This window comes from Sphingomonas liriopis, assembly GCF_024211255.1.
Lineage (GTDB): Bacteria > Pseudomonadota > Alphaproteobacteria > Sphingomonadales > Sphingomonadaceae > Sphingomonas > Sphingomonas liriopis.
This window is the reverse complement of sequence record NZ_JAMLDY010000013.1, coordinates 1-55,548: the sequence shown is the minus strand read 5'-3', so window position 1 is coordinate 55,548 and position 55,548 is coordinate 1. Positions and strand designations below refer to the sequence as shown.

Annotated in this window: 56 protein-coding genes, 1 pseudogene and 1 riboswitch; of the genes and pseudogenes, 28 read left to right on the top strand and 29 right to left on the bottom strand. The window is 69.6% G+C overall.

The features are described 5' to 3' along the window. Positions 1–11 precede the first annotated feature (11 nt). Complete coding sequence (locus M9979_RS11830; RefSeq protein WP_254289559.1) at positions 12–1,202, top strand: DUF885 family protein; 1,191 nt, start codon at positions 12–14, stop codon at positions 1,200–1,202. A gap of 89 nt (positions 1,203–1,291) precedes the next feature. Beyond that, entirely contained in the window at positions 1,292–2,602 is a 1,311-nt protein-coding gene (locus M9979_RS11825; RefSeq protein ID WP_254289558.1) for a glycoside hydrolase family 130 protein, read from the top strand. Between the two features lie 258 nt (positions 2,603–2,860). On the opposite strand, the gene nudC is transcribed toward M9979_RS11825, so the two are convergent. Genes nudC through M9979_RS11810 form a run of 3 tightly spaced genes read right to left on the bottom strand, consistent with a single transcriptional unit; the run spans position 2,861 to position 6,158 of the window. Then, positions 2,861–3,742, bottom strand: coding sequence for an NAD(+) diphosphatase (gene nudC, locus M9979_RS11820; RefSeq protein ID WP_254289557.1), 882 nt, complete (start codon positions 3,740–3,742; stop codon positions 2,861–2,863). Then, positions 3,739–5,103, bottom strand: coding sequence for a serine hydrolase domain-containing protein (locus tag M9979_RS11815; protein ID WP_254289556.1), 1,365 nt, complete (start codon positions 5,101–5,103; stop codon positions 3,739–3,741). The genes nudC and M9979_RS11815 overlap by 4 nt, the downstream gene beginning before the upstream one ends. Continuing rightward, positions 5,100–6,158, bottom strand: coding sequence for an A/G-specific adenine glycosylase (locus M9979_RS11810; protein WP_254289555.1), 1,059 nt, complete (start codon positions 6,156–6,158; stop codon positions 5,100–5,102). The genes M9979_RS11815 and M9979_RS11810 overlap by 4 nt, the downstream gene beginning before the upstream one ends. Before the next feature lie 26 nt (positions 6,159–6,184). On the opposite strand from M9979_RS11810, the gene M9979_RS11805 reads away from it, so the two are divergent. From M9979_RS11805 to M9979_RS11790, 4 genes are all read left to right on the top strand, one after another. Beyond that, entirely contained in the window at positions 6,185–6,697 is a 513-nt protein-coding gene (locus M9979_RS11805) for a DUF721 domain-containing protein (RefSeq protein ID WP_254289554.1), read from the top strand. Next, positions 6,697–7,362: a DsbA family protein gene (locus M9979_RS11800; RefSeq protein ID WP_254289553.1), complete on the top strand. Its 666-nt coding sequence runs from the start codon at positions 6,697–6,699 to the stop codon at positions 7,360–7,362. Before M9979_RS11805 ends, M9979_RS11800 begins: the two co-directional genes overlap by 1 nt. A 16-nt stretch (positions 7,363–7,378) precedes the next feature. Beyond that, on the top strand, positions 7,379–8,110 hold the full coding sequence (locus M9979_RS11795) for a DsbA family protein (protein WP_254289552.1): 732 nt from the start codon (positions 7,379–7,381) through the stop codon (positions 8,108–8,110). A 278-nt stretch (positions 8,111–8,388) separates the two neighbouring features. Beyond that, positions 8,389–11,775 (top strand): chromosome segregation SMC family protein, encoded by a 3,387-nt coding sequence (locus M9979_RS11790; RefSeq protein WP_254289551.1) that lies wholly within the window; start codon positions 8,389–8,391, stop codon positions 11,773–11,775. Between the two features lie 31 nt (positions 11,776–11,806). On the opposite strand, the gene M9979_RS11785 is transcribed toward M9979_RS11790, so the two are convergent. Further along, positions 11,807–11,968 (bottom strand): hypothetical protein, encoded by a 162-nt coding sequence (locus M9979_RS11785; RefSeq protein ID WP_254289550.1) that lies wholly within the window; start codon positions 11,966–11,968, stop codon positions 11,807–11,809. A 130-nt stretch (positions 11,969–12,098) separates the two neighbouring features. Here M9979_RS11785 and M9979_RS11780 point away from each other — a divergent pair, with 130 nt between their 5' ends. From M9979_RS11780 to M9979_RS11770, 3 genes are all read left to right on the top strand, one after another. Continuing rightward, positions 12,099–13,346 carry a putative DNA modification/repair radical SAM protein gene (locus M9979_RS11780; RefSeq protein ID WP_254289549.1) on the top strand — a complete coding sequence of 416 codons (1,248 nt, stop codon included), beginning with the start codon at positions 12,099–12,101 and terminating at the stop codon, positions 13,344–13,346. 62 nt (positions 13,347–13,408) lie between these two features. Further along, positions 13,409–13,894, top strand: coding sequence for a hemerythrin domain-containing protein (locus M9979_RS11775; protein ID WP_254289548.1), 486 nt, complete (start codon positions 13,409–13,411; stop codon positions 13,892–13,894). Positions 13,895–13,914: 20 nt separating this feature from the next. Further along, positions 13,915–15,309 (top strand): UdgX family uracil-DNA binding protein, encoded by a 1,395-nt coding sequence (locus M9979_RS11770; protein WP_254289547.1) that lies wholly within the window; start codon positions 13,915–13,917, stop codon positions 15,307–15,309. A gap of 138 nt (positions 15,310–15,447) precedes the next feature. Here the strand turns inward: M9979_RS11770 and M9979_RS11765 are convergent, their stop codons facing one another. Beyond that, positions 15,448–16,242, bottom strand: coding sequence for an aldo/keto reductase (locus tag M9979_RS11765; RefSeq protein ID WP_254289546.1), 795 nt, complete (start codon positions 16,240–16,242; stop codon positions 15,448–15,450). A gap of 75 nt (positions 16,243–16,317) precedes the next feature. On the opposite strand from M9979_RS11765, the gene M9979_RS11760 reads away from it, so the two are divergent. Beyond that, positions 16,318–16,953, top strand: a complete 636-nt coding sequence (locus M9979_RS11760; protein ID WP_254289545.1) for a DedA family protein — start codon at positions 16,318–16,320, stop codon at positions 16,951–16,953. Here M9979_RS11760 and M9979_RS11755 read toward each other — a convergent pair. From M9979_RS11755 to M9979_RS11690, 14 genes are all read right to left on the bottom strand, one after another. After that, a complete protein-coding gene (locus M9979_RS11755; protein WP_254289544.1) occupies positions 16,944–17,081 on the bottom strand; it encodes a hypothetical protein in 138 nt (45 codons plus the stop codon). The two genes, M9979_RS11760 and M9979_RS11755, sit on opposite strands and share 10 nt — an antisense overlap. Before the next feature lie 17 nt (positions 17,082–17,098). Continuing rightward, a riboswitch (ZMP/ZTP riboswitch) is annotated at positions 17,099–17,177 on the bottom strand. Positions 17,178–17,182: 5 nt separating this feature from the next. Next, on the bottom strand, positions 17,183–18,574 hold the full coding sequence (locus tag M9979_RS11750) for a hypothetical protein (protein ID WP_254289543.1): 1,392 nt from the start codon (positions 18,572–18,574) through the stop codon (positions 17,183–17,185). Beyond that, positions 18,571–19,080, bottom strand: coding sequence for a DUF2306 domain-containing protein (locus M9979_RS11745; protein WP_254289542.1), 510 nt, complete (start codon positions 19,078–19,080; stop codon positions 18,571–18,573). Before M9979_RS11745 ends, M9979_RS11750 begins: the two co-directional genes overlap by 4 nt. Before the next feature lie 242 nt (positions 19,081–19,322). Further along, on the bottom strand, positions 19,323–19,790 hold the full coding sequence (locus tag M9979_RS11740) for a hypothetical protein (protein ID WP_254289541.1): 468 nt from the start codon (positions 19,788–19,790) through the stop codon (positions 19,323–19,325). Between the two features lie 11 nt (positions 19,791–19,801). Beyond that, positions 19,802–20,338, bottom strand: a complete 537-nt coding sequence (locus tag M9979_RS11735) for a demethoxyubiquinone hydroxylase family protein (protein WP_254289540.1) — start codon at positions 20,336–20,338, stop codon at positions 19,802–19,804. Next, entirely contained in the window at positions 20,335–20,817 is a 483-nt protein-coding gene (locus tag M9979_RS11730) for a disulfide bond formation protein B (protein WP_254289539.1), read from the bottom strand. The genes M9979_RS11735 and M9979_RS11730 overlap by 4 nt, the downstream gene beginning before the upstream one ends. Next, on the bottom strand, positions 20,814–22,178 hold the full coding sequence (locus M9979_RS11725) for a S41 family peptidase (protein WP_254289538.1): 1,365 nt from the start codon (positions 22,176–22,178) through the stop codon (positions 20,814–20,816). Before M9979_RS11725 ends, M9979_RS11730 begins: the two co-directional genes overlap by 4 nt. 100 nt (positions 22,179–22,278) lie before the next feature. Next, positions 22,279–23,538 carry a murein hydrolase activator EnvC family protein gene (locus M9979_RS11720; protein WP_254289537.1) on the bottom strand — a complete coding sequence of 420 codons (1,260 nt, stop codon included), beginning with the start codon at positions 23,536–23,538 and terminating at the stop codon, positions 22,279–22,281. Continuing rightward, positions 23,538–23,960 carry a 23S rRNA (pseudouridine(1915)-N(3))-methyltransferase RlmH gene (locus M9979_RS11715; RefSeq protein ID WP_254289603.1) on the bottom strand — a complete coding sequence of 141 codons (423 nt, stop codon included), beginning with the start codon at positions 23,958–23,960 and terminating at the stop codon, positions 23,538–23,540. The genes M9979_RS11720 and M9979_RS11715 overlap by 1 nt, the downstream gene beginning before the upstream one ends. Next, positions 23,961–24,368 carry a ribosome silencing factor gene (gene rsfS / locus M9979_RS11710; RefSeq protein ID WP_254289536.1) on the bottom strand — a complete coding sequence of 136 codons (408 nt, stop codon included), beginning with the start codon at positions 24,366–24,368 and terminating at the stop codon, positions 23,961–23,963. Positions 24,369–24,370: 2 nt separating this feature from the next. Next, positions 24,371–24,979, bottom strand: coding sequence for a nicotinate-nucleotide adenylyltransferase (locus M9979_RS11705; RefSeq protein WP_254289535.1), 609 nt, complete (start codon positions 24,977–24,979; stop codon positions 24,371–24,373). Next, a complete protein-coding gene (locus M9979_RS11700; protein WP_254289534.1) occupies positions 24,976–25,263 on the bottom strand; it encodes a type II toxin-antitoxin system RelE/ParE family toxin in 288 nt (95 codons plus the stop codon). The genes M9979_RS11705 and M9979_RS11700 overlap by 4 nt, the downstream gene beginning before the upstream one ends. Beyond that, a complete protein-coding gene (locus tag M9979_RS11695; protein WP_254289533.1) occupies positions 25,260–25,514 on the bottom strand; it encodes a CopG family ribbon-helix-helix protein in 255 nt (84 codons plus the stop codon). The genes M9979_RS11700 and M9979_RS11695 overlap by 4 nt, the downstream gene beginning before the upstream one ends. A gap of 31 nt (positions 25,515–25,545) precedes the next feature. Continuing rightward, positions 25,546–26,808 (bottom strand): glutamate-5-semialdehyde dehydrogenase, encoded by a 1,263-nt coding sequence (locus M9979_RS11690; RefSeq protein ID WP_254289532.1) that lies wholly within the window; start codon positions 26,806–26,808, stop codon positions 25,546–25,548. A gap of 63 nt (positions 26,809–26,871) precedes the next feature. Here M9979_RS11690 and M9979_RS11685 point away from each other — a divergent pair, with 63 nt between their 5' ends. The 6 genes from M9979_RS11685 to ribH are packed head-to-tail and all read left to right on the top strand — an operon-like array spanning position 26,872 to position 31,548. Continuing rightward, positions 26,872–27,948: a DUF3667 domain-containing protein gene (locus M9979_RS11685; protein ID WP_254289531.1), complete on the top strand. Its 1,077-nt coding sequence runs from the start codon at positions 26,872–26,874 to the stop codon at positions 27,946–27,948. Between the two features lie 45 nt (positions 27,949–27,993). Continuing rightward, the gene (locus M9979_RS11680) at positions 27,994–28,341 is read left to right on the top strand and encodes a hypothetical protein (protein ID WP_254289530.1); all 348 of its coding nucleotides are present in this window, start codon (positions 27,994–27,996) and stop codon (positions 28,339–28,341) included. Between the two features lie 23 nt (positions 28,342–28,364). After that, positions 28,365–29,396: a bifunctional diaminohydroxyphosphoribosylaminopyrimidine deaminase/5-amino-6-(5-phosphoribosylamino)uracil reductase RibD gene (gene ribD / locus M9979_RS11675; protein WP_254289529.1), complete on the top strand. Its 1,032-nt coding sequence runs from the start codon at positions 28,365–28,367 to the stop codon at positions 29,394–29,396. Beyond that, positions 29,381–29,998 carry a riboflavin synthase gene (locus tag M9979_RS11670; RefSeq protein ID WP_254289528.1) on the top strand — a complete coding sequence of 206 codons (618 nt, stop codon included), beginning with the start codon at positions 29,381–29,383 and terminating at the stop codon, positions 29,996–29,998. Before ribD ends, M9979_RS11670 begins: the two co-directional genes overlap by 16 nt. Beyond that, on the top strand, positions 29,988–31,127 hold the full coding sequence (ribB, locus tag M9979_RS11665; protein ID WP_254289527.1) for a 3,4-dihydroxy-2-butanone-4-phosphate synthase: 1,140 nt from the start codon (positions 29,988–29,990) through the stop codon (positions 31,125–31,127). The genes M9979_RS11670 and ribB overlap by 11 nt, the downstream gene beginning before the upstream one ends. 1 nt (position 31,128) lies before the next feature. Then, complete coding sequence (ribH, locus tag M9979_RS11660; protein ID WP_254289526.1) at positions 31,129–31,548, top strand: 6,7-dimethyl-8-ribityllumazine synthase; 420 nt, start codon at positions 31,129–31,131, stop codon at positions 31,546–31,548. Positions 31,549–31,932: 384 nt separating this feature from the next. Here the strand turns inward: ribH and M9979_RS11655 are convergent, their stop codons facing one another. The 3 genes from M9979_RS11655 to M9979_RS11645 form a co-directional block, all read right to left on the bottom strand. Beyond that, positions 31,933–33,297 (bottom strand): ammonium transporter, encoded by a 1,365-nt coding sequence (locus M9979_RS11655; RefSeq protein ID WP_254289525.1) that lies wholly within the window; start codon positions 33,295–33,297, stop codon positions 31,933–31,935. 14 nt (positions 33,298–33,311) lie between these two features. Continuing rightward, complete coding sequence (locus M9979_RS11650) at positions 33,312–33,650, bottom strand: P-II family nitrogen regulator (protein WP_017980283.1); 339 nt, start codon at positions 33,648–33,650, stop codon at positions 33,312–33,314. 134 nt (positions 33,651–33,784) lie between these two features. Next, a complete protein-coding gene (locus M9979_RS11645; protein WP_254289524.1) occupies positions 33,785–33,991 on the bottom strand; it encodes a putative signal transducing protein in 207 nt (68 codons plus the stop codon). 46 nt (positions 33,992–34,037) lie between these two features. Between M9979_RS11645 and M9979_RS11640 the strand changes: the two genes are divergently transcribed. Beyond that, positions 34,038–34,283: a type II toxin-antitoxin system CcdA family antitoxin gene (locus tag M9979_RS11640; protein WP_254289523.1), complete on the top strand. Its 246-nt coding sequence runs from the start codon at positions 34,038–34,040 to the stop codon at positions 34,281–34,283. Beyond that, positions 34,283–34,579 carry a CcdB family protein gene (locus M9979_RS11635; RefSeq protein WP_254289522.1) on the top strand — a complete coding sequence of 99 codons (297 nt, stop codon included), beginning with the start codon at positions 34,283–34,285 and terminating at the stop codon, positions 34,577–34,579. The genes M9979_RS11640 and M9979_RS11635 overlap by 1 nt, the downstream gene beginning before the upstream one ends. Before the next feature lie 13 nt (positions 34,580–34,592). On the opposite strand, the gene tldD is transcribed toward M9979_RS11635, so the two are convergent. Together tldD and M9979_RS11625 are read right to left on the bottom strand one after the other, a co-directional pair. Beyond that, complete coding sequence (gene tldD / locus M9979_RS11630; protein ID WP_254289521.1) at positions 34,593–36,020, bottom strand: metalloprotease TldD; 1,428 nt, start codon at positions 36,018–36,020, stop codon at positions 34,593–34,595. A gap of 18 nt (positions 36,021–36,038) precedes the next feature. Then, complete coding sequence (locus M9979_RS11625; RefSeq protein ID WP_254289520.1) at positions 36,039–36,272, bottom strand: zinc-finger domain-containing protein; 234 nt, start codon at positions 36,270–36,272, stop codon at positions 36,039–36,041. 205 nt (positions 36,273–36,477) lie between these two features. Here M9979_RS11625 and M9979_RS11620 point away from each other — a divergent pair, with 205 nt between their 5' ends. The 6 genes from M9979_RS11620 to M9979_RS11595 all read left to right on the top strand — a co-directional run bounded on the left by M9979_RS11620 (position 36,478) and on the right by M9979_RS11595 (position 45,273). Continuing rightward, positions 36,478–37,401, top strand: coding sequence for an ABC transporter ATP-binding protein (locus tag M9979_RS11620; RefSeq protein WP_254289519.1), 924 nt, complete (start codon positions 36,478–36,480; stop codon positions 37,399–37,401). A 79-nt stretch (positions 37,402–37,480) separates the two neighbouring features. Continuing rightward, positions 37,481–37,843, top strand: coding sequence for an endonuclease domain-containing protein (locus M9979_RS11615; protein ID WP_254289518.1), 363 nt, complete (start codon positions 37,481–37,483; stop codon positions 37,841–37,843). Next, positions 37,843–39,420, top strand: coding sequence for an L-aspartate oxidase (gene nadB / locus M9979_RS11610; protein ID WP_254289517.1), 1,578 nt, complete (start codon positions 37,843–37,845; stop codon positions 39,418–39,420). Before M9979_RS11615 ends, nadB begins: the two co-directional genes overlap by 1 nt. Before the next feature lie 119 nt (positions 39,421–39,539). Beyond that, a complete protein-coding gene (locus M9979_RS11605; RefSeq protein WP_254289516.1) occupies positions 39,540–40,649 on the top strand; it encodes a serine hydrolase in 1,110 nt (369 codons plus the stop codon). 219 nt (positions 40,650–40,868) lie between these two features. Further along, positions 40,869–43,637 (top strand): DNA polymerase I, encoded by a 2,769-nt coding sequence (gene polA, locus M9979_RS11600; protein ID WP_254289515.1) that lies wholly within the window; start codon positions 40,869–40,871, stop codon positions 43,635–43,637. A 121-nt stretch (positions 43,638–43,758) separates the two neighbouring features. After that, positions 43,759–45,273 (top strand): lipopolysaccharide biosynthesis protein, encoded by a 1,515-nt coding sequence (locus M9979_RS11595; RefSeq protein ID WP_254289514.1) that lies wholly within the window; start codon positions 43,759–43,761, stop codon positions 45,271–45,273. Between the two features lie 140 nt (positions 45,274–45,413). On the opposite strand, the gene purH is transcribed toward M9979_RS11595, so the two are convergent. From purH to M9979_RS11575, 4 genes are all read right to left on the bottom strand, one after another. Further along, complete coding sequence (gene purH / locus M9979_RS11590; RefSeq protein WP_254289513.1) at positions 45,414–46,976, bottom strand: bifunctional phosphoribosylaminoimidazolecarboxamide formyltransferase/IMP cyclohydrolase; 1,563 nt, start codon at positions 46,974–46,976, stop codon at positions 45,414–45,416. Positions 46,977–47,245: 269 nt separating this feature from the next. After that, positions 47,246–48,976: a heparinase II/III family protein gene (locus tag M9979_RS11585; protein WP_254289512.1), complete on the bottom strand. Its 1,731-nt coding sequence runs from the start codon at positions 48,974–48,976 to the stop codon at positions 47,246–47,248. Continuing rightward, positions 48,973–49,629 (bottom strand): ribulose-phosphate 3-epimerase, encoded by a 657-nt coding sequence (rpe, locus tag M9979_RS11580; protein ID WP_254289511.1) that lies wholly within the window; start codon positions 49,627–49,629, stop codon positions 48,973–48,975. The genes M9979_RS11585 and rpe overlap by 4 nt, the downstream gene beginning before the upstream one ends. Positions 49,630–49,839: 210 nt before the next feature. Further along, entirely contained in the window at positions 49,840–51,138 is a 1,299-nt protein-coding gene (locus M9979_RS11575) for an RsmB/NOP family class I SAM-dependent RNA methyltransferase (protein WP_254289510.1), read from the bottom strand. 60 nt (positions 51,139–51,198) lie between these two features. Here M9979_RS11575 and M9979_RS11570 point away from each other — a divergent pair, with 60 nt between their 5' ends. The 4 genes from M9979_RS11570 (at position 51,199) to M9979_RS11555 (ending at position 55,428) form a co-directional block, all read left to right on the top strand. Continuing rightward, entirely contained in the window at positions 51,199–51,360 is a 162-nt protein-coding gene (locus M9979_RS11570) for a DUF1674 domain-containing protein (RefSeq protein WP_254289509.1), read from the top strand. A gap of 132 nt (positions 51,361–51,492) precedes the next feature. Then, positions 51,493–53,328 (top strand): AsmA family protein, encoded by a 1,836-nt coding sequence (locus M9979_RS11565; RefSeq protein ID WP_340689068.1) that lies wholly within the window; start codon positions 51,493–51,495, stop codon positions 53,326–53,328. A 368-nt stretch (positions 53,329–53,696) separates the two neighbouring features. Continuing rightward, positions 53,697–54,392, top strand: a complete 696-nt coding sequence (locus M9979_RS11560) for a hypothetical protein (RefSeq protein WP_254289507.1) — start codon at positions 53,697–53,699, stop codon at positions 54,390–54,392. A 145-nt stretch (positions 54,393–54,537) separates the two neighbouring features. Further along, a complete protein-coding gene (locus M9979_RS11555; RefSeq protein WP_254289506.1) occupies positions 54,538–55,428 on the top strand; it encodes a CE1 family esterase in 891 nt (296 codons plus the stop codon). A 9-nt stretch (positions 55,429–55,437) separates the two neighbouring features. Here M9979_RS11555 and M9979_RS11550 read toward each other — a convergent pair. Further along, positions 55,438–55,548: pseudogene (locus tag M9979_RS11550) on the bottom strand (IS5/IS1182 family transposase); the annotation flags it as partial.

The following is a 55,548-nucleotide window of genomic DNA, read 5'->3' as shown; positions in this document are numbered from 1 at the left end:
TAGGGGCGAGCATGATCGCCGCCAGCACGCGCTCGCTGGCGCAAGGCGTGCCGGCGGACGCGCTCCGCATCGCGCTGGACGAAGCACAGCAACTGCCGCCCGGCGAGGCACTGGCCAGCCTCGCCGGCTTCGACCCCGCGACGCTGGCGCCACCACGACGCCTAGACCTCGTCACCGCGCGTGCCGGCCTCGCAATCGATGCGCAGCTCGCGACGCTCCCGAACACCCGCGGGCGCAGCGGCGGCTATCGCCCGATCGACCCCGCCGCGCGGATCGCACCCGGCCATTATGCGCTGCTGCTGCGCCGTCCGCTCGGCGACGTCACCCCGCAGGCCGCACAAGCGCGGCTGACGCGCGAGCTCGCCCGTCTCCACGCGCGTGCCGCGCAGGCCTTTGCCGCGATCGGCATGACCGAAGGCAGCATCGGCGAACGCTATACGCGGCTGTGGCGCGACGAACGCTTCCTCTACCCCGACGCCGACGCCGCGGTCGCCGACATGGCCGCGCTGCTCGCCGCCGCGCGATCCCGCGTCGCCGCGACGATCGGCCCGGTGCCCGGCTGGTGCACCAACGTCACCGTGCGCGGCCTGTCGCCCGCAGAGCTCGCCGCGGGCAGGAACGGCTATCGCGTTGTCCCCACTCCCACGCAGCGTGGCGGCTATATCGTCGATCTGCGCCGGCTGCGCGATCGCCCGCGCTGGACGATGCCGAGCGTCGTCGCGCACGAGCTGCTGCCCGGGCATATGATCCAGCTCGGGCTGGAGGGGATCGCCGCGCCGCATCCGCTGCGGATCGATTATGCGGCGAGCTTCGTCGAGGGCTGGGGCATATATGCCGAGACGCTGGCGGCGGCGGACGGCGCCTTCGCCGACCCGCACGCGCTGCTCGGCCACCTCCACTGGCTGATCTTCCGCGTCGCGCGTGCGCTTGCCGATCTCGGCATGCACCGCGACGGCTGGTCACGCGACGAAGCGCGTGCGCGGCTGGTCGCGTGGCAGGGCGAGCCCGCCTATTTCGCCCCTTTCGATACCGAAGTGACGCGCATCGCGCAGGAACCCGCCAGCCGCGTCGGCGAGGCGATGGCGTGGCTCGCCATCGCCGATGCGGTCGGCACGCGGCGTGGCACCAAGCGCATCGCGGTCCATCAGCGGCTGCTCGCCGCCGGGCGGATGCGCAGCGAGGCGGTCGGCAACATTTCCTGACGCGTCGCGGCGGACCCACAGCCGCCCTTCGCGCGTCTGGTGCGGCATGATCCGGGCCGTCTCGCCCGTGCGTTCTGCTGGAGGCTCATTTGGCCGCGTCTTTCGTCCATCACCTCGAACCGACCCTGTTGCCCGATCCCAAGCGGACGGTGATCCGCCCGTTCCTGCCCGGCGATCCAGACCCGTTCCGCGTCGAGGGGCAACCGCGCGGCGACCGCATCGTCGCGCGGCTGCTCGCGCTGCCCGACAACCAGATCGTGGCGATGGTCGATACGATCGTCGAAGGGCTCGGCGCACGCCATCGCGAGATCCCCGCGCTGCTGCTGCGTCGCTTCGCGGAGGTCGCCGAGCCGCTGAAACTCGATCCCGACCTGCCCGAGAACCGCAAGATGCTGATCGGCGGCTATTTCAGCGCCGAATATTCGTTCGAGGCGGCGGCGCTGTTCAACCCCAGCATCGTGCCGCACCCCGACCAGGGCGATTGTGCCGACGGCGCGATCCGCTTCGTCCTGTCGCTGCGCGGGATCGGCGAGGGGCACCTGTCCTCGGTCACCTTCCGCACCGGCACCTGGGGGCCGGACGACGACGACCTCGTCATCGATCCGCCGGGACCACAAGGCGTACCACCGGTGATCGAGGAACCCGACCCCGAACTGGTCCGCCAGATCGGCGCCAAGGCGCTGGTCCAGCTCAACTGCCGCGATGCCCGCGATCCGTCGGAGACGGTCCTGTTTCCGGTGGTCGAAAGCCAGAGCCGGGGAATCGAGGACGTGCGGCTGGTGCAGTTCCGTGACGACGACGGGCAGCAGACCTATCTCGGCAGCTATACCGCGGTCAGCGCCGAGGGCGCGCGGCAGGAAGTCATGCAGACCGACGATTTCCGTCTGTTCCACATGCATCCCGTCGATGGCCCCGTAGCGCCCGGCAAAGGCATGGCGCTGTTCCCCCGCAAGGTCGGCGGGAAGTTCGCGGCGCTGTTCCGCCACGACAACGAAAACCTGTGGTATGCGACGAGCGACACGCCGCTCGCCTGGGCCGATCCGGTGCGGATCATGACGCCGCAATATCCGTGGGAATTCATCCAGATCGGCAATTGCGGATCCCCGATCGAGATCGACGAGGGCTGGCTGGTGCTGACCCACGGCGTCGGCATGGTGCGCAGCTATTGCATCGGCGCGGCGCTGCTCGATCGCGACGATCCGACCAAGGTATTGGGCCGCATGGCGGAACCGCTGATCGCGCCGGACGGCGAGACATGGGACGGCTATGTGCCGAACGTCGTCTATTCGTGCGGTGGGCTGGTGCGCGGGCGCACGCTGCTGCTGCCCTATGCGCTGGCCGACGACATGACGAGCTTCGCCACCGCGCCGCTGGATAAGTTGCTGGCGGCGATGCGGTGAGCTGGATTCACGCGAAGACGCTAAGACGCGAAGAAGGTTGATTCACGCGGAGACGCGGAGGCGCATAGAACGCAAAGAGAGAAGCCCGCGAAGTACCACCAACCGTTCGCCCTGAGCTTGTCGAAGGGCATTGAGACTCACTGTGCTTCGACAGGCTCAGCACGAACGGTTGGAGAGGGAGAGGCGCATTGCGCCAGCGACCATCCCCTCCGCGCGAAGCCCCTTCTTCTGCGCGTCTTTGCGTCTTCGCGTGAAACCTTATTTTCCCTCAGCCCACACCGTCAGCAGCGTGTGCGCGATCGCATAGGGTGGCGGCGGCAGGAACGGGCCGGGTTCGCCCGCCAGTACCGCGCGGACCATCTCGCGCGGGACCCACATCGCATCCTCCAGCTCGTTGGTGTCGAGAGTCAGCGCGTCGTCCTCGGCCACGCCGATGCAGGCGATCATCAGCGACGAGGGGAACGGCCAGGGCTGGCTGGCGACATAGCGCACGGCACCGACCCTCACTCCCGCCTCCTCGTGGATCTCGCGCGCGACCGCTTCTTCGACCGATTCGGCGGGTTCGAGGAACCCGGCGAGTGCCGAATAGCGGCCCTCGGGCCAGCCCTTGCCGCGACCGAGCAGCGCGCGGCCGTCATGTTCGGCGATCATGATGACGACCGGATCGACGCGCGGGAAATGTTCGGTGTAGCAGGCGTCGCACTGCCGCCCCCAGCCGGCGCGGAACAGATGCGTCGTCGATCCGCAGCGCGCGCAGAAGCGGTGCCGCGCATGCCAGTCGAGCAGGCTGCGCGCCGCGGCATAGGTCGCCGCCTCGCCCGGCTGCAACGCCGTCAGCATCGTCATCAGCGCGGGGCTTCGCATCGCCGGCGTCGTCCCCTCGCCGCTCGCCGGCAGCAGCGCGGCGACGTGCGCGCGGTCCTGCGCGTCGAGGCCGAGCAGGATCACCTCCGCCTCTTGCGGAAGATCGGCGAGACTGGTCCAGGCGAGGTGGCCATCATCGGTCACCTGCGGCGTCAGCCCGTCGAGCACCAGCAGCCGCGCGCGCCAGTCGAGCTTCGCCGACAGCGCGGCGGGATCGTGGCGCAGCGCGTCGGCGCGGTCGAGCGTGCCGCCGGTAAAGCCCGGAACGAAGCTCATCGCCGGAACCGCGACAGATCGGTGGCGAGCGCCCGTACCGTCTCCTGCCGCACCGGCCAGCGATCGGCGGGGAAGTAATTGACCATGATCGTGCCGCGGATCTTCTTGACCGGATCGACGAAGGCGACCGTGCCCGCCGCGCCGCCCCAGCCATAGGTGCCCTTCGACGGCGTGCCGCCCGGCCCGTCGGCGAGATAGACCGACCCGCCCGCGCCGAACCCCATCGGCGTCGCATTCGCCGCCGCACCGCCGGTCGCGCCGCCGACCCCGCCGAAGCTGACGCCCGCGGGCAGCAGGTTCGACATGGCGAGCCGCACCGTCTCGGGCTTCATGATCCGCACGCCGTCGAGCGTGCCTCCATCGGCGAGCATGTGGAGGAAGCGGTCGTAGTCGCGCGCCGACGCCACCAGCCCCGCGCCGCCATAGGGAAAGCTCGGCGGCTGGAGATAGACCGAGGTCGCCGCCGGATCGAGCGGGCTCAACGCATCGCCGACGAAGGTATAATTGGTGGCGAACCGCGCCACCTCCGCCTGCGGCACCGTCCAGTAGCTCGACGTCATTTTCAGCGGCGCGAAGATGCGCGTGTTGACGAAGCGGTCGAACGGCATGCCGCTCGCCACCTCGATCACGCGGCCCATCACGTCGAGGCCGACCGAATAATTCCACTGGGTTCCCGGCTGCGCGATCAGCGGCGCCTGCGCGACGCGGTCGGCGAACGCCGCCAGCGTCGCCGGGCGGCTGCGGCGCGCCAGCGGCTCGACCTGCGCGTTGATCGCGGCGGGCAGGATGCCCAATCGCTCGTATTCCTTGAGCAGCGCGCCCTTGGCGATGATGTTGTAGGTAAGGCCCGAGGTATGCGTCAGCAGCATGCGCACCGTGATCGGCCGCACCGCGGGCACGCTGGCGAGGCTCGCCTGCGGGTTGGTCGCGACCTTCATCGTCGCGAAGGCGGGAATGTATTTCGAGACGGGATCGTCGAGGCCGATCTTGCCTTCCTCGATCAGGATCATCGCCGCCATCGCGGTGACCGGCTTGGTCATCGAATAGACGCGCCACAGGCTGTCGGGCGTCGCCTGCGCGGCGCCGGCGTCGGTCGCGATCCGGCCGGCCTCGACGAACAGCGTCGGGCGATCGCCGACGCCGAACGCGGCGACGATGCCAGGCATCTTGCCCTCGCGGACATAGCCGTCGAGCAAGGCTTGCGTGGTCGGCAGCACCGCACGGCCGAGCGTATCGATAGTGCCCGTCGCCTGTGCCGGCGCTGGCATCGGCGTATTCTGGCGCAGCGCCTGTCCGCCGATCGCCGCGGTGGCGAGTAAGCCCGCAAGGCCCAGTCCGACGATTCCGTGAATTCGCTTCATCCGTCTCTCCTCATCACCGCGGCGGCCGCCTTGGCGAACAGCGTCGGCAGTCCGGCGCGGTCGAGGTCCGCGATCGGCCACCATTCTCCCATCCCATCGTGATGCGCGTCCGTCGTGGCGACGGCAAGCGCCAGTTCGATGTCGAAATGGGTGAAACCGTGCGCGACGGTCGCGTTGCGCAACCGCCAGTCGGCGACGACCGGCGGTTCGGCAAGTCCCGGCACCGCATCGACCCACGGCCCGGTCGGCAGCGCGCGCATGCCCCCAAGAAGCCCCTTGCCCGGCCGCCGCACCAGCAGCACCTCGCCACCGCGTTGCAGCCAGAAGATCGTGCCGTAGCGCTGTGGCCGCGCCTTCTTCGCCGCCTTGACCGGCAATCGCTCGGGCGCGCCTTCGCGGAATGCCAGGCATTCGTCCTGCAGGGGGCACAGCAGGCACGACGGCGTCTTCACCGTGCAGATGCCCGAGCCGAGGTCCATCATCGCCTGCGCGAAGTCGCCGGCGCGTGCGTCGGGGGTGATCCGGTCGGCGGCGGCGCGGATCGCGACACGCGCGCCGGGCAGGGCTTCGCCAATCGCGAACAGCCGCGCGACGACGCGCTCGACATTGGCATCGACCACCACCGCACGGCTCCCGAAGGCGATCGCCGCCACCGCCGCCGCGGTATAAGCGCCCAGCCCCGGCAGCGTGCGCAGCGTCGCCTCGTCCGCCGGAAAGGCGCCGCCATGATCGGCGACCACCGCCTTCGCCGCCGCGACCAGATTGCGCGCGCGGGCATAATAGCCGAGCCCCGCCCAGGCGGCCATCACCTCCGCCTCGTCCGCCGCGGCGAGGCTCGCGAAGTCGGGCCAGCGCGCCACCCAGCCTTCGAATCGCGGCCGCACCGCGGCGACCGTCGTCTGCTGGAGCATCACCTCCGACAGCCAGACGCGATAGGGATCCGCCACCTCCCCCGGCAGCGCGCGCCACGGCAGCGCGCGGCGGTGACGGTCGTACCAGGCGAGCAGCGCGGGGGCGACATGCGCGGGATCGGGGCAAGAGCGTGTAGCGTCCACGGCTTCGCTATGGCATGGAGCCGCCGATGAGCAAGCGCGTCCGCGCCCCCGATTCCGATCCCGTCCGCCAGAACCGCGCCCGTGCGGTCAGCGAACTGCTGCCCGCGATCCACGGCGCCGCGTTCAAGCGATTCGGCTTCGTCCAGAGCGCGCTGGTGACGCGCTGGCCCGAGATCGTCGGGACCCGCTGGGCCGCCGCCTCCGCGCCCGAATCGCTGCGCTTCCCGCCGGGCAAGAAGGCCGACGGCGTGCTGACCCTCGTCGTGCGCGGCGCGCATGCGCCGATGATGCAGCATATCGCGCCCGAGATCGTCGAGCGGGTCAACCGCTTCTTCGGCTATGCCGCGGTGGCGAAGCTGACGATCCGCCAGGGCGAGGTCGCCAGACCGGTGCCGCGCGCCGCGCCGCCGTCGCTGAAGGCCGCGCCGGTCGAGATCGGCGAGGGGCTGAAGACGATCGCCGACCCCGAATTGCGCGCCGTGCTCGAATCGCTCGCCGCCGGGGTCCATGCCCCCCGCACCCTTCCCAGGATCAGCTGATGCCCCGTTTCGCGCCCCTCGCCGCTCTGTCCTTCGCGCTGATCGCCGCCGCACCCGCGACCGACTGGAGCCAGATCGCGCGGCCCACAGCCAAGGGCGCCTATGTCTTCGGCAACCCCGCGGCGCGCGTGAAGCTGATCGAATATGGCAGCTACACCTGTTCGCATTGCGCCGATTTCGCCAACGAAAGCGCGCCGGTGCTGAAGGGGCAGATGATCCGGTCGGGCAAGGTCAGCCTGGAATACCGCCACCTGATCCGCGATCCCGCCGACCTCGGCGCGGCGATCCTCGCGCGCTGCGCCGGCCCGCGCGGTTTCGGGGCTGCACATGCGATGGTATTCGCGACGCAGAAGACGTGGCTGCCCAAGGTCGCCGCCTATGCGGAGGCGCATCCCGACGTCGCCACCAAGCCGCTGGTGGTACAGGCGCGCGCCTTTGCCGATGCCGGCGGGCTGACCGCGGCGATGCGTGCGCGCGGGCTGTCGCTGCCGCAGGTCAACGCCTGTTTCGCCGACAAGGCGGGCGTCGATCGGATCACCGCGATGACCGGCGACGCGCCGATCGAGGTGAACAGCACGCCGACCTTCTACCTCGACGGCGTGTTGCAGCCCGCAGGTGGCTGGTCCACGCTGGAACCCGTCCTTCGCGCCAAGGGCGCCCGTTAAGATGGAGCGTTATTCGATGAAGTCCCTCGCATCGCTGGCCATGCTGCCGCTCGCGCTCGCCGCCTGTTCGAAGCAGGATGCGGGCACCCCCGCCGCGCCCGCCAGCCCCGTCGCCGCGGTCGCCGCGCCTGCCGGGCAGAGCTGGACCGACACCGTCTCGCGCACCGCGGAGGGGACGATCGTCGGCAACCCCAATGCACCGATCAAGCTGGTCGAATATGGCTCGCGGCTGTGCCCCGCCTGCGGCGCGCTCGCCCGCGAAGGCTACGAGCCGCTGATGAACACCTACGTCAAGAGCGGCAAGGTGAGCTTCGAATACCGCGAATTCCTGATCCACGGCGCGCCCGACGTGCCGCCGGCCTTGCTGGGCAATTGCACCGATCCCGCGGCGTTCTTCCCGATCCTCGAACAGATGTATCAGGCGCAGCAGGGCTTCAACGACAAGCTGCAGGCGATGCCGCCCGCGATGCAGCAGCAACTGCAGACGGCGAAGCCCGTCGATGCGATCCGCATGATGGCCGAACAGATGGGTCTGATCGACTTCGCCAAGCAGCGCGGCATCCCGGAGGCGAAGGCCCGAGCGTGCCTGGGCGACATGACGCAGATCGACCGCTGGACCAAGCAGACGCAGGACAAGGGCGCCGACGGCACCGTCTCCGGCACGCCGACGCTCATCATCAACGGCAAGAAGGCCGATGCGCTGAGCTGGAGCCAGCTCGAACCGCTGCTGAAGGCGGCGGGCGCGTAAGTATTATCGCGCGAAGACGCGAAGACGCGAAGAAGGTTGATTCACGCGGAGGCGCGGAGGCGCGGAGAAAAAGATGGGATTGGGGACCAGCCGCGCATGCGGCCCCTCTTGCCCCTGCCGCCCGCTGGTTTGCGAGGCGCGCCGCGCCAGGCGCGAAACCTCTGCGTTCTCTGCGCCTCTGCGCGCACAAATCATCCCTTTTCTCTTCGCGGCTTAGCGTCTTCGCGTGAACCAACCCTTCTCTTGCAACCTAAACCGATAAGCGGCACTCCGACGCAGTGCAGATCAAGCGGCTCCGCATCGCCGGGTTCAAGAGCTTCGTCGATCCCGCCGACCTCGCCATCGAGCGCGGGCTGACCGGGGTCGTCGGGCCGAACGGCTGCGGCAAGTCGAACCTGCTCGAAGCGCTGCGCTGGACGATGGGGGAGAACAGCGCGAAATCGCTGCGCGGCGCGGGGATGGAGGACGTGATCTTCGCCGGCACCGCGACGCGGCCGCCGCGCGATTTCGCCGAGGTGTCGATCCTGCTCGACGCGGGCGACGAGGAACGCGAGGTAGTGCGCCGGATCGAGCGCGGCGCGGGCAGCGCCTATCGCATCGACGGCCGCGACGTGCGCGCGAAGGACGTCGGCCTGCTGTTCGCCGATGCCGCGACCGGCGCACACAGCCCGGCGCTGGTCAGCCAGAACCGCATCGGCGCGGTGATCGCCGCCAGGCCCGCCGAACGCCGCGCGATGCTGGAGGAAGCGGCGGGGATCGCCGGCCTGCACGTCCGCCGCAAGGACGCCGAACAGAAATTGCGTGCGACCGAAGCCAATCTGGTTCGCCTCGGCGAGCTGATCGCCGACCAGGACGCGCGCGCCGCGTCGTTGCGCCGGCAGGCTCGCGCCGCCGAACGCTATCGCGCTTTGTCCGAACAGATTCGCGTCGCCGAGGCGCGGATGATCTTCGCCCGCTGGCGCGACGCGGTCGCCGCCGCCGAGGCGGCGCGGGCCGAAGCGCAGGCGGCGGACGCACGCGTCGCGGAGGCGACCGCCGCCGAACGCAGCGCCGCGACCGCGCAGCATGCCGCCGCGGAAGCCGTCGCCACCGCCCGCGCCGCCGCCCTGGCCGCGCGCGATGCAGTGAGCGAGGCCGGCCACCGCCTCGCCGCGTTGCGCACCGAGCGCACCGCCGCCGCACGCCGGGTCGCCGACCTCGCCGACGCGCGCCGCCGCATTGCCGAGGATCGCGCCCGCGAAGGCACGCTCGCCGCCGACGCCGCCACCGCGCTCGCCCGGCTGGGAGAAGAGGCGAAGGCGCTGGATCGCGCGATCCTTGCCGCCGCGGATGCCGCGCCTCGGTTGGACGCGGCGCTCGCCGAGGCGGAGCGGCAGGCGCGCGATGCCGAGGTCGCGCTGGCGCAGGGCCTCGCCGCACAGGCACGCGAGGCGGCGGAGGCGCGCGTCGCCGATGCAGCGCTTGCCGCTGCGCAGACCCGCGCCGACCGCGCGCGCCGCGATGCCGCGCAGATCGCGCAGGGTCTGGCGGCGCTCGGCGACGCCGCCCCGCTCGCCGCGGCGCGCGAAGAGGCCGCCGTTCGCCGGACGGCTGCAATGCGAGAAGCCGAACAGGCGCGGACCGCGCTTGCCGATGCCGAGCGCGACGAACGCGCCGCGATCGCCCGCCGCGATGCCGCCGAGACCGCGCGCGCCGCGGCCCGCGCCGATCTCGCCGCATTGGATGCCGAGGCGGCGGCGCTGACCAGGGCGACCCAGCGTCAGGGGCGCGAGCGGCTGCTCGATCGACTCGCCGCCGCCGCGGGCTATGAGCGCGCACTCGCCGCGGCGCTTGGCGACGATCTGGAGGGCGATCCCGCCGCCTGGACGGGCGCCGTACCGCAGCCGGGCGATCCTGCGCCGCCGACGGACGCGACGCCGCTCGCCGGTCATGTCACGGCGCCGGCCGCGCTCGCCCGGCGGCTGGCCCAGACGTTCGTCGTCGATACCGACACCGGCCAGTCGCTCGCGGTCGGGCAGCGACTCGTCACCCGCGCCGGTGCGCTGCGGCGCTGGGACGGCTTCGTCGCCACCGGCAGCGGCGCCGCGGCGGCGGAACGGCTCGAGCGGCTCAACCGGCTGAAGGCGCTGCACGCCGCACGCCCGGCCTCTGCGGCGGCGCTCGACACGGCGGAGGCGGCGCGCGCGGCGATCGATCGCGCCATCGCCGCGGCACGAACCGCCGCGCAAGGCGCACGAACGGCGCTGACGCGGGCGGACAATGCCGCGCGCGAGGCGGAGCGCGCAGAGGATCGCGCTTCAGCGGCGCTCGAACGGCTCGCCGGCCAGCGCGCCGATCTCGACGCCCGTGCCACGCGCATCGCAGGCGAAACCGACGAGGCAGAGGCGGACCTCGCGACCGCGACGGCCGCCCGCGCGGCCCTGCCCGACGGTCGCGACAGCGCCGCCGCGGTCGCCACGCTGTCGCGGGTCGCCGACCGCTGCCGCACCGCGGTCGCGCAGGCGCGCGGCGAACGCGCGACGCTCGACCGCGCGACGCAGGCGAACCGCGAACGGCTCGCCGCGGCGCAGGCCGACACGCGCAGCTGGCGCGCGCGCGCCGGCGAGGCGGCACGGCGCATCGCCGATATGGACAAGCGCGACGCGGTGCTTGCCGACGAAGCCGCAGAGATGGCGGGCCGTCCCGCCGCGCTCGACACCGCCATCGCCGCGCAACAGGCGGAGCATGACGCCGCCCGCGCCGCCGCCGATACGCAGGCCGCCGCCGAGCATGACGCGGAGGCCGCCTTGCGCCGCGCCGACGACGCGAACCGCCGCACCAGCGAAGCTCTGGCGCAGGCGCGCGAGACGCGCGCCGGCAGCGCTGCCCGGCTCGAAAGCCAGGAGCTGCGCCGCGTCGAGATGGGGCGGCTATCGGGCGAGCGCTTCGAATGCCCCGCCCCCGTGCTGCCCGAGCGGCTGGGGTTCCGGAGCGACACGATCCGCACCCCTGCCGACGAAGGCGCGGCGCACGAACGCCTGTCCTCCGAACGCGAGCGGATCGGCGCGGTCAACCTCGTCGCCGAGCGTGAGCTCGCCGAACTGGAGGCGGCGGGCGCGACCAACGCCGCCGAACGCGACGAGCTCAACGAAGCGGTCCACCGCCTGCGCGGCTCGATCGGCACGCTCAACCGCGAAGGGCGCCAGCGGCTGCTCGCCGCGTTCGAGGCGGTCGACGGCCATTTCCGGCGGCTGTTCACCACGCTGTTCGATGGCGGCCAGGCGCATCTCCAGCTGATCGATTCGGACGATCCGCTCGAGGCGGGGCTGGAGATCATGGCACAGCCGCCGGGTAAGCGGCTGCAATCGCTCACGCTGCTGTCAGGCGGCGAACAGGCGCTGACCGCGGTCGCGCTGATCTTTGCGCTGTTCCTGACCAATCCGGCACCGATCTGCGTCCTCGACGAAGTCGATGCGCCATTGGACGACGCCAATATCGAACGCTTCTGTGACCTGCTCGACCGGATGACGCAGGAGACCGATACGCGCTATCTGATCGTCACGCACAACGCGGTGACGATGAGCCGGATGCACCGCCTGTTCGGGGTGACGATGGTCGAGCGTGGAGTGAGCCGGCTGGTGTCGGTCGATCTGGGCGGCGCGACTACGCTGCTGGCGGCCGAATAGCCTTCACCCCTTCCCGTTGAGGGAGCGCACGTCAGGCGCGCGGCCAATGCTGCAGATTCGCCAGTACCCGCCCGGTGTAGAGCAGGCACAGCTGCTGATGCACCGCCGCGGCGGCGGGATGGTCGGCCTGGATCGATCGGATCGCCTCGACGAACGAACGGTCGGACCAATAGGGCGTGTCGTTGCGGGTCATCGCACGTTCCTTTTTCGACCCCCTGCGCCGTCCGTATCGCAGCCGCGGATTGCACCCATGTTGCGGTCGATCAATATCGTATTGCCGCCCACGCCCTTGCGCCGCCCTCCGCGGAACGTATATCGAACGGATGGCGCAGCTCGACACCCGTGAAAAGCTCGCGATCCTCGCCGATGCGGCGAAATACGACGCCTCCTGCGCCTCGTCGGGTACCGCCAAGCGGAACAGCCGGGACGGCAAGGGGCTGGGATCGACCGAGGGGATGGGCATCTGCCACGCCTATGCCCCCGACGGCCGCTGCATCAGCCTGCTCAAGATCCTGCTGACGAACAGCTGCATCTTCGACTGCCATTATTGCATCAATCGCAAGAGCAGCAACGTCCGCCGCGCGCGCTTCACCGCGGACGAGGTCGTCAAGCTGACCATCGCCTTCTACAAGCGCAACTACATCGAGGGACTGTTCCTCTCCTCGGGCATCATCAAGTCTTCGAACTACACGATGGAGCAGATGGTCGAGGTCGCGCGGAGCTTGCGCGAGGATCATCATTTCCGCGGCTACATCCATCTCAAGACGATCCCCGACGCCGACCCCGAGCTGGTGCATCAGGCAGGGCTCTACGCCGATCGCGTCTCGATCAACGTCGAGCTGCCGACCGTCAGCGGGCTGAAGCGGCTCGCGCCCGAGAAAGACGGCGCACGGATCGAGGGCGCGATGAAGGACGTGAAGACGTCGATCCTCGATAACGGCGACGCGCGCAAGAAGTACAAATCGGCGCCGCGCTTCGCGCCCGCCGGCCAATCGACGCAGATGATCGTCGGCGCCGACGCCGCGACCGACGGCGAGATCGTCACCCGCGCCTCGACGCTCTACGACCGGTTTGGGCTGCGCCGCGTCTATTATAGCGCGTTCAGCCCGATCCCCGACGCCAGCACGGTGCTGCCGCTGCAACGCCCGCCGCTGATGCGCGAGCATCGCCTGTACCAGTCCGACTGGCTGATGCGCTTCTACGACTACAGTCCGCACGAGGTCGTCGCGGCGGCGGACGATGCGACCGGCATGCTGCCGCTCGATATCGATCCCAAGCTCGCCTGGGCGCTCAAATTCCGCGAGAGCTTTCCCGTCGACGTCAACCGTGCGCCGCGCGAAATGCTGCTGCGTGTGCCGGGGCTCGGGGTGAAGGCGGTCGACCGGATCGTCGCCAGCCGACGCTGGCGACGGCTGCGGCTCGACGATGTCGCGCGGCTGACGGTGAGCGTCGCCAAGGTGCGCCCCTTCATCGTCGCCGAGGACTGGCGGCCGGTGCTGCTGACCGATCGCGCCGACCTCAGGCCGCTGGTCGCGCCGAAGAAACACCAGCTCGAACTGTTCACCGCATGAGAATGACTCGCGGGTGAAACGCTCGGGCGGCTGGCCGGTTGGGCGAGCGAAGGAGACACGTCATGGCACTCGCCCAGATCTACGCCGACCTGAAACGCGATCACGACAAGCAGCGCGGCATGCTGAAGGAACTCGGCGAATTGCAGGGCGACGGCAAGAAGCGGCAGCAATTGTTCGAGGCGTTCCGTCTGGAGCTGCAAAGCCACGCCGCCGCCGAGGAGGAATCGCTCTACGCGACGATGCTGCGCGACCCCGAGCTGCGCGACGACGCGCGCCATTCGGTGAGCGAACACAAGGAGGTCGACGACCTGCTCGGCGAGATGGCCGATCTCGACTTCGGCTCGGACGAGTGGAGCGAGAAATTCTTCCACATGCGCCGCCGCTACGAGCATCACATCACCGAGGAAGAGGAAGAGATGTTCCCCGCCGCCGCCAAGGAACTGGACGATGCGACCGAGGCGGAGCTCGCCGACATCTACGAGGAGCGCAAGCCCGAGGAGTTGAAGATCGCCAAGGACAATCCGCCCGGCGGCGACGAGCGCGACTGATCGTGCAGCCGGCCTGAGCGATGCGCGTCGTCACTTTGCCCGCGCCCGACGATTTCGACGCGTGGCGTGATGCCGCACGCGGCCTCGCCGCGGCGGAGGTGCCGCCGGACGATATCGTCTGGCAGGTCGGCGACACGCCCGCCGACCTGTTCGCCGTTGCAGGCGACGAGGGCGCTCCGCCGATGCCGGCCGCGACCGGCTTTTCGGTGCCGCGCGCGTTCATCGACCTCGCCCGCGACGTCGTCATGGCGCGCGAGCCCGAGCGGTTCGCGCTGCTCTACACCGCGCTGTTTCGCCTGCGGCGCGAGCCCAAGCTGGTCGAGGATCATGCGGATCCGCTGATCCGCCGGCTGGAGGTGCTCGCCAAGGGGGTGCGCCGCGACATCCACAAGATGCGCGCCTTCCTGCGCTTCCGCGAGGTCGAGGACGACGCGGGCAGCCGCTACGTCGCCTGGTTCGAGCCCGAACATCACATCGTCCGCGCCAACGCCGCCTTCTTCGTCAACCGCTTCGCGAGTATGCGCTGGTCGATCCTGACGCCCGAGGTGTCGCTGCACTGGGACGGCAAGGCGCTCGCCGAAGGTCCCGGTGCGAGCAAGGCCGACGCCCCCGACGGCGATCCGACCGAAGAGGTGTGGAAGACCTATTACGCCAGCATCTTCAACCCCGCACGCGTCAAGATCGGCGCGATGCTGAAGGAGATGCCGCGCAAATACTGGAAGAACATGCCGGAAACCGCGCTGGTCGGGCAATTGATCGCCGGCGCGCAGGCACGGGAGAGCGGGATGATCGCGACGGCACGCACGGAGATCGGCGGCAATGTGCAGGCGGCGTGGGAAGCGCTGCGCGACGAGGCGGCGGCGTGCACCCGCTGCCACCTGTACAAACATGCAACGCAGACGGTGTTCGGCGAAGGGCCGGTCGATGCGGCGATGATGTTCGTCGGCGAACAGCCCGGCGATCAGGAGGATCTCGCCGGCACGCCGTTCGTCGGCCCAGCGGGACAGGTCTTCAACCGCGCGATCGCCGATGCGGGAATCGACCGCGCGCGCGTCTACGTCACCAACGCGGTCAAGCATTTCAAGTTCGAGCAAAAGGGCAAGCGCCGCATCCACGCCAAGCCCGACACCGGCGAGATCCAGGCATGCCGCTGGTGGATCGAACAGGAACAATTGCTGGTCCGCCCGCAGGTGACGGTGGCGCTCGGCGCGACCGCGGCGCGGTCCTTGCTGGGGCGGACGGTGACGATCGGGCGCGAACGCGGGCAGGCGCTGCGGCTGCCCGAGGGCGGCGAGGCGTGGATCACGGTGCATCCGAGCTACCTGCTCCGCCTGCCCGATCCGGCGCAGAAGGAAGCGGAATATGCGCGGTTTGTTGAGGATCTGAAGAAAGCGCAGGCGTCGGTGACCGCCTAAACTCCTCCCCGGCACGGGGAGGGGGACCGCTTGGCGCAGCCGGGTGGTGGAGGGGGATCGCCGCAAGCGCGTTGCCTGTGGAAGTCCCCCTCCGTCACCGCTCCGCGGTGCCACCTCCCCGTGCCGGGGAGGAATTGCTTACATTTCGCGGGGGTCGGGGCCGATGCGTTCGTCGCGGTCGAGCGCGTCGATCGCCGCCACGTCCTCGTCGTCCAGCGTCAGGTCGAGCGCTGCATAATTGTCGCTGAGGTGGTCGGGGTCCGCTGCCTTCGGGATCACCGACAGGCCGTGCGCGAGGTGCCAGGCGATCACCACCTGCGCGGCCGAACGGGCATGTTTCTCCGCCACGCGTACGATCGTGGACTCGCGCAACAGGGCGCCGCCCTGCCCCAACGGGCTCCAGCTCTGCGTCACGATGCCGTGCGCCTCGTGATACGCGCGCTCCTCGCGGCGCTGGTGATACGGATGCAGCTCGATCTGGTTGAGCGCCGGGGTCACGCCGGTCGCCTCGATGATCGCATCGAGATGCTCGGGCAGGAAGTTCGACACGCCGATCGACCGCGTCTTGCCCGCCTCGCGCAGGTCGACCAGCGCCTTCCACGCCTCGACATATTCCCCCTGCCCCGGGGCCGGCCAGTGGATCAGGTACAGGTCGACCGCATCGAGCCCGAGCAGCGCCAGGCTCTCGCCGAGTGCCGCCGCGGGATCGCCCTGCCGGTCGTTCCACAATTTGGTGGTGACGAAGGCAGCGCTGCCGTGCACGCCCTCGCCGACGCCGCGTTCGTTGCCGTAGATCGCGGCGGTATCGATCAGCCGATAGCCGAGGTCGAGCGCACGCCGCACCGCAACCGGTGCCTGCGAATCGGGGAGTTTCCAGGTGCCGAGCCCCAGCCGGGGCATGGTGCGGCCATCGTTGAAGGTCAGATCATTCATGGTCCCCCAAGCGCACAAGCGGATGAGCGGGTTCCCCCTTTCCTTGCGGCCCATGATCCGCCAAGCCCCGGCCCCATGTTTGAAAAGATCCTCGGCGTCCTCGCCACCTTCACCATCTGGGTGATCTCCAGCGGCGGCTATGTCGGCATCGCGATCCTGATGGCGATCGAGAGCGCGTGCATTCCGTTGCCGTCCGAGATCATCATGCCGTTTGCGGGCTATCTCGTCTCGACCGGGCGGTTCGACCTGTATCTCGCCGCGACCGCGGGGGCGATCGGTTGCAATATCGGCTCGATCGTCGCCTACGAGGTCGGCAAGCGCGGCGGGCGGCCGCTGGCGGAACGCTGGGGCCGCTACGTGCTGATCGGACCGGGTGAGCTCGACGCCGCCGACCGCTTCTTCGCGCGCTGGGGATCGGCGGCGGTGCTGATCGGGCGGCTGCTGCCGGTGATCCGCAGCTTCATCGCCTTCCCAGCCGGGGTCGCGCGGATGCGGCTGGTGCCGTTCCACGTCTATACCTTCCTCGGCAGCTGGCCATGGTGCTTCGGCCTCGCCTGGGTCGGCATGAAGCTGGGCGACAAATGGAACAGCGATCCGCGCGTCAAGGCCGCCTTCCACCGCGCCGACCTCCTGATCGGCGTCGTCCTGATCGCGCTCGTCGCCTTCTACATCTGGCACCGCATCCGGGGGCTGAAGCGCGCTCAGCCGTAACCGCGACGCTGCGCCAGCGCGCGCAGATCGTCGTCGCGCCTCGGCACCAGCACCGGGCCGGTCAGGTCGAGCTGCGTCACCTTGAGGAACAACAGCACGGCGATATGCAGGGGATCGGTCCGGGTCATCGGCATGGCTCCTGTCGAAGGGATGCCCAAGCGCGCGGCGACCACGGATCCGCGCTCCCTCGTGGTGACCCACTGGCGCCAGTCACGCGGGCGGCGGCAGGCTAGGCCCGGCGAGCGGTCCAGACAAGCCACGCTATAGCGGGCAGCGCCAGCCCCGCCCACCACGCAAACCCCGCCCAGGGCGTCCAGCCGAACCATTCGCTCGGCACCGTGCGCAGCGCACCGGCAGCGAAGGGACCGGCGATCACCGCCTGCCAGACCGGAAAGGCGGTGCCGGGGGGTGCGAAAATCTCCGCTGAGGCGATCCCCGCATTGATCGCGATCGACAGCGCGAGCAGCGCCGCCATGCCGAGGCGCAGCGCCCGATGGTCCGCCTGCGCCCACACCATCGCCAGCCCCAGCGCGAGCGGCGCGACGGCGGGGATGGCGAAGCGCGGCCCGGTGGTGTTGCCGCCCTGCCAATAGACATAGGCCGCGTTGACCAGCAGCACGACCACAGCGGCTGCAATCGCGGTCACCGCCAGACTGCGGCTCCGCGGATCGCGCAGACCCAGCCACAAGCCGAACGGCGCCAGCACCAGCACCGGCGCGACCCAGATCAGCCCATATTGCCAGCCGACGAGGATCGCGCGCAGCACCGCAAGGCGCGGCATGCCGAGCCCGAACAGCCCCTGCTGCATCCCCTCCCAACCGACCACGCCGGCATAGCCGATGCGGAACGGCGTCCCGAAGGCGATCAGATTATAGGCGGCCAGCGGCAGCAGCGCGGCGATCCCGCCGGCGATCCCCATGACGAGCAGCCGGTCGCGATCCGCCCGCTGCCGCAGCTGCCACGCCGCCCAGCCTGCGATCACCGCGCCGGCGAGCACCGCCTGATGCTCGACCACCACCGCCCAGCCGAGGCTGGCGCCCGCCAGCAGCGCGAGGCCAACACTCCGCTTGCCATGCATGCCCCGCCAGATCGCCCAGATCGCGATCATGTACAGATCAGCGACGACGGCATGGCCGAACAACGTCGTCGACCAGCCCCAGACCGGCGTGCCGAGCGCATAGCCGAGCCCGGCGAACAGCCCCGCTCCAGCGCTGCCGGTCAGTTCCAGGCCCAGATCGAACAGCAGCACGGCGGCGATCGCGGTCAGCAGCGCCGGCCCGCTCGCCGCGGCAAGGCGCGTGCGCAGCCGCAGGTAACGATCGAAATCGGGCGATCCCGCGATATGATCGACCGCCCGCTCGCCGGTCAGCGCATCGGCGAATGCCACCGCGGCCAGCGCCATCAGCGTCATGCCCGGCGCCTTGTCGAGATAGACGTGATTGCCGAACACCGCCTTGTCGATCGTCAGCGCGGCATAGCGGTCGATCGTGGCGTCGCCCTGCTCGACCAGCGCGATGGCGGCATACATCCGCGTCGCCTGATTGTCGTTGCGCTCCCACGATCCGAACCAGGCGCAGCTGAACCAGACCAGCGCGAACAGGACGGCGCGGATACGGCTCACCCGAACAGCCAATGCCCCAGCAGCCGGTCGAACGGAAAGGTGAAGAACCCCGCGATCAGCAGCGCCCCGGTCACCAGCCCGCGCACGCTGCGCCGGTGCCGTGCGACCTGATGCTTGCGCGCGGTGTACCAGAGGATCGGCACCTGGATCAGCACCCATACCGACAGGATGTGGATCAGGCTGAACCCGCCGGGGTTGGAAAGGTGGATGCCGAACGACAGCGCCGCGGTGAGCAGCATCGCCACGCTCCACACCTGCCCCAACATCCGATGGCGCGCATCGCCGCGCGGGCGCAGCAGGATCACCGGGGCCAGCGCGAGCGCGACGAGGATGGTGGCGATATGCGCCCAGACCATTCCCGGCACCCCCGCCCAATGCGCATGACCGCGTGCGAGCGCCGTCAGCACCGCGGCGAGCAGCACCATGGCGGCGACGCTCAACCCCTTCTCGAATCCGTCCGCCGCCCATGGCGCCGGCCTTGCCGCGCGCCCGATCGCCGTTGCCATATCGTTCCCCCGTTAGCCCGAAGGGCAGGCTATCGTACCGACCGGATCAGGCCAAGACGGCAACAGGCTTTTCCCTGTGCGTGGGTCGAAGGTAGCCCAAAATACCGCGTCACCCCGGACTTGTTCCGGGGTCCACCGTGCCGCATGCGCACGGCTGAAACCTCAAGCCATTCGCGTGCCGCGGAGTGGACCCCGGAACACGTCCGGGGTGACGGGGGAAACTGGTAGCGCCCCTCCCCCGATCAGGGAACGCGCGCTTCCTCGACCTTGCGCGCCTGGTTCTCCTTGCGCGCGGCGCGGGCGTTCTGGAGGAAGCAGCCGGTCTGGCCGCCCGCACCCACGGTCGAACAGCTGCCCGTGCTGTTCGCGCCGACGCCGGCGTCGAGCGTCCCCTGCGCACGAGCCGCCCAGCTTTCGTTCTGTGGCGTCACCTGGAATTCGCGCAATTCCTTCGGCACGCGATATTGCTCGCGCGCGCTGCGCCGTTCGCAGATGACGATCTCGTCGCCGTCGTTGTTGGTCGGGCAGCGTTCGTTGCCGTAGAGGACGAGCACGCCGTTGACCGGTGCGCGCTTGGCGACCTCGCCCGGTGCCTGGATGACCACCGGCCTGGCCGCGCCGGGCAGCGCCGGCATCGGGCTGACCTGTGCCGCCTGCTGCGCCAGCACCGGGCTGGCCAGCATCAGCACGGTCGCGATGAATGCACGCATGACAAATCCTCTCAAATTCGCTTCGCCGCCGCGATCGCCACCTTGCAGCCCAGCCGGATGAGACCGCTCAATACCGGATAGCCGACCGCCTGTTCGGCGCCGTTGGCGAGCGCATGGTCGCGATGCTCCAGCTCCTCGGCCTGGAAATCTCGAATCGCCGCCGACAGTTCGGGATCGCTGGGCCCAAGCGTATCCAGCTGGTGCTGGTAATGTTTGTCGATCTCGGTTTCGACGGCCGCGGTGCAGGCCATCGCGGCATTGGGGCCGATCGCCGCGGTGATCGCGCCCAGCGCGAAGCCCGCCTTGTCCCAGAACGGCTGGAACAGCGTCGGCCGCACGCCGCGCTCCGCGATCATCCGGTCGAAGAAGGCGCGGTGACGCTCCTCCTGCACCGCCATATGATGGATCGCGCGGCTTGCCGGGTGGCGGTCGCCGAACACGGCGAGCTGCCCCGCATAGATGCGCGTCGCACCATATTCGCCCGCCTGATCGACGCGCACCATCGCGCGGGTCGATTCGCGCCGGTCGCCGGGTCGCCAGCCGCTCATCGCGCTTTCCTCATCAGCCACAAGATAAGGCCCGCGCCGCCGAGCGAAAGGATCGCGTTGAACCCGGCGAGTGAAATCCCCGCCAGCGTCCATTGCGGGGCGTCGCAGCGGACCATCGGCGCGTGCATCAGCGCCTCGAGCCGCGCCGCACCGTCGAGCCCGCGCAGGTTCACCGTCTGCGTGCAGGCGGTGAAGCCGTTCCACCAATGATATTCGACCCCGGCATGCGCGACGCCGATCGCCCCCGAGACCGCGATCAGCAGCGCGGCGAGGATCGTGAACGCCTTGGCAATGCTCCGCTGCGGCACGACGAAGGCGAGCAATGCGAACGGCAGCGCGGCATAATGCGGCCAGCGCTGCCAATGGCACATCTCGCACGGATAGAGGTGGCCGAGCAGCTGTGATCCCCACGCGCCGGCGAGCAGCGCGGCGGGCAACAGCAGCGCGAGGACGCGCGCGAGGCGTTCGTCGCGGGTCATTGGCGCGCCGGCGGCGTCGCGGCGGTCGGCGACGGTCGCGGCCGGGTCGCCGCCGCGACCTGCGCCGCGCCGCCGAGCCGCGCGACGGTCTTCAATGCGTAATAGAGCTGGAAGTCGTCGATGCCCTGCTTCTTCAGCTGGTCGGGGGTCATCGCGAAGCGCGGATCGTCCTTGGTGTCTTCCTCGAGGATCTTGTTGTCCGCCTTCACCTCGTTGATGAGATGGCGGCGCAGATCGGCCTCGCGGAAGACGGGGCGCGTCTTGAGGTCGGGGTCGCTGATCTGCGGCACGCGGATGTCGGGTTCGATCCCGCCTTCCTGCACGCTGCGTCCCGACGGCGTATAGTAACGCGCGGTGGTCAGCCGCAGCGCGGTCTGCGGGCCGAGCTGGAGCAGCGTCTGCACCGATCCCTTGCCGAAGCTGCGCTCGCCCATCACCAGCGCGCGGTGATGGTCCTGCAGCGCGCCCGCGACGATCTCCGACGCCGACGCGGTGCCGGGATTGGTCAATACCACGACGGGCAGGCCGTGCGCGTCGTCGCCCGGCTTCGCGAAATAGCGCTCGATATCCGACTTCTCGCGGCCGCGCTGCGAGACGATCTCGCCATGGTCGAGGAAGGCGTCGCTGACCGCGATCGCCTGCGTCAGCAGTCCGCCGCCATTGTCGCGGAGGTCGACGACATAGCCCAAGGGCCGGTGGCCGAGGCTCTTGTCGATCGCCATGATCGCCGCGCGCGTGTCGGCGCCGGTATTTTCCGAGAAGGTGTTGATATTGATATAGCCGACGTCGCCGCGGACTTCCCATTTCACCGGTCGCTGGATGATGACCTCGCGGTTCATCGTCACCTCGACCGGCTTGTCCTGCCCGGGGCGGACCAGCGTCAGGCTGATCTTCGTACCCGGCTTGCCGCGCATCAGGCCGATCGCCTCGTCCAGCGTCTCGCCGTAGATCAGCTTGCCGTCGATATGGGTGATATAATCGCCCGACTTGACGCCCGCGCGATACGCCGGGGTGTCCTCCTGCGGCGCGACGACCTTGACCGCGCCGTCTTCCATCTGGACGGTCAGGCCGAGGCCGCCGTAATTCCCTTCCGTCTGGATGCGCAGATTGTCGTAGTCGAGCGCGTCGACGTAGCTCGAATGCGGGTCGAGGCTTTGCAGCATCCCCTGGATCGCGCCCTTGATGAGCGCCTTGTCGTCGACCTTGTCGACATAGTCCGCCTTGATCCGGTTGAAGACGTCGAGGAACTGGTCGAATTCGCGATAGGTGTCGGTGTCGACCGCCGCCATCGCCTGCGTCGCGAGCGGGATCAGGGACAGCGAGCCGAGGATTGCAGTCGCGGTAAGCAGCGGACGGGCCATCGAATGTCCTGAAAGGCGGGGAAACCCCACGTGTTTAGCGTCTTTCCGTGCCCGAGCAAAGCGCAGCGACGCTGAACGCGGGCTGACTTCGGGCGGGCGATCAGCCGAGCAAAGCAACGATGTCGATCGGACGACCGCGGCGGCGCAGCTCGACGGTGATGCGCGGGTCCTCGCCGCTGCCCGCGGTACCGAGCGCTGCCCCCGCCGCAATGCGCTGCCCGGCGGCGACCTGCGTCGCGGCGAGCCCGGTGACGAGGCTGGTCCAGCCGTCGCCATGGTCGATGATGACGATGCTGCCATAGCCGCGGAACGGCCGCGCATAGCGGACCAGCCCCGCCGCCGGCGCGGTCACCGGCGCGCCGGCGGCGACGGCGAAAGTCAGCCCGCGCGAGCGCACGCCGCTTTCCGAAATCTCGTCGAGCCCGGTGACCAGCCGCCCGCGCACCGGCAGGCGATAGACGCCCGCGACCGGCACCGGCGGCGTTGCGCCCGGCGCGAGCGGGCGCGGCAGCGGGCCGGGCAGGCGCGCGAGATCGGCGGCGGTCGCCTGCGCCGCATCGCCCTCGCCGAGCGAGTCGAGCAGGTCGCGCGCGCGTTCGCCGAGCGCCAGCGCGCGATCCGATTCGCTCATCGCATCGCGACCGAGCGCCTGCGCGCGGCGGCGGTGCGACGCCTCCAGTTGCGCGAGCGCCAGCCGATCCGCGTCGAGCCGCGCCCGCCCCTGTCGCAGCGCCGTGGCGGCGACTTCGGCACTGGCCTGCAGCTCGCGGGTGCGTGCGATATCCTGCCGCACCGCATCGGTTCGCGCGCGCACCACCGGCAGCGCGCCGCCGAGCACCGCGCGGACGTGGACGAGGTCGTCGACCGAACCCGGCTGCGCGATCGCCACCACCGCCGGCCGCCGGGCGAGCGCGGTCAGCGCGGCGAGCAGCCGCGCGACCGGCGCCTGCTGCGCGCCCAGCCGCGTCTGCTGGTCGGCGAGCAACCGCGCGACGAGTCCCTGGCGCGCGCGGGCGGCGGCGAGGTTGGCTTCGGCGGCGGCGACGCGGGCGGCGAGCGCGGCCTCCTGCGCGCGCGCCGTGTCTGCGGCATCGCGTTCGGCGGCGGCGTTGCGGGCGAGCGCGTCCGCCTTGCGCGCGGCGACCGCGGCGTCGCGCTTGGCGGTCGCGAGGCGTTGGCGCTGGTCGGTGAGCGTCTGGCTTTGCGCGGGGAGGGTCAGGGCGAGGAGAGCGAGACAACACAGTGCGACGCGCGCACCCTCACCCCTCCGCGGCTGCGCCGCTCCTCCCCTCTCCCAGCGGGAGAGGGGAAAGACGCCGAAGGCGGCGAGGGGTGAGGGTGAGCGCGAGATGCCAGCCATCACCCCTCCCGATGATACGGATGCCCCGCCAGGATCGCGGTCGCGCGGAACAATTGCTCGGCCAGCATCGCCCGCGCCAGCATGTGCGGCCAGGTCGCCCGCCCGAACGACAGCAGCAGGTCCGCCTCGGCCCGCTCGACATCGCCGAAGCCATCCGCCGCGCCGATCAGGAAGCGCACCTCGCGCGTGCCGGTGTCGCGCCAGCGCTCCAGCCGGCGCGCGAAGTCGACCGACCCCAGCACCTCGCCCGTCTCGTCGAGCATCACGCGGATCGTCTGCGCGTCGAGCGCGGGCGGCTTGCCGCCGGTGTCGGGCAATTCGGTGACGCGCGTCGGCCAGGCGATCCTCTTCAGATAGCGTGCCACCAGCTCCGCCTCGGGCGAGCGCCCGATCTTCCCACGCGCCACGATGTGGAGGAGGATCTACGCCTCGGGGGTGGGAAGCGGCTTCAGCGACGACGAGACGGTATCGCCGAACTGCCACATCCGCTCGAGGTTGTAGAAGGTGCGCACCTCGGGCCGGAACAGGTGGACGATGACGTCGTTGGCGTCGATCAGCACCCAGTCGGCGGTCTGCAGCCCCTCGATCCGCACGCTGCGGCCGAATTCGGCCTTCACCTTCTCGGCGATCTTGTGCGCCATGCTGGCGACCTGCCGCGTCGAACGGCCGCTGGCGATCACCATATGGTCGGCGATCGACGATTTGCCGGCGAGCGGGATCGAGATCACCTCTTCCGCCTGATCGTCGTCGAGCGACGCCAAGATGAGCCGGCGCAGCGCCTCGACCTCCGCGGGGTCGGCCGGTCGCACGGCATGGGGGGTACTCGCCAAGGTTACTCCTGGGTTGCCGGGCCGGCGCTGTGCCGGTGCCAGTCGGGATCGGCCGCGCGGGCCGCGGTGGCGGAACTCGGGTCGGGGCGGAAGCGCAGCAGCACGAGGGCCGGCAAACTCCACGTCATCCAATGTTTCGCCTGGTCTGCGGGCCGTTGGAAACGCCGCAGCCAACCCATCGCGACGCTCGCGAGGGCGTCGTCGTCATACCCCGGACGCGCGATGACCGCAATCGGCATCGTGCGCGCGATTCCACGCCATCCCCGCCAGCGATGGAATTGCGCCAGATTGTCCGCGCCCATCAGCCAGATGAAGCGCCGTTTCGGGTAGCGCCGCTGCAGCTTGCGCAGCGTGTCGAGCGTATAGCGGGTGCCGAGCTGCGCCTCGATATCCGTCGCCCGGATCGGCGCGCGGCGCGCCTGCCGCTTCGCCGAGGCGAGCCGGGCGGCGAGCGGCGCCATGTCGGACGCGCCGGCCTTCAACGGATTGCCCGGCGACACCAGCCACCACGCCTCGTCGAGGTCGAGCGCACGGATCGCGGCGAGCGTGATCCCACGGTGCCCGCGATGCGCGGGGTTGAACGATCCGCCGAGCAGGCCGGTGGGGGTCACAGCCTGCGCCGCCGCCAATCCTCGCGCCCGTGATAGGCGCGCAGGATTTCCACGTCGCCATTCGTCACCCGATAGACGAGGATATAGTCGGTATGCGGGACACGCCATTTGCGCTCGCCGTCGTCCAACATCGAACCGGCATGGGGAAATTCGGCCAGAAAGTCGCCCGCGGCAATGGCGGCACGACCGACGGCATCGGCGAAGGCCGGATCGTTCCGAACGTTGAAATCATCGATCCGCGACAGGTCCGCCCGCGCCCGCCGCGTCCATCTGGCGCGCGTCATGCCCCGCGCCGGGCCGCCACACGCTCCTCGAACCACGCCTCCATGTCTTCCTGGCTTATCAACTCACCGCGGTCGGCGGAATCGATGCCCTCCTGCACGAAGGCCCGCCACTCGACCTCGCGTTCGGCCGCCTCCCGGATCGCGTCGGCAGCGAAGACCTCACCGCTGATGCCGCGTGCCTGCGCGATCTCCTGGACCAGCGCCAGCGTGGCAGGATCGAGCGGTGCGACGATCGAAACCGGTGCGTTCATTCGATTACTCTACGCCGGTCATATCACGGCATCAACCACGCACCTGCCCTGTCCCGCGCCCGACCCATTTGTACGTCGTCAGCCCTTCAAGCGCCACCGGCCCCCGCGCATGCAGCCGGCCGGTGGCGATGCCGATCTCCGCGCCCAACCCGAACTCGCCGCCGTCGGCGAACTGGGTCGAGGCGTTCCACAGCACGATCGCCGAATCGACCTCGGCGAGGAACCGCTCGGCGACGACCGCATCCTCGGCAACGATAGCGTCGGTATGATGCGAGCCGTGCGCGGCGATATGCTCGATCGCCTGGTCGATGCCGGCGACCATCGCCACCGAACAGATGGCGTCGAGATATTCGGTGTCCCAATCGGCGTCGTCGGCGAGCGCGATCCCCGGCAGGATTGCCGCGGCATGATTGTCGCCGCGCACCTCACACACCGCCTCGCGCAGCGCCGCGATCAGCGCCGCGGCGTCGCCGAACCCGCGGTCGATCAGCAGCGTCTCCATCGATCCGCAGATACCGGTGCGCCGCATCTTGGCATTCACGACGATCGCGCGTGCCATCGCAGGATCGGCGGAGGCATCGACATAGACGTGGTTGATGCCGTCGAGATGCGCCAGCACCGGTACGCGCGCCTCCGCCTGTACCCGCGCGACGAGGCTCTTGCCGCCGCGGGGCACGACGAGGTCGATCACGCCGTCCGCCGCGAGCATCGCACCGACCGCCGCGCGATCGGTGGTCGGGACCAGCTGCACCGCATCCGCCGGCAGTCCGGCTTCGGCGAAGCCGGCGACGAGCGCGGCATGGATCGCGCGGTTGCTGTGCACCGCCTCGCTGCCGCCGCGCAGGATCGCGGCATTGCCCGCCATCACGCACAGGGCCGCAGCATCCGCAGTGACGTTGGGGCGCGATTCGTAGATGATGCCGATAACCCCGATCGGTACGCGCACCCGGGCAAGCTGCAGGCCGTTGGGCCGCTCGGCGCGATCAATCGTTTGCCCCACGGGATCGGCGAGCGCCGCCACCGCGTCGACTCCGGCCGCCATGCCGCCGATCCGCGCTGCATCGAGTTTCAGCCGGTCGAGCAGCGCACCCGACAGCCCACGTTCGGCGCCTGCCGCCATGTCACGCGCATTGGCGGCGAGGATCGCCGGTTCCGCCGCGCGCAGCGCGCTCGCCGCCGCGCGCAGTCCGGCGGCCTTGGCCGCGGTCGGCAGCCCGGCCGTTATCCGCGCAGCGGCGCGCGCGCGGCGGCCCATGTCGGCGATCAATGCGGTCGGATGTTCTACGTCGGCCATGGCGTTCGTTACCATGCCGTTCCCTCTCGCGCCACGAAGACGAGCTTGCTAGGGTCCAACCCCATGTCGGGGGATATCGCAGCAGCAGCGGACGTCATCAGCGGTGCGCTCGCCGCGCGCGCGGTGGAGCCGCACGGCGGGAACGCCACGGATCACGGTCACGGTGGCGCATTGTGCCTCAATTGCGGGACGCGGCTGATCGGCGCGCATTGCCATGCCTGCGGGCAGAGCGGCCACGTCCACCGCTCGATCGGCGCGATCGGGCATGAGATCGCGCACGGCGTCTTCCATTTCGAAGGCAAGATCTGGCGCACGCTGCCGATGCTGGTGTGGCGCCCGGGCGACCTCACCCGCCGCTACGTCGCGGGCGAGCGCGCGCGGTTCGTGTCGCCGCTGGCGATCTTCCTGTTCACCGTCTTCCTGATGTTCGCGACGATCAGCGCGCTGGGCGGCGACATCGCCGAGGCGGTGTCGCCCGAATCGATGAGCCGCAATATTGTCGGCTTCGCGCGCGGCGCGGAAAAGGCGCAGGACGCGCTCGACAAGGCACAGGCGAAACGCGCCACGCTCGTCGCCGCGGGCCAGCCGACGCGCGAGGTCGATTCCGAGATCTCCACGCTTCGCACCACCGTCGCGGCGCTCAGGCACACGCAGACGACGGGTGCCGACGGCGACCAGAGCTTCACCTTCACCCGGGCCAGGACGGGCTGGGCGAGCCTCGACCATGGCCTCGACAAGGCGAACAAGAATCCCGGCCTCGCGCTCTACAAGCTGCAGACCAGCGCGTACAAATACAGCTGGCTGCTGATCCCCATCTCGACGCCGTTCGTCGCGCTGCTGTTCCTGTGGCGGCGGCGGTTCGGGCTGTACGACCATGCGATCTTCGTCACCTACAGCCTCGCCTTCATGATGCTGATGGTGATCGCGCTCATGCTGATGGGGGTCGTCGGGGTGGGCGGCGGCTGGATCTCGCTCGCCGTGCTGCTGGTGCCGCCGATCCACATGTTCCGGCAGTTGCGCGGTGCCTATTGCTTACGCAAGCGATCGGCGCTGTGGCGTACGGCGGTGCTGCTCGTTTTCGCCTGGGCGGCATTGCTGTCGTTCGTCGCGCTGCTGCTGGTCCACGGGCTGACCGACTAGCCGCGGGGGCTGGCCTAGCCGCCCTGCCCGACCTATCTTCCGGCCATGCAGTTCTTCAGCCGCTTTTCGCCGATCCGCGCCTACAAGGACCTGCGACTGTTCCTGACCGGGCGCCAGCCGTACGAGCTCGGCTTCCTGGCGCTGGCGATGGCGATCACCGGCTTCTTCGTCTACGCCTTCATGCGCAACGACATCCCGCCCGAGCCCTATTCGCCCAACATCATCTATTTCAAGAACTACGCCGCGAACCGCACCGACGCGCAGATCAAGGCGCAGCAGGCGCTCGACAAGGTCGACCAGGACAAGCGCATCGCCGCACAGAAGGCGCGCGAGGAGAAACTGCGCAGCCAGTTCAAGCAGGTCGACGATGCGATGAGCAAGTGGGGCCTGTAAGCGCCGCAAACGACGCGCGATGGATGGGCGCGGCGCTCGCGCTGGCCGAGCGGACGCGCGGGAGCACGGCGCCCAATCCCAATGTCGGCTGCGTGATCGTCCGCGACGGCCGCGTCGTCGGGCGCGGCTGGACGCAGCCCGGCGGGCGGCCGCATGCCGAGGCGATGGCGCTCGCCGCGGCGGGGCCGCGCACGCGGGGGGCGACCGCTTACGTCACGCTCGAACCCTGCGCCCATGTTTCGGCGCGCGGTCCCGCCTGCGCCGACCTGCTGGTCGCGGCGCACGTGGCGCGAGTGGTGGTCGCGATCGGCGATCCCGATCCGCGCACCGACGGTAGCGGCATTGCGCGGCTGCGTGCGGCGGGGATCACGGTCGATACCGGCGTTCGCGCGGGCGAGGCGGCGCACGGCATGGCGGGGTTCCTGACCCGCCAGCGGCTCGGGCGGCCGTTCGTGACGCTCAAGCTCGCCACCTCGCTCGACGGCCGCATCGCGCTGCCCGACGGCAGCAGCCGCTGGATCACCGGCCCTGAGGCACGCGCGCACACGCATCTGGAACGCAGCCGGCACGAGGCGATCCTGGTGGGCCGCGGGACGTGGCAGGCGGATGCGCCGCGTCTGGATGTGCGCCTGGCCGGATTGGAGGCGCGAAGTCCGCAGCGGGTCATCCTCTCCTCTCACCCTCACCCTTCGGCGCTTCGCGCCTCTTCCCTCTCCCGATGGGAGAGGGAGGGAGCGCCGCAGGCGCGGAAGGGTGAGGGTGAGAGCGACGTCCTCTGGATCGACTCCCCGCACGCCATCGCCGCCCTCCCTGCCGACCACCTCTTCGTCGAGGGCGGCGCTGCGACCGCCGCCGCCTTCCTCCGCGCCGACCTCGTCGACCGGCTGCTGCTCTACCGCGCGCCGATCGTGATCGGCGCCGGCACCTCCGCGATCGGCGACCTCGGGATAGCCGATCTTGGCACCGCCCATGGCCGCTGGCGGTTGCACGATGCGCGGCAGCTTGGCACCGACCGTCTCGAGGTCTACGAGCGCACCCCATGTTTACCGGCATAGTCAGCGATATCGGCACCATCGAAGCGGTCGAGGACCGCGGCGACACGCGCGTGCGCATCGCCACCGCCTACGATACCGAGACGATCGACCTCGGCGCGTCGATCGCCTGTTCGGGCGTCTGTCTGACCGTCGTCGACAAGGGGAGCGAAGGCGGACGGGGCTGGTTCGACATGCAGGTGTCGGGCGAGACGATCGCGCGCACCGCACAGGATCAATGGACGAAAGGCCGCCGCCTCAACCTCGAACGCGCGATGAAACTGGGCGACGAACTGGGCGGCCACATCGTCACCGGGCACGTCGACGGCATCGCCGAAGTGCTCGACGTCACGCCCGACGGCGACTCGCACCGCGTCGGCTTCGCCGTTCCCGCCGCGCTCGCGCCGTTCATCGCCGCCAAGGGCTCGATCACGATCGACGGCGTCTCCTTGACCGTCAACGGCGTCGAGGATCATGGGGCCAAGACGCATTTCTGGGTCAACCTCATCCCCCACACGCAGGCGGTCACCACGCTCGGTGCGCTGGCCGCGGGCCAGGCGGTCAACATCGAGATCGACGTCCTCGCCCGCTATCTGCAACGCATGGAGCATTACCGTGGCCGCTAAGCCCGAAATGGCGCGCCTGCGCCACGCCTTCCTCTCCTCGCCGGAGGAGATCATCGACGAGGCGCGCAACGGCCGGATGTTCATCCTGGTCGACGACGAGGATCGCGAGAACGAGGGTGACCTCGTCATCCCCGCACAGATGGCGACGCCCGAAAAGATCAACTTCATGGCCAAGCACGGCCGCGGCCTGATCTGCCTCGCGCTGACCAAGCGCCGCGTCGACGAGCTCGGCCTGTCGCTGATGAGCCGCAACAACGGCACGCGCTACGAGACCGCCTTCACCACCTCGATCGAGGCGCGCGACGGCGTCACCACCGGCATCTCCGCCGCTGACCGCGCGCGCACCGTCGCGGTGGCGATCGATTCGTCGAAGGCGCGCGACGAGATCGTCACTCCCGGCCACGTCTTCCCGCTGGTCGCGCGCGACGGCGGCGTGCTGGTGCGCACCGGCCATACCGAGGCGGCGGTCGACGTCGCGCGGCTGGCCGGGCTCAATCCCTCGGGCGTGATCTGCGAGATCATGAACGAGGACGGGACGATGGCGCGCCTCGACGACCTCGTCACCTTCGCGCAGTTCCATAACCTCAAGATCGGCACGATCCGCGACCTCATCGCCTATCGCCGCCGCTACGACCATCTGGTCGAGAAGCGGGCCGAAGCACGCTTCACCAGCGAATGGGGCGGCGAATGGACCGCGCTCACCTATTGGAACAAGGCGACGGGCACCGAACAGATCGCGCTGGTCAAGGGCAAGGTCGATCCCGCCAAGCCGACGCTGGTGCGCATGCACGCGCTGTCCCCCTTCGCCGACATCTTCGGCGAGAATGGCGCGCGCGAGGGGCTGCTGCGCCGCTCGATGGAGCTGATCGCGGAGGAAGGCGCCGGCGTGATCGTCGTCATCAACCGCCCGCGCGCCGACCAGTTCACCGTCGCGCTCCAGGCCAAGGCGGGGACCTTACCAGAGGCGGACATGGAGGAATTGCGCGACTATGGCGTCGGCGCGATGATCCTCACCGAGCTCGGCGTCGAGGAAATGGTGCTGCTCACCAACACCCACCACACGCTGGTCGGCCTCGACGGCTACGGCCTGTCGATCGTCGGCGAGCGCCGGATCGAAGCGGACGACTGACATGGCGCATATCCTCATCGTCGAAGCGCGTTTCTACGACCACCTCAACGACATGCTGCTCGCCGGCGCCCGCGCCGCGATCGAGGCGGCGGGCCACAGTCATGAAACGGTGACGGTGCCGGGCGCGCTCGAAGTGCCGGGCGCGATCGCCTTGGCGTCGGACAGCGACCGCTACGACGCCTTCGTCGCGCTGGGCGTCGTGATCCGCGGCGAGACCTATCATTTCGAGATCGTCTCGAACGAAAGCGCGCGCGGGATCATGGCGCTGACGCTCGACGGCCTGGCGATCGGCAACGGCATCCTCACCACCGAGAACGAGGCGCAGGCGATCGTCCGCGCCGACCCTGCGCAGCTCGACAAGGGCGCCGGCGCGGCGCTCGCGGCACTCGCGATGCTGGAGCTGCGCAAGCGGCTGGGCTGATCTCTCGGCCTCGATAGGAAGGTTTTTGCGCGCAGAGGCATAGAGAGCGCAGAGGTGTTCCGCCTGTTGCGCCGTAGGCGCTCTTACAACTTGGGTAAGGCGATCCGGCCCGACCCGCACGCTTTCTCCGCGTCCTCCGCGCCTCTGCGCGCAAAAATGACTCACGCGAAGGCGCGAAGACGCGAAGCTGTTTCGCTCCCGGCCACGTCGCGCCGCCCTATCATCGCTTGATGAAGGCAGGCTGACGCCTGCCCGACACACAACACCTTCGCGTCTTCGCGTCTTCGCGCGCAACAAAAAAGACCCGGTACGTCGCCGTACCGGGTCAAGGTCGTCCGCAGGAGGAACGTCGTTGGGGTGCGGGCGCTGGCGGCCCGCTCCCGATCAGTTGTAGGCGCGCTCGCCGTGTTCGCCGAGGTCGAGGCCTTCCTGCTCGACTTCGGGAGCGACGCGCAGGCCGGTGATCGCCTTGGCGATGAGGATCGCGATGACGGTGCCGATGCTGGCCCAGACGATGGTGGTGACCACCGCCTCGACCTGCACCAGCAGCTTGGCGCCCATCGCATAGTCCGCCGCGCCCGGGCCGCCGAGCGACGGGGCGTAGACGATGCCGGTGCCGATCGCGCCGATCATGCCGCCGATGCCGTGCACGCCGAACGCGTCGAGCGCGTCGTCATAGCCAAGCTTGGGCTTGAGCACCGATACCGCGAAGAAGCAGACGATCGAGGCGACGGCGCCGAGCACGATCGCGCCGAACGGTCCCGAGTTGCCGGCGGCCGGCGTCACCGCCACCAGACCGGCGACGATGCCCGAGCAGAAGCCCAGCGCCGAACCCTTGTGGCCGCGCGCACGCTCGACCAGCATCCAGAACAGCCCGCCGCTCGCGGTCGCGACGAAGGTGTTGATCATCGCGAGCCCCGCCGAGCCATTGGCCTCGAGCGCCGATCCGGCGTTGAAGCCGAACCAGCCCACCCAGAGGAGGCCCGTGCCGACGCCGGTCAGCGTCAGCGAGTGCGGCGGCATCGGCGTCGTCGGATAGCCCATGCGCTTGCCGAGCATGATCGATGCGACCAGCGCCGAGACGCCGGCGTTGATGTGCACGACCGTACCACCGGCGAAATCGAGCGCACCCGCCTTGAAGAACACGCCCGACGATGCCCAGACCATATGCGCGATCGGGAAATAGACGATCGTCAGCCACACCGCGCCGAACACCATCACCGCGGAGAATTTCATCCGCTCGACTACCGACCCCAGCACCAGCGCGACGGTGATCGCCGCGAAGGTCATCTGGAAGCAGATGAAGACATATTCGGGGATCTCCACCCCGGCGGTGAACGTCGCCGCCTGCGACGCCGAGGTGACGCCCTTCAGGAACGCCTTGTCGAAGCTGCCGATGAAATTGGTGAGGAACCCACCGCCGGCGAGGTCCGGGCCGAAGGCGAGGCTGTAGCCGTACATCACCCACAGCAGCATCGCGAGGCACGCGACCGCGCCGATCTGCGTCATCGTCGACAGCATGTTCTTCGACCGGGTGAGGCCGCCGTAGAACAACGCAAGGCCCGGCAGGATCATCATCATGACCAGCACGGTCGACGTCATCATCCAGGCGGTGTCGCCCTTGTTCACCGTCGCGGCCGGCGCGGCGGCGGGTGCCTGCAGCGCGGCATCCTGTGCCCAGGCGGGCATGGCGGCGAACGCGAGGGCGGTCAGCCCCGCGGCGCCGGCAATCTTCATCACTTGCTTCATGGATTACCCCCCCCTCAGAGCGCCGAATCGTCGGTTTCGCCGGTGCGGATGCGCACCGCCTGGCCGACGTCGAGCACGAAGATCTTGCCGTCGCCGATCGCGCCGGTGTTGGCGGACGCCTGGATCGCCTCGACCACCCGGTCGGCGAGGTCGGCGGCGCAGACCACCTCGATCTTGATCTTGGGCACCATGTTGGTGCTGTATTCGGCGCCGCGATAGATTTCGGTCTGGCCCTTCTGGCGGCCGAACCCCTTGACCTCGGTAACCGTCATCCCCGCCACACCCAACGTCGTGAGGGCTTCCCTCACCTCGTCGAGCTTGAACGGCTTGATGATCGCAATGACCAGCTTCATCCCTGCCCCCTCGATAGTACGAGGACAGGCATCGCAATCATCGTGCCAGTCGCGAAACGACGGCGTCAGGCGGGCGGGACGGCCTGGCGCTCACCCGTTAACGATAGAATAATGAGCAGCGCGGCGCCGCTGCCTCAAATTTGGGCAGCAGCGACGATCGCCTGCGCGGCGGACAGGTCGTCCTCGTCGACCATCACCCGCACCGGAATCAGCAGATAGCTGCCATCGGCGATGCTCGCCCCGCCATCGAAGGCGATCGCGTCGATCCCTTCCGAATCGAGCCGCCCCACGATGATATTGGCGAGATTGCGATCGTAGCGACCGAGTTCGGCAAGAGACATGGGACGCTCCATTGACGCGCACAGATCATGCGCATATCTTTATCGCATGAAGCATGATCCTATCAGTTCGGGCAAGCGCAAGCCCGTCAATCTTTCCTTGGACACGGGCATTGTCGCAGCGGCCCGTGATTGTGGGATCAATATCTCACGCATTAGCGAGGAGGCGCTCCGCACGGCGACCAAAGCAGCGCAAACCACCAAGTGGAAAGAAGAGAACCGCGAGTGGATCGATGCCCATCGCGCATGGGTTGAGAACAATCCTCTTCCACTCGAGCATCTGCGGCTGTTCTGATGGCACGGTTCGACGTCTATCATTTCAGCGGCGGCGGTCTGGTGGTCGATTGTCAGGCCGACGATTTCGACGATATCGGCACGCGCTTCGTCATACCGCTGATGCCCCCCGGCGAGATACCGCCCACCAATCGGCGCCTTAATCCCAGCTTCGACGTCAATGGCGAAACGCTCTTCATGCTATCGCAATTCGCCACCGCAGTACGCACGGTAGAACTGAAGTCGCGCGTCTGCTCGCTCGCACAACACCATATTGCGATCATCACCGCAATCGACACGCTGGTCGGCAGTTACTGATCTCAGGAGCGGCTTACGTCGCCGTACCGCCCACCGTCAGCCCATCCACCAGCAGCGTCGGCTGGCCGACGCCCGCCGGCACGCTCTGTCCGCCCTTGCCGCAGACGCCGATACCTTCGTCGAGTGCGAAGTCGTTGCCGATGCCGGCGACCTTGGTCAGCACCGTCGGGCCGTCGCCGATCAGCGTCGCGCCCTTGATCGGCGCGCCGATCCTGCCGTCCTCGATCATATACGCCTCGGTGCAGCTGAAGACGAACTTGCCCGAGACGATGTCGACCTGCCCGCCGCCGAAGCTCTTGGCGAAGATGCCGCGCTTGACGCGGCTCAGCAGCTCGGCGGGATCGTCGTTGCCGCCCTTCATGAACGTATTGGTCATCCGCGGCATCGGCGCGTGCGCGAAACTTTCGCGGCGGCCGTTGCCGGTGGCGGCGACGCCCATCAGCCGCGCGTTCAAACGGTCCTGCATATAGCCCTTAAGGATGCCGTCCTCGATCAGCACCGTCTCAGACGTCGGCGTGCCCTCGTCGTCGATCGACAGCGAGCCGCGGCGGTCGGGGATCGATCCGTCGTCGACCACGGTGACGCCGGGCGCGGCGACGCGCTCGCCGATCCGCCCCGAAAAGGCGCTGGTGCCCTTGCGGTTGAAGTCGCCTTCGAGGCCATGGCCGATCGCCTCGTGCAGCACGATCCCCGGCCAGCCCGGCCCGAGCAGCACGGTCATCTCGCCCGCCGGTGCCGCCACCGAATCGAGATTGACCAGCGCATGCGCCAGCGCCTCGTCGATGCCGCGGTTCCAGACCGTGGGATCGAACAGACGATCGTAGAGATAGCGGCCGCCGATCCCGAACGTCCCCGTCTCGCGGCGGCCGTTCTGTTCGACGACGATCTGAATGTTGAGCCGCACCAGCGGCCGCACATCGGTAGCGACGAAGCCGTCGGGCCGGACGATCTCGACCACGCCCCACGTTCCCGACAGCCCGACCGAGACCTGCGCGACACGCGGATCGCGAGCACGGGCGGCGGCGTCGATCGTCTGGCACAGATTCACCTTGTCGGCGAACGGCACCAGGTCGAGCGGATCGGCGTCGGTGTAGAGGTGACGGTTGTTTCCCTGCGGCGGCGGTGCCTTGGCGCTTGCCGACGGATCGATCAGCGCCATCGTCTCGCCGGCGCGGCGGATCGCGGCTTCCGACAGTTCGTTGGCGTGCGCGAAGGCGGTCATCTCGCCCGACACCGCGCGCAGGCCGAACCCGGCATTGGTGTCGTAGCTCGCGGTCTTCAGGCGACCGTCGTCGAAGCCGAACGCCTCCGCTTTCCGATATTGCAGGTAGAGTTCGCCGTCGTCGGCCTTGCCGAGCGCATCTGCGGTCAGGCGGAGCGCGGCGTCGGGCGACAATTGGTCGCGGTACAGGAACGAGCGGGGGTCTGCGGCGATGGTCATGCCACCGATATAGGCGCGTTAGACGCTGGCGCCATCCGGGTGATCGGGCAATGTCGCCTGATCGACACCATCCGCAGGGCCGCCGATCAGCACGAAGCGGCGATCGCAATAGCCGCAGTCGACATAGCCCTCTTCGTCGATCTGCAGGAACACCCGCGGATGGCCGAGCGCCGCCCCGCCGGGAATGTCGGTGGCGCCGTCGCAGGCGACACGGCGAGCTGAGACACGGACGGTTTCGGGCGGGGCGATCATGCGCGGCGGATAGCAAGGAGAGGACCGGCCTTCAATCCTCCCCGGCACGGGGAGGGGAACCGTTCGCGCAGCGAATGGTGGAGGGGGCGTGCCGCGGGCGATGCGTTGCGTGGAAGCCCCCCTCCGTCACCGCTGCGCGGTGCCACCTCCCCGTGCCGGGGAGGATTTTGTTGCACCCCGCGGCCATCGGCGTATGCCGCGCGCCATGACCGAGGCCGCGATCCGCATCCAGAACCTCTGCAAGACCTATCAGGGCGGCAAGCGTGCGCTCGACGGGGTCAGCTTCGATGTGCCGCGGGGTCAGATCTTCGGCCTGCTCGGGCCGAACGGCGCGGGCAAGTCGACGCTCATCAACATCCTCGCCGGGCTGGTCAACAAGACCGACGGGTCGGCGGAAATCTGGGGTTTCGACATCGACGCGCACCCGCGCAACGCCAAGGCGTCGATCGGCATCGTCAATCAGGAAATCCTGTTCGATCCCTTCTTCACGCCGATCGAGACGCTGGAGATCCAGGCCGGCCTGTACGGCGTCCCCAAGGGCCAGCGGCGCAGCATGGAGCTGCTGCGCGCGGTGCATCTGGAGGACAAGGCGAAGGCTTACGCCCGCACGCTGTCGGGCGGCATGAAGCGGCGGCTGATGGTGGCGAAGGCGATGGTCCATTCGCCGCCCGTCCTCGTCCTCGACGAACCGACCGCGGGCGTCGACATCGAATTGCGCCAGCAATTGTGGGCCTATGTCCGCTCGCTCAACGATGCCGGCGTGACGGTGGTGCTGACCACGCACTACCTCGAAGAGGCCGAGCAATTGTGCGACAGAATCGCGATCATCAACCACGGCCGGTTGATCGCCAACGAACCGACCCGCGAACTGGTCGGCAAGGCGCAGGAAAAGGTGGTGGCGGTAACCGTCGACCGCGACGTCGCGACGCTGCCCGACAACGCCTGTTTCGGCAAGATCGTGCTGAAGGGCGCGCGCACGCTCGAGATCACCTACGCCAAGGACCGGGTGAATGCGGGCGAGGTGCTGGCCGCGGTGCAGGGAAGCGGCTTCGGCATCGTCGACGTCTCGACCAAGGAACCCGACCTCGAGGACGTCTTCCTCAGCCTGACGCGCGCAACAAATGGGTGAGCCCCGAAAAAGCCCCTCCCCTTCAGGGGAGGGGTTGGGGTGGGGAACGCCCGCCGATCTCGACAAGCGCGCAAAGGACATGCGGCGGGAACCTACAGAACCCGAACTGCGCCTATGGCGCCACCTGTCGAACAGTCAGCTCGGCGGGTTCAAGTTTCGACGGCAGGCGAAACTGGGATGGCGGATCGCGGACTTCTTTTGTCCTGCCATCGGACTGATCGTCGAAATCGATGGCGACACGCACGATCCAGACGCGGATGCGCGCAAGGATGCAGTGTCCCGTCGCCAAGGCTTTCAGGTCATTCGCTTCATCAATACGGACGTGATGCAAAATATGGAGGGCGTGCTGACCTCGCTATTGTCGTTCGCCCAGTCACTACCGCCGCGTTCGAACTGGCGACTGCCCCACCCCAACCCCTCCCCTGAAGGGGAGGGGCTTTGATGACCTCCGACGTCCTCATCGTCGGGTCGGGCGCCGCCGGGCTCACCGCGGCGCTCAACCTTGCGGATCGTTTCAAGGTGACCGTGCTCGCCAAGGGCGCGCTCAACGAAGGGTCGACCGCCTGGGCGCAGGGGGGAATCGCCGCGGTGCTCGAACCCGGCGACACGTTCGACAATCATGTCGAGGACACGATGGTCGCCGGCGCGGGCCTCAACGACCGCGACGTGGTCGAGTTCGTCGTCGAGGGCGCGCCTGCCGCGATCGAACGGCTGACGCAATTGGGTGTGCCGTTCGCGACCGAGGGCAATGCGCTGCACCTCACCCGCGAAGGCGGGCATAGCCACCGCCGCATCGTCCATGTCGCCGACGCGACCGGCTGGGCGGTGCAGGAGGCGCTGCAGCGCGCCGCCGAGGCGCATCCCAACATCACCCTCGTCCCCGACCAGGTCGCGATCGATCTCGCCACCAGCCGCCACGAACGGCGCTATTCGGGCGCGGGCAACGTCTGGGGCGTCTATGCGGTCGATCGCGGCACCGGGCGGGTCAACCTCTACACCGCAAAGGCGACGATCCTCGCCACCGGCGGCGCGGGGCGGACCTACCTGTTCTCGACCGCGCCGCGCGGCGCGACGGGGGACGGGATCGCGATGGCGTGGCGGGCGGGTGCGCGCGTCTCCAACATGGAGATGATGCAGTTCCACCCGACCTGCCTCTACCATCTCGAGGTCAAGAACTTCCTCATCACCGAGGCGGTGCGCGGCGAGGGCGGGCGGCTGATCAACCCGACCACCGGCAAGCGCTTCATGTCCTATTACGATCCTGAGCGGATGGAGCTCGCCCCGCGCGACGTGGTGGCGCGCGCGATCGATGCGGAGATCAAGCGCTACGGCCTCGACTACGTCCACCTCGACATCAGCCATCAGCCGCCCGAGTTCGTGAAGGGGCATTTCCCCAACATCCACGAAAAGCTGCTCGGCCTCGGCATCGACATGACGACGCAGCCGATCCCGGTGGTACCGGCGCAGCATTATACCTGCGGCGGGATCGTCATCGACCGCGACGGGCGTACCGATTTGCCCGGCCTCTATGCGGCGGGCGAATGCACCGAGAGCGGCCTCCACGGCGCCAACCGGCTCGCGTCCAATTCGCTGCTCGAATGCTTCGTGTTCGGCGAGGCGTGCGCCGCCCATATCACCGCGCACTGGGACGCGCTGCCGCCCGTTCCCGTCATCCGCCCATGGGACGAAAGCCGCGTCACCGATTCGGACGAAGAGGTGGTGATCAAGCAGAACTGGACCGAGATCCGCCGCTTCATGTGGAACTACGTCGGGATCGTGCGGACGACCAAGCGGCTGGAGCGCGCGCAGCATCGCATCCAGATGCTGACCGGGGAGGTGGCGGACTATTACGGCCATTTCCGCGTGACGCCGGACCTGATCGAGCTCAGGAACCTGTTGCAGACCGCCGAGCTGATCGTGCGATCGGCGCTGCACCGGCACGAAAGCCGCGGGCTGCATTATACGCTCGACTATCCCGAGACGCTGCCCGGGGCGGTGGACACGGTGCTGGTCCCCTGATCCGGCGGCTCATCGTACCGGAGCCGCGCTTCGTCGCACGTCGCATAAAGGCCCATTTCCGCATGGAAATCCGTCGATAAGGATCGCCCCGGATTGCGATGCGGGACTTCAGCCACAGTATGACAGCGTGCGGCCGTTCGGCCCGATCGATCCTGACCGTCGTGGCCTGCCTGGCGCTCGCCGGATGCGGCTCGACCTCGCGGCCCGGCACCGGCGGCCATGCGCCCGCGGTGACGCCGCCGGTCGAGGTGTCGATCCCCTTGCCCGCCGCCGCCCCGCCCGCGCGCAAGGTCGCGCCGGCGCAGCTGACCGCCACGATCGAGCAGATCGCGCGCGGGTTCGAGGGCAAGTTCGGCATCGCGATCCGCGCCGTCGACGAAGGCTGGACGGTGACCTCGCCCGGCGCGCGCCAGCGGCTGCCGCAGCAGTCGGTCAGCAAATTGTGGGTCGCGATGACGCTGATGGACCTGCGCGACCAGGGCAAGGCGCGGCTCGACGATCCGATCGTGGTGCGCGAACAGGACCTGACGCTGTTCCACCAGCCGATCGCGATGCTGGTCAAGGGCGACGGCTATCACACCACGGTCGGCGAGCTGCTGACCCGCGCGCTGACGCATAGCGACAATACCGCCAACGACCGGTTGCTCACCTATGTCGGCGGCCCCGGTGCGGTGCGCGGGATGATCGAGCGCAAGCAATTGGGCGATATCCGCTTCGGCCCCGGCGAGCGCCTGCTCCAGTCGAAGACCGCGGGACTGACCTGGGACCAGGCGACGATGGCGAAGGGCAACGGCTTCGAGCTCGCCCGCTCGCGGCTGTCGCCCGAGGTGCGCAGCGCGGCGCTCGACGCGTATGTCGCCGATCCGCCCGACGGCGCCGCGCCGCTGGCGATCGCCGATGCGCTGGCGCGGCTGGCGCGCGGCGAATTGTTCACCGAGACGTCGACGCGAATCCTGCTCGACACGATGGGCGCATCGGTCACCGGTCGCGCCCGGCTGCGTGCGGCGCTGCCCGGCGGCTGGACGATCGCGCACAAGACCGGCACCGGGCAGGATCTGGGTGGGCGCAACGCCGGGTTCAACGACGTCGGGCTGCTTACCGCGCCCGACGGGCGCCGCTATGCGATCGCCGTGATGATCGGCGATTCGCGCCGCCCAATCCGCGAACGACAGCAGCTGATCCAGTCGGTCGCGGCGGCGGTGGCGGGCTATGCGGGGGGCGGGGCCTAACCCCACTTCCGTCATCCCGGCGAACGCCGGGACCCATGGACGCGGGCGGCCAGCGATGATCCGCAACAACGGCCTTCATCGAAACCATGGGTCCTGGCGTTCGCCGGGATGACGAGTAGAATGGAGGCGCTGTGACCGCAAAGCCACACTCCGCCAAAGCTCGCCGCCACCCCAAGCAGAGGTTGGTCACCCGCGCTCCGATCCGCTAAACGGCACGCGATGCCCCATCTCTACCTCGTCGACGGCTCGGGCTATATCTTCCGCGCCTATCACCGGCTGCCGCCGCTCACCAACAAGCACGGGCAGCCGGTCGGTGCCGTCTATGGCTATACGGCGATGCTGTGGAAGCTCGCCGACGAGCTGCACGCGGCGGAGGGGCCGACGCACATGGCGGTCATCCTCGACAAATCGTCGAAGACGTTCCGCAACGACCTGTACGACCAGTACAAGGCGCACCGGCCGCCGCCGCCCGAAGACCTCGTCCCGCAGTTCCCGATGATCCGCGACGCCACCCGCGCCTTCTCGCTGCCCTGCATCGAGACCGAGGGGCTGGAGGCGGACGACATCATCGCCTGCTACGCCAAGGCGGCGCTGGCGCAGGGCTGGTCGGTGACGATCGTGTCGAGCGACAAGGACCTGATGCAGCTGATCGAGCCGGGGCTCGACCTGTACGACACGATGAACAACCGCCGGCTGGGCGCGGAGCATGTCGCCGAGAAGTTCTTCGGCATCGCGCCGACGCAACTCGGCGACGTGCTCGCGCTGATGGGCGACAGTGTCGACAACGTGCCGGGCGTGCCGGGCGTCGGGCCAAAGACCGCGGCCAAGCTGATTCTCGAACATGGCGACCTCGAATCCGTCCTCGCCGCGGCGGAGGGGATGAAGAAGGGCAAGCTGCGCGACAATCTGATCGAGCATGCCGGCATGGCGCGGTTGAGCCGCGAGCTCGTCGCGCTGCGCTGCGACGTCGCGCTCCCCGAACCGCTCGAGGACCTCGAACTGAAGGGCATTCCCGACGCGCCGCTCCGGGCCTTCCTCGAGCATCACGGCTTCCGCACCCTGCTCGCCAAGCTCGGCAACGGGGACAGCGGGGTCGCCGATGCCCCCGTGCCTGCGCCCGCAGCCACGCCGATGGAGGAGGATCCGCCCTGCGACCTCGACGGCTACGAGACGGTGCAGGACCTCGCCGCGCTCGATCGCTGGATCACGCTCGCGCGGCATCAGGGCTGGATCGCGGTCGATACCGAGACGAGTTCGACCGACGCGACGCAGGCGGAGCTGGTCGGCGTCAGCTTGGCGCTGCACCCCAATCTCGCCTGCTACATCCCCTTGGGCCATGGCGGCAGCGACCTGCTCGCCGAGGTGCCGGTGCAGATCGACGTCGCCGCCGCGCTCGCGAGGCTGAAGGACCTGATGGAGGACCCGTCGGTCCTCAAGATCGGCCACAACCTGAAGTTCGACATGATCGTGCTCGGCCAGCGCGGCATTACAATCGCGCCGCACGACGACACGATCGTGATGAGCTTCGACCTCGACGCCGGCCTGCACGGCCATGGCATGGACGAGCTCGCGGCGACGCATCTGTCGCACAGCTGCATCGCGTTCAAGGACGTCGTCGGCACCGGCAAGACGCAGCGCGGGTTCCACGAGATCGACCTGAAAGCCGCGACGCGCTACGCCGCCGAGGACGCCGACGTCACCTATCGCCTGTGGAAGCGCTTCAGGGCGCGGCTGCCCGCGGAAGAGGCGACGCGCGTCTACGAGATGGTCGACCGCCCGCTGATCCCCGTCGTCGCGCGGATGGAGATGCGCGGGATCAAGGTCGATCGCCAGCGGCTGTCCGACCTGTCCGCCGAATTCAGCGGCCAGATCGCGGGACTCGAGACGGTCATCCACGGCCTCGCCGGCGCGCCGTTCACGATCGGCAGCCCCAAGCAGCTGGGCGACGTGCTATTCGAGCGGATGGGCATCAAGGGGGGGCGCAAGGGCAAGTCGGGCGTCTATTCGACCGACGTCACCGAGCTCGAGCGAATCGCCACCGACAAGGATTCGCCTGGCGCCGAGATCGCCGCGCGGGTGCTCGACTGGCGCCAACTGACCAAGCTCAAGAACACCTATACCGACGCGTTGCAGGCGCAGATCAACCCGAAGACCGGCCGCGTCCACACCAGCTACAGCCTCACCGGCGCGCAGACCGGGCGGCTGTCGTCGACCGAGCCCAATCTGCAGAACATTCCGATCCGTACCGAGGTCGGGCGGCAGATCCGCGATGCGTTCGTGGCGGAACCGGGCAACGTCATCCTCGCCGCCGACTATTCGCAGATCGAGCTGCGCCTCGCCGCGCACATGGCCGACGTGCCGGCGCTGCGCGAGGCGTTCGCCAACGGCGACGACATCCACAGCCTGACCGCGATGGAACTGTTCGGCGAGGTCAACCGCGATACCCGCGGGCGCGCCAAGACGATCAACTTCGCGATCCTCTACGGCATCAGCCGCTGGGGCCTAGCGGGGCGATTGGACGTCAGCGCCGAGGAGGCGCAGGCGATGATCGACCGCTATTTCGAGCGCTTCCCGGGCATCAACCGCTACATCGCCGAGACGACGGAAGCGGTCCGGGCGCGGGGCTTCACGACGACGCTGTTCGGCCGCAAGACGCACTTCCCGCGGATCAAGTCGAAGGTGCAGCACGAGCGGCAGGGCGCCGAGCGCGCCGCGATCAACGCGCCGATCCAGGGGACCTGCGCCGACATCATCAAGCGTGCGATGGTGCGGATGGAGCCGGCGTTGCTCGCCGCGGGGCTGCCGAACGTGCAGATGCTGCTGCAGGTGCACGACGAACTGGTGTTCGAGCTGCCCGAGGGCGACGTCGACGCGGCGAAGCCGGTGATCGAGCGGGTGATGGCGGAAGCCGCCGCGCCGGCGGTGAACCTGTCGGTGCCGCTGGGGATCGAGATCGGGACGGGTGCGAGCTGGGGAGCGGCGCATTGATCGTCGCCGTCTCGCCCTCACCCTCACCCTGCGCCGCCTTCGGCGTCTTCTCCCTCTCCCGCCGGGAGAGGGAGGGAGCGGCGCAGCCGCGGAAGGGTGAGGGCGACATGCCCCGTCGCCCGTGACCGAATCGAAAGACATCGACGCGCTCGCCAAGGGCGGGCGGACCAACATCGCCGGCTTCGTGCTGCGGCTCGCCGCGCGCATCCCGTTCCTGTTCATCGCCGGGCGGCTCTACGGCCCGGACCTCGTCGGCCGCTTCGCGTTGGCTGTGGTGGTGGTCGAGCTTGCCGCGCTGGTCGCGACGCTCGGCCTCAAGCGCGGGCTCGCGCAGGCGCTGTCCTCGTCCGACCAGCCGCACGTCTGCGTCGTGTGGGACGCGCTGGCGCTCGCCTTCATCCTGTCGATCGCGGCGAGTACCGTGCTCATCGCCTTCCCGCAGGTCATGTACGCCAATACGCAGGTGACCGGGCTCGACCGGTTCCTGCCGTGCATCATCGTCGCGGTGGCATGGTCGGACGTCAGCCTCGCCGCGCTCGCCTATCGCCATAACGTCAAGGCCGCAGTGACCGCGCGGGCGGTGGTCGAGCCGTGGACGATCTCGATCGCGGCCTGGGTCTTTTCCTTCTTCACGATCAAGGACGGGCTGGTCCTCTCGTACGTCGCGTCGATGACCGCGGCGCTGATCGCCAGCTTCGTGCCGTTCGTGCGCAGCTATGGCGTGCCGCGCGGCTGGTCGCCGCATCTGGGGCAACTCTTCGCGCTGGCCCGCGCCAACGCGCCGCTCGCCGGTGCCGACGCGCTCGAATGGGGCAGCCGCAACGTCGACCGCTTCATCCTCGGCGTGATGTTCGAGCCCAAGGTCGTCGGCATCTATTATATGGCGCAGCAGGTCGCGAGCCTGCCGCAGAAGCTCAAGACCAGCTTCGATCCGATCCTCGGCCCGGTCATCACGCAGAGCCTTGCGGTCAACGACCGCGCCGCGATCGCCAACCAGGTGCGGCAGGTCGCGTTCTGGATCATGGCGGCGCAGGCGGGCCTGGCGCTGATGGGATCGATCCCTGCGGAAGCGGTGATGGGCGTGGTGGGTCCGCAGTTCGTCGCGGGCAGCGCGGCGCTGGGCTTCCTGCTCACCGCGGAGGTGCTCGCCTCGACTGGGGCGGTGTGCGAATCGGCGCTGGTCTATACGGCGCGGCATCGCAATCTGGTGATCTCGGTCGTGATGCTGGGGGTGCAGATCGTGCTGAGCTTCGTGCTGATCGCCGCGATGCGCGCGGCCGGCTGGCCGACGACGTGGCAGGCGGCGGGGCCAGCGGTGGCGCTGATGGTCAGCGTCGGGCTGACCTCGGTGGTGAAGGCGACGCTGCTCGGGCGCATCCTCGCCGCGCCGGTGTCGCCGTGGCGCTGGCCGCTATTGTGGGCGGCGCTGGCGGCGATCGTCGTCGGGGGCGCGTTCACGATGCTGCCGCCGCGGTTCGAATGGCTCGAGCTGCTCGCCGGCGAGCCCGCCATCGCCACGACTTATCTGTTCGTGCTGTGGAAATGGGCGTTCGGGCCTGCCGACCGCGCGCTGTTCGGCAAGATGCCCAAAGCCGAGGAGGCGACGCTGCCCAATGTGGGGTCGCCGGTGCGCTGACCCGCGCAGGTCACCAAATCACATGTGTGGCAGGCGGCGACACCTCCAAACCGTTCGCCCTGAGCCTGTCGAAGGGCAGGTGGGACTCACCCTGCTTCGACAGGCTCAGCATGAACGGAAGAGAGGAGCGACCGTGTCGCTCAATGCCGGAAGTGGCGCATGCCGGTGAAGACCATCGCGAGACCCGCCGCATCCGCCGCGGCGATGACCTCTTCGTCGCGGATCGAGCCGCCGGGCTGGATCACTGCGGTGGCGCCCGCCTCGACCGCGGCGAGCAGGCCGTCGGCGAAGGGGAAGAAGGCGTCCGATGCTACCGCCGAGCCGATCGTGCGGGGCTGCGCCCAGCCCGCCTTGTCGGCGGCGTCCTTCGCCTTCCACGCGGCGATGCGCGCCGATTCGAGTCGGTTCATCTGGCCGGCGCCGACGCCCGCGGTGGCGCCGTCTTTCGCATAGACGATGGCGTTCGACTTGACGTGCTTGGCGATCGTCCAGGCGAAGCGGCAGTCGGCGAGTTCCTGCTCCGTCGGCGCGCGCTTGGTGACGACCTCGAGCTCGCCCGGCGTGCCATTGTCGCGGCCCTGCACCAGCCAGCCGCCGGCGATCGACTTGGCGAACAGGCCGGCGCGCGTCGGGGCGGGGAGGGTGCCGGTGAGCAGCAGGCGCAGGTTCTTCTTGGCGGCGAACAGCGCCAGCGCCTCCTCGTCGGCATCGGGGGCGACGACGACCTCGGTGAAGATGCCGGTGATCGCGCGCGCGGTCGCGGCGTCGAGCGGGCGGTTGACCGCGATGATGCCGCCGAACGCCGAAACGGTGTCGCAGGCGAACGCCTCGGCATAGGCCGCTTCGAGGCTGGCGGCGGTGGCGACGCCGCAGGGGTTGGCGTGCTTGACGATGACGCAGGTCGGCGCGGCGTCGCAAAATTCGGCGACCAGCTCCAGCGCGGCGTCGGCGTCGTTGAGGTTGTTGTAGGAGAGTTCCTTGCCCTGCACCTGCCGCGCCTGGCCGATTCCCGCCACGCCGTCGTTGCTGGCGTAGAAGGCGGCGGACTGGTGCGGGTTCTCGCCGTAGCGCAGGGTGGCGGCGCGGGTCATCGTCACCGGCAGGACGGCGGGGAAGGCCTCCGCCTGATCGACGGTGCCGAACCAGCGCGCGATCGCGCCGTCGTACGCGGCGGTGGCGGCGAAGGCCTTGGCGGCGAACAGGCGGCGCTGGTCGAGCGTCGTCTCGCCATTCGCGACGATGGCGTAATCGGCGGGGTCGGTGACGATCGCGACATAGGCGTGGTTCTTGGCGGCGGAGCGGACCATGGAGGGACCGCCGATGTCGATGTTCTCGATGACGGTATCGCGGTCGGCGCCGCGGGCGACGGTCGCCTCGAACGGGTAGAGGTTGACGACGACGAGGTCGATCGCGCCGATGCCGTGTTCGGTCATCGCGGCGGCGTGTTCGGGGTCGTCGCGGACGGCGAGCAGGCCGCCGTGGACCATCGGGTGGAGCGTCTTGACGCGGCCGTCCATCATCTCTGGGAAGCCGGTGAGGTCGCTGACGTCGCGCACCTCCAGCCCCGCCTCGCGCAGCGCCCTGGCGGTGCCGCCGGTGGAGACCAGCTCGACGCCCCTGGCGGCGAGCGCGCGGGCGAGATCGACGACCCCCGTCTTGTCGGACACGGACAGGAGGGCGCGCTGGATGGGGATCGTCGACATGGGGGTTCCTTCGGGGGGCTGCCGCGCGTCCCCCTAGCGGCGGATGGGGCTGGCGAACAGGTGTAGCGCAGCGGCGGCATCGGTTTTGTCCGACGATCGCCACCCTTCCTTCGTCACCCCGGACTCGTTCCGGGGTCCACCGGGCCGCGGGCGTATCGCTCATGCTTCAGTGCGTTCGCCTCGCCGCGGAGTGGACCCCGGAACAAGTCCGGGGTGACGAGGGGCGGTGGGAAAGCGAGGGAGATCCCGCGGCCCAGCCTCCTCCGCGGTCAGAGCGCGCGCTTCAGGGCCCAGCTGACGTTGGCGCCGCCGGCGGGGGCTTCGCCGCCGACGACCAGCTGCTGCGTCGCGATCGGGCGGCCTTCGCCGTCGATCCACAGCGAATCCTCGATCGTCAGCGTGCCGCCGCGGCAGCGGAACTGCCATAGCGCGCCGCCGGGCAGGCGCAGCAGCGCGGCAAGGCCGTCGGCGGTCGGCGACACCTGCACGCCGCTGCCCAGATGGAAGCGGATCGCGAAGGGGACCATGCCCGCCTTGCGACGGCGACCCTGCGGCAGCAGCGCGTCCTCGCCGCGCAATTCCTTGCCGTCGCCGGTCAGCATCAGCTGGCGGCGGTGGACGAAGCCCCAGCGGCGGACATAGCCGTCGTGGCTCGCCTCGATCCGGCTGGCGACGTCCGATTCTTGGCGGCTCAGCTCGACCTCGCCGACGCCGCGGCCAAGCGTGCCGTCGGCGTGGATCGCGGTGCTGTTCGAATCGCCGACGGTCAGCGTCGAATGCGCGGCGGTGGTGCGCAGGCCTTCGGCGAAGGCGGCGGGAAGCTGCGCGACCGCGGCGCGGGCACCGCCGCAATTGACGACCAGGCGCTGTTCGCCATCCGAGAATTCGAACGCCAGTGTCGAGGCACAGCCGCCCTCGACCAGCTTGGCGATCGGCGGCGGCGCGGCGTCGACGATCAGCACGGCGCCGCCGGCGGCGAGCCGCTGATAGCCCCAGTCGCGCGCCTGGCGCAGCGGGCGGGTGCGGATGCCGCTCGCCTCGATCAGCGCGGCGAGCGCGTCGGGGGTCGAGGGGCCGCCGCCCTGCCAGCTCGACAGCATGCGGTCGCCGTGGGTGACACCGAGCAGCGCCGGCACCGCGCGGGCGAGCGCGCCTTGCGCCGCGGCGGGCAGTTCCTCGCGTCGTGCGGCGTAGGTTTCGCGCAGCATGCCGAGCAGCTGGATCGTGTCGGCGAGCATCGCCGGGCTGCGCGACACCGAGCCGCCGTCCTCGCTGAGCCCACCCGCCAGCGCGCGCGCGAGGCCCGCCTCGCCGAAGCTGCGGCGCGGATCGCCACCGGGGATCAGCAGCCCCGCCGCGACGACACCGCACCAGGCCGCGATCCGCGGGCTGCCCGGTGCGGCCTTGTCGGCGCCGCGATCGAGATGGCGTGCGCCCCGCGCGAGCGTGTTGAGCACGCTGGAGCGATAGACGAGGTCGGTCGACGACAGGATCAGCGGCGCATGCGCGGTCCAGAACAGGAGGCGCCGGCCCCACAGATCGGGCCGCCAGGCGAAGGCATCGACCGTCTCGGCATAATCGTCGAGCCAGCGCGCCATCAGCGCCTCGGCGATCGGCGCCCCCTGTGCGCGCGTCGCGACGCTCGACAGGTCGCGCAGCCAGGCGAAGCTGTGGACATATTCGGCGAAGGGACGGCCCCATTCGCCGCGCTTGAAGGCGAGCGTGTCGATCGGGTGCGCTTCGCCGCGGAAGGCGAGCTCGCCGCGCAGCAGCGCATGGCCGCGGGCGATGTCGCCGATCAGCGGATCGTCGGGCACCGCGATCAGCTTCAACGGATAACGGCCCTTCAGCCGCATGGTGTGGATCGGGGTGCGCCACGTCAGCTTGTGGAAGCGTTCGGACAGGCGATCGGCAAGGCTCAGCCCCTTGTCGCCGCCGACGCGCATCAGCCGCTTGCCCTCCTCGATCCCGTCATGCGGTTCGGGCGACAGATCGTTCATCCGCGCAGGGCCGCGATATTGGCGGCATAATGATCGGGACCGCCCCGGAAGGCGGCGGTGCCGGCGACGAGCGCATCGGCGCCGGCGGCGATACAGCGCGCGGCGTGGGTCGGATCGACGCCGCCATCGACCTCCAGATCGATGCTGCGGCCAGTCGCGTCGATCATCTTGCGGATCGCCGCGATCTTTTTCAGCTGGCTGTCGATGAAGCTCTGCCCGCCGAAGCCGGGGTTGACGCTCATCACCAGCACCAGGTCGACCATGTCGATCAGGTAATCGAGCATCTTGGCGGGCGTGCCGGGGTTGAGCACGACGCCGGCGCGGATGCCCAGCCCCTTGATGTGCTGGATCGTGCGATGGATGTGCGGCCCGGCCTCCGGGTGGACGGTGATGCAGTCGGCGCCGGCCTCCGCGAAGGCGTCGAGATAGAGGTCGACCGGCGAAATCATCAGGTGAACGTCGAACGGCTTGGTCGTGTGCGGGCGCAGCGCCTTCACCACGGCGGGGCCGATCGTGATGTTGGGGACGAAATGGCCGTCCATCACGTCGATGTGGATCCAGTCGGCGCCGGCGGCGTCGATGGCGCGGACCTCCTCCCCCAATTTGGCGAAGTCGGCGGAGAGGATGGAGGGGGCGATACGGACGGGCTGCATGACCGGCCTTCTGTAGCCGTGTCGGTTTCTATTACAATGCGGTTGGGGCGTTTGCGAGGTTGGTGGAGAACGGCTCCCCATTCCTTCGTCACCCCGGACTCGTTCCGGGGTCCACTCCGCGGCGAGGCGGCAGGCTTGAGCCTCTTGCCGTATGCTCGTGGCCCGGTGGACCCCGGAACGAGTCCGGGGTGACGAAGTATTTGGGTGACGTTACCCCTTCCGCCGCAGCCGCACGATGAAGAAGCCGTCGCAGCCGCCCTTGTCGGCGAGCATGCCGGGCAGCGTGCGGACGTAGCCGTCGGCGTGCACCGGAACGCCCGCGGGGAGCAGCGCCGGATCGGGCGCATCGATCGCGTAATCGTCGCGCGCGGACAGGAACCGCGCGAGCTGGTCCTCGCCCTCGGCGCGCTCGAGGCTGCACGTCGCGAACACCAGCCGGCCGCCGGGCTTCACCCAGTCGGCGGCGCGCAGGAAGACCTTCGCCTGCAACCCCGCCATTTCTTCGATGATCGCGGGGTGGACGCGGTGGAGGACGTCGGGGTGGCGGCGGAAGATGCCGGTGGCGCTGCACGGCGCGTCGATCAGCAGCGCGTCGGCGGGCTCCGCGGGCGCCCATTTCAGCACGTCGGCGGCGATGACCTCCGCCTTCAGTCGCGTGCGGAACAGGTTCTCGCGCAGCCGCTTGATCCGCGCGTTGGAGACGTCGACCGCGGTAACGGTGTAGCCCGCGGCGGCGAGCTGGAGCGTCTTGCCGCCGGGTGCGGCGCACAGGTCGATCGCGGTGGCCCCGTCATGCCTTGGCCCGTCCGCCAGCAGCCGCGCGGGCAGCGAGGCGGCGATGTCCTGCACCCACCAGCGTCCCTCGGCGAAACCGGGCAGGTCGGTGACCGGCGCGGCATCGGCGACGCGGACGTGGCCGGGCATCAGGCTGGTGCCGCCGAGTGCGGCGACCCAATGGTCGGTCTCGCCCGGATCGGCGAGCGTCAGGTCGAGCGGCGGCGGCGCGGCGATCGCCTGCGCGGCGCCTTCGACCATGTCGGGGCCCCAGGCGGCGTCCCAGCGCGCCTCGACCTTGGGCGGCAGCGCGGGGATTTCGGGGAGCAGCACGCCCGACCGCGTGATTGCGCCGAAGACGCCATGGACCAGCTTGCGCGGACCGCCGTCGACCAGCGGCAGTACGGTGGCGATCGCGGCATGGTGCGGGGTGCCGAGCACCAGCGCCTGGACCAGCGCGACGCGCAGCGCCATCCGCGCCTTGGCATCGTCGGGCAAGGGGCGTTCGGTGACCGAATCGATCAGCGCGTCGAGATCGGGCAGCCGCCGCAGCACCTCCGCCGCGATGGCGTGCGCGAGGCCGCGATCGGGGCCGTAGACGTGGCGGGTGGCGGCGACCAGCGCCTGTTCGAGCGGCTCGCCCCGGCGCAGCACCGCGTCGAGCAGGCGCAGCGCCGCGCGGCGGGAGGGGGTACCGAGCGCGTCGGGATTGTCGGAATCGGTTTTGCGGGGCAAACTTGTGGAACCTGACGGCTGGAACGATATGGGATGTCCCCCTTAGCCCGGAGAGACGCGATGGGCCAACGCCCCGCACATGTGAAGCCGCCCGCCTACCTTACCGAAAGCCCGCCGGTGCCGCAGCCGGAAGACAAGACGTCGGCGCAGGAGGACCCGCTAGGCCTCGATCCGACGCGCTACGGCGATTGGGAATTGAAGGGCATTGCGGTCGATTTCTGACCGTTACGGAACCGGATCGGGCGACGCGCGTCCATTGGTCCATGACGGACCCAATGACCAAGTTACTCCGTTCGTGCTGAGCCTGTCGAAGCGCGATGAGACTCAGGCCCTTCGACAGGCTCAGGGCGAACGGTGAAGGTGAGACTTCGTAAAGCCCTGTCGTGGGTTGCGGTCGTAGTCGTACTGCTCTTGCTGGCAGTCGCGGCCTTTCCCTTCGGCCTGCTCAAGGGCATCGTCGCCGACCGGCTAACGCAGCGGTTCGGGCGGCCGGTGAGCATCGCCAGCATGGAGCGCGTCGACACGATCGGCTTGACGCCGACGATCGCGGTGCGCGGCGTGACGATCCGTCAGGCGCCGTGGGCGGGCAGCGGCGATTTCCTGCGGCTGCGCGAGGCGCGGGTGAGCTTTCCGTTGTGGCCGCTGCTGACGGGCACGTTCAGGCCGCGCGACATCGCGGTGACCGGGCTGCAGCTGGCGCTGGTGCGCGATGCCAACGGCCGGACCAACTGGTCGCGGCCGGGCGAGCCCGAGAGCGGCGGCGCGTCGACCGATCTCGACGGCCTGACCGTGCGCGACAGCGTGATCCGGTATCGCGACGACAAGCGGCGGCGCAGCGCGGTGATGGCGTTCGCCTCCGACGCACGAGGGCTTCGCGCGAACGGCAGCGGCACGATCCGCGGCACGCCGGTGCGGATCGCGCTGACCGGGGCGTCGGTCGCGCGGGCGGCGGCGGGGCCTTGGCCGTTCAGCGCCACGATCGAAGGCGCGGCGCTGCGCATGCGCGCCAAGGGCCATATGGACCGGCCGCTCGACACCGATGCCATGACGCTCGATGTCGACGCGCGTGCCGCCGACCTGCGGCTGATCGACGCGGTGATCGAGGCGGGGCTGTTCGGCACGCAGCCGGTCGCGATCACCGCGCACGTCCGCCATGAGGCGCCGAAATGGATCGTCACCGGTCTGAAGGGCACGATCGGCCGCTCCGACATCGCCGGGCACGTCACCGTCGACAAGCAGGACGGCCGCACCAAGCTGGACGGCGCGGTCGCGTCCAACCGCTTCGACTTCGACGATCTGTCGTCGGACGAGGGGCAGGCGAAGGCCGCGGCATTGGAGCGCGCGATCGGGCCGCGCGTCGTGCCCAACACGCGCATCGACCTTTCCAAAATCGACAGGACCGACGGCCGCATCGCGGTGCGCGTCGCGCGCGTGTTCAGCCATGGCGGGGCGACGTCGGTAACGGGGTTGCAGGGCGTGCTCAACCTCGACCGCCAGCGGCTGCGCGTCGAACCGCTCACCATCCGGCTGGCGGGCGGCGTCGCGCGCGGCAGCGTGACGGTCGAGCAGCGCGGCGGCGCCCGATGGCCGACGCTGGGCGTCGACCTGCGGCTGACCGGCACGCGGGTCGAGGCGCTGGCGGGCAGCGGCGGCGCCTTTACCGGGCGGATCGCGGCGCATGCGCGGCTGACCGGGCGCGGCGAGACGATCCGCGACGCGATCGGGCGGTCGGACGGGCGGATCGGCTTTACCGTACGCGATGGCGCGCTGCCGGCGCGCTACGCCGCGGCACTGGGCTTCGATGCGGGCCGGGCGCTGTTCGCCGGCGGCGAGACTGCGACGCTGCGCTGCGTCGTGCTGGCGTTGCCGGTGAAGGGTGGGCGCGGGGTCGCGGCGCCGCTGGTGGTCGATACCAGCGCCAGCCAGTTGCACGGCAGCGGTACGGTGAGCCTCCCCGCCGAACGCATCGCGCTGCGGCTGACCGGCGCGCCCAAGGGGAACAGCGTGCTGCGGCTGCCCGGCGCGGCGTGGATGACCGGCACGCTGAGCGATCCGGTGCTGACCGTGCCCGCGCAGGTGAAGTCGGCGGGCAATATCTTCAAGGCGATCGGCCGCGCGATCACCGGGCGGCAGGGCCCGACCGCGACCGACGCCGATTGCGCCGGGCTGGCGGCGCGGGCGCTGCGGTAGGCCTATCAAGGCCAGGCGGGGGCGGGACCTTTGCATGATAACGGCACCACGCCCGCCAAGGTCCGTATCCCTCCCCAGTGCTCCCGCGCAGGCGGGAGCCCAGAGCCAAGCAAAACAACGGCTTATGGCGCGCGTGACTCCTGGGCTCCCGCCTGTGCGGGAGCACGGACAGGGTTTCGCAGAGGTTTCGCCTTCGCTGGGGTGGGGGTCGGTTGCTGCCATGGCGTTTCTGCACAGGTCCCGCTCGCAGCCGGGGTGCCGCCCCGATCGAAACGAACGATTGCAGTTCGTGCATCGGAACCGCGAAGGACTCGGCACGCGTACGTTTCCGCTCGCCGTGCCGTAGCGTCGCGGCTAGGGTCGGGGGCATGAACGATACCGCGACTGCCGGTGGCGCCACCGGTGCCAGCCTGATCCCGAGCACCACCGACGCCTTCACCGTCGCGCATCTCGCGATCGTCGCGATCTTCGCATTGCTGGTGATCGCCGCGATCGTCTGGGGCGCGCGACTGAAGCGCCGGCGCAAGACCGCCGAGCGCGACATCGCCAGCCACAACGACGACGTCCATGCAGGAACGGCGCGCGTCGAACCGCCGGTCGAGGCACGTTCGTCCGGTCCAATCGCCGATGAACCGACGGCGCCTGCTCCTGCCATGCGCGAGGCAGCGCCGGTCGCAACTGCCCCGATCGCGCGCGACGAGGCACCGGTCGAGGCACCCTCGCCTGCCCCGCTCGCCAACGAACCGATCGCGGCGAGCGCGCCGCTCGACGCCGCGCCGGCGGTCGAGGCGGTGTCGGAGCCGGCCGCGACGACCGGCGATCCCGCCGATGCACCGGTGTCGACGCTGAAGGGGCTGGGGCCGAAGCTGGCGACGCGGCTCGGCGAACTGGGGATCACGACGGTGGGGCAGGTCGCCGCGCTGAGCGACGACGAGGCGGAACGGCTCGATGCGCACCTGGGGCCGTTCGCCGGGCGGATGGGCCGCGACCGGTGGATCGAGCAGGCGCGCTTCCTCGCCGCGGGCGACCGGGCGGGGTTCGAGGCGGTGTTCGGCCGGTTGTAACGCACGCGCTGCGCGCCGTGCGTTACAACCGGCCCGGTCAGCGCCGCCAGCGCGGCGACTGACGACGCGGGATTCACTCCCGCGTCGCCTCCCCAAAGGCCCACGCGACATTGACGCACGGCGTCCCCGACCGCACCACATGAATATGCGCCTCTTTCCCCTGTTCGCCGCCGTCGCCACGGCCTGGCTGGCCCTCGCCGCAACGCCCGCGCAGGCACGCTGCACGCTCGGTTCGACCTTCGCGCCCGCCGGCAGCACGCCGAGCGGCGTGCATGTCCCCACCGGCTGGGATGGCGCGACGCCGGCGCCGCTGATCGTGCTGCTCCATGGCAGCACCGCGACCGGTGCGGCGATGCTGCGCGATTCGGGGCTGGCGGCCACCGCCGACCGGCATGGCGTCCTCGTCGCCTATCCCGACGGCGGCATCGCCGCGAAGACCGGCTTCGTCTGGAACATCCCCGGCGTGCCGACGGTCGAGGGGACGATCCCCGGCCCGGGCGAGCGCGACGACGTCGCCTATCTCACCGCGCTGGTCGACGGGCTGGTCGCGGCGGGCTGCGCCGATCGGACACGCGTCTACGTCACCGGCCTGTCGGGCGGCGGGCGGATGACGTCGTGGCTCGGCTGCGTCGCGCCGGAGCGGTTCGCGGCGATCGCCCCCGTCGTGGGCTTGCGCGCCGGCAACCCGCTCAAGCGCGATCCGACGCGCCCCGATCCGCGCAGCTGCCGGCCGAAGACGCCGGTCAGCGTCATCGCCTTCGCCGGCGATGCCGACCGGACCAACCCGATCCAGGGCGGCGGCGCCCCCTATTGGTCCTATCCGATGCACGCCGCCGAACAGCGCTGGGCGCAGCTCAACCGCTGTCGCGCGGCGCCGGTGACGCGGTTCGTGTCGGCGCGCGTGTATGAGGAGCATTATGGCGCCTGCCGCGACGGCGCCGAAATGACCGCGCGGATCACGGTCGGCGGCGGGCACAGCTGGGTGGTCGACAACGAGGCGCTATGGGCGCTGCTGTCGCGGCATCGGCGGGGTTAGGGTCCGGACTCATAACCACCAGATGACGGCTGCTGCGAAGGCGATGGCAGCCATGAAGGTCTTGATGTTACGGTCGAAGCGGGTGGCGATGCGTCTCCAGTCCTTCAGGCGACAGAACAT

Coding starts and splice junctions, on each gene's coding strand:
- M9979_RS11830 (WP_254289559.1), top strand. CDS start 12: ATGATCGCCGCCAGCACGCGCTCGCTGGCGCAAGGCGTGCCGGCGGAC.
- nudC (WP_254289557.1), bottom strand. CDS start 3,742: ATGAGCTTCGTTCCGGGCTTTACCGGCGGCACGCTCGACCGCGCCGAC.
- M9979_RS11815 (WP_254289556.1), bottom strand. CDS start 5,103: ATGAAGCGAATTCACGGAATCGTCGGACTGGGCCTTGCGGGCTTACTC.
- M9979_RS11805 (WP_254289554.1), top strand. CDS start 6,185: ATGAGCAAGCGCGTCCGCGCCCCCGATTCCGATCCCGTCCGCCAGAAC.
- M9979_RS11800 (WP_254289553.1), top strand. CDS start 6,697: ATGCCCCGTTTCGCGCCCCTCGCCGCTCTGTCCTTCGCGCTGATCGCC.
- M9979_RS11795 (WP_254289552.1), top strand. CDS start 7,379: ATGAAGTCCCTCGCATCGCTGGCCATGCTGCCGCTCGCGCTCGCCGCC.
- M9979_RS11785 (WP_254289550.1), bottom strand. CDS start 11,968: ATGACCCGCAACGACACGCCCTATTGGTCCGACCGTTCGTTCGTCGAG.
- M9979_RS11780 (WP_254289549.1), top strand. CDS start 12,099: ATGGCGCAGCTCGACACCCGTGAAAAGCTCGCGATCCTCGCCGATGCG.
- M9979_RS11775 (WP_254289548.1), top strand. CDS start 13,409: ATGGCACTCGCCCAGATCTACGCCGACCTGAAACGCGATCACGACAAG.
- M9979_RS11770 (WP_254289547.1), top strand. CDS start 13,915: ATGCGCGTCGTCACTTTGCCCGCGCCCGACGATTTCGACGCGTGGCGT.
- M9979_RS11765 (WP_254289546.1), bottom strand. CDS start 16,242: ATGAATGATCTGACCTTCAACGATGGCCGCACCATGCCCCGGCTGGGG.
- M9979_RS11760 (WP_254289545.1), top strand. CDS start 16,318: ATGTTTGAAAAGATCCTCGGCGTCCTCGCCACCTTCACCATCTGGGTG.
- M9979_RS11755 (WP_254289544.1), bottom strand. CDS start 17,081: ATGACCCGGACCGATCCCCTGCATATCGCCGTGCTGTTGTTCCTCAAG.
- M9979_RS11745 (WP_254289542.1), bottom strand. CDS start 19,080: ATGGCAACGGCGATCGGGCGCGCGGCAAGGCCGGCGCCATGGGCGGCG.
- M9979_RS11740 (WP_254289541.1), bottom strand. CDS start 19,790: ATGCGTGCATTCATCGCGACCGTGCTGATGCTGGCCAGCCCGGTGCTG.
- M9979_RS11735 (WP_254289540.1), bottom strand. CDS start 20,338: ATGAGCGGCTGGCGACCCGGCGACCGGCGCGAATCGACCCGCGCGATG.
- M9979_RS11730 (WP_254289539.1), bottom strand. CDS start 20,817: ATGACCCGCGACGAACGCCTCGCGCGCGTCCTCGCGCTGCTGTTGCCC.
- M9979_RS11725 (WP_254289538.1), bottom strand. CDS start 22,178: ATGGCCCGTCCGCTGCTTACCGCGACTGCAATCCTCGGCTCGCTGTCC.
- M9979_RS11720 (WP_254289537.1), bottom strand. CDS start 23,538: ATGGCTGGCATCTCGCGCTCACCCTCACCCCTCGCCGCCTTCGGCGTC.
- M9979_RS11700 (WP_254289534.1), bottom strand. CDS start 25,263: ATGACGCGCGCCAGATGGACGCGGCGGGCGCGGGCGGACCTGTCGCGG.
- M9979_RS11695 (WP_254289533.1), bottom strand. CDS start 25,514: ATGAACGCACCGGTTTCGATCGTCGCACCGCTCGATCCTGCCACGCTG.
- M9979_RS11690 (WP_254289532.1), bottom strand. CDS start 26,808: ATGGCCGACGTAGAACATCCGACCGCATTGATCGCCGACATGGGCCGC.
- M9979_RS11685 (WP_254289531.1), top strand. CDS start 26,872: ATGTCGGGGGATATCGCAGCAGCAGCGGACGTCATCAGCGGTGCGCTC.
- M9979_RS11680 (WP_254289530.1), top strand. CDS start 27,994: ATGCAGTTCTTCAGCCGCTTTTCGCCGATCCGCGCCTACAAGGACCTG.
- ribD (WP_254289529.1), top strand. CDS start 28,365: ATGGGCGCGGCGCTCGCGCTGGCCGAGCGGACGCGCGGGAGCACGGCG.
- M9979_RS11670 (WP_254289528.1), top strand. CDS start 29,381: ATGTTTACCGGCATAGTCAGCGATATCGGCACCATCGAAGCGGTCGAG.
- ribH (WP_254289526.1), top strand. CDS start 31,129: ATGGCGCATATCCTCATCGTCGAAGCGCGTTTCTACGACCACCTCAAC.
- M9979_RS11655 (WP_254289525.1), bottom strand. CDS start 33,297: ATGAAGCAAGTGATGAAGATTGCCGGCGCCGCGGGGCTGACCGCCCTC.
- M9979_RS11650 (WP_017980283.1), bottom strand. CDS start 33,650: ATGAAGCTGGTCATTGCGATCATCAAGCCGTTCAAGCTCGACGAGGTG.
- M9979_RS11645 (WP_254289524.1), bottom strand. CDS start 33,991: ATGTCTCTTGCCGAACTCGGTCGCTACGATCGCAATCTCGCCAATATC.
- M9979_RS11640 (WP_254289523.1), top strand. CDS start 34,038: ATGAAGCATGATCCTATCAGTTCGGGCAAGCGCAAGCCCGTCAATCTT.
- M9979_RS11635 (WP_254289522.1), top strand. CDS start 34,283: ATGGCACGGTTCGACGTCTATCATTTCAGCGGCGGCGGTCTGGTGGTC.
- tldD (WP_254289521.1), bottom strand. CDS start 36,020: ATGACCATCGCCGCAGACCCCCGCTCGTTCCTGTACCGCGACCAATTG.
- M9979_RS11625 (WP_254289520.1), bottom strand. CDS start 36,272: ATGATCGCCCCGCCCGAAACCGTCCGTGTCTCAGCTCGCCGTGTCGCC.
- M9979_RS11620 (WP_254289519.1), top strand. CDS start 36,478: ATGACCGAGGCCGCGATCCGCATCCAGAACCTCTGCAAGACCTATCAG.
- M9979_RS11615 (WP_254289518.1), top strand. CDS start 37,481: ATGCGGCGGGAACCTACAGAACCCGAACTGCGCCTATGGCGCCACCTG.
- nadB (WP_254289517.1), top strand. CDS start 37,843: ATGACCTCCGACGTCCTCATCGTCGGGTCGGGCGCCGCCGGGCTCACC.
- M9979_RS11605 (WP_254289516.1), top strand. CDS start 39,540: ATGACAGCGTGCGGCCGTTCGGCCCGATCGATCCTGACCGTCGTGGCC.
- polA (WP_254289515.1), top strand. CDS start 40,869: ATGCCCCATCTCTACCTCGTCGACGGCTCGGGCTATATCTTCCGCGCC.
- purH (WP_254289513.1), bottom strand. CDS start 46,976: ATGTCGACGATCCCCATCCAGCGCGCCCTCCTGTCCGTGTCCGACAAG.
- M9979_RS11585 (WP_254289512.1), bottom strand. CDS start 48,976: ATGAACGATCTGTCGCCCGAACCGCATGACGGGATCGAGGAGGGCAAG.
- rpe (WP_254289511.1), bottom strand. CDS start 49,629: ATGCAGCCCGTCCGTATCGCCCCCTCCATCCTCTCCGCCGACTTCGCC.
- M9979_RS11570 (WP_254289509.1), top strand. CDS start 51,199: ATGGGCCAACGCCCCGCACATGTGAAGCCGCCCGCCTACCTTACCGAA.
- M9979_RS11560 (WP_254289507.1), top strand. CDS start 53,697: ATGAACGATACCGCGACTGCCGGTGGCGCCACCGGTGCCAGCCTGATC.
- M9979_RS11555 (WP_254289506.1), top strand. CDS start 54,538: ATGCGCCTCTTTCCCCTGTTCGCCGCCGTCGCCACGGCCTGGCTGGCC.